The organism is Rhodococcus maanshanensis NBRC 100610, assembly GCF_001894865.1.
GTDB classification, from domain to species: Bacteria; Actinomycetota; Actinomycetes; order Mycobacteriales; family Mycobacteriaceae; genus Rhodococcus_G; species Rhodococcus_G maanshanensis.
Genome location: NZ_BCXA01000037.1, coordinates 1 through 56,914 on the forward strand (window position 1 = coordinate 1; position 56,914 = coordinate 56,914).

General features: G+C 70.3%; 53 protein-coding genes, 1 tRNA gene and 2 riboswitches (1 of these 56 cut by a window edge). Of the genes, 26 read left to right on the forward strand and 28 right to left on the reverse strand.

Annotation, left to right across the window (positions count from 1 at the left end; all coding sequences use genetic code 11):
* Positions 1–785, forward strand: a 785-nt coding sequence (locus RM1_RS18030; RefSeq protein WP_072753110.1) for an IS3 family transposase, incomplete at its 5' end; no start/stop codon positions are given.
* A gap of 79 nt (positions 786–864) precedes the next feature.
* On the opposite strand, the gene RM1_RS18035 is transcribed toward RM1_RS18030, so the two are convergent.
* The 3 genes from RM1_RS18035 to RM1_RS18045 all read right to left on the reverse strand — a co-directional run bounded on the left by RM1_RS18035 (position 865) and on the right by RM1_RS18045 (position 2,517).
* A complete protein-coding gene (locus RM1_RS18035) occupies positions 865–1,569 on the reverse strand; it encodes a DUF2334 domain-containing protein (protein WP_072753111.1) in 705 nt (234 codons plus the stop codon).
* A gap of 82 nt (positions 1,570–1,651) precedes the next feature.
* Positions 1,652–2,080: a cupin domain-containing protein gene (locus RM1_RS18040; RefSeq protein WP_218019716.1), complete on the reverse strand. Its 429-nt coding sequence runs from the start codon at positions 2,078–2,080 to the stop codon at positions 1,652–1,654.
* 68 nt (positions 2,081–2,148) lie between these two features.
* Positions 2,149–2,517 carry a DUF4267 domain-containing protein gene (locus RM1_RS18045; RefSeq protein ID WP_027503420.1) on the reverse strand — a complete coding sequence of 123 codons (369 nt, stop codon included), beginning with the start codon at positions 2,515–2,517 and terminating at the stop codon, positions 2,149–2,151.
* Between the two features lie 80 nt (positions 2,518–2,597).
* Here RM1_RS18045 and RM1_RS18050 point away from each other — a divergent pair, with 80 nt between their 5' ends.
* A complete protein-coding gene (locus tag RM1_RS18050; RefSeq protein ID WP_072753113.1) occupies positions 2,598–3,164 on the forward strand; it encodes a TetR/AcrR family transcriptional regulator in 567 nt (188 codons plus the stop codon).
* A gap of 54 nt (positions 3,165–3,218) precedes the next feature.
* On the opposite strand, the gene RM1_RS18055 is transcribed toward RM1_RS18050, so the two are convergent.
* Together RM1_RS18055 and RM1_RS18060 are read right to left on the reverse strand one after the other, a co-directional pair.
* The gene (locus tag RM1_RS18055; RefSeq protein WP_027503422.1) at positions 3,219–3,710 is read right to left on the reverse strand and encodes a glutathione peroxidase; all 492 of its coding nucleotides are present in this window, start codon (positions 3,708–3,710) and stop codon (positions 3,219–3,221) included.
* Positions 3,707–5,128, reverse strand: coding sequence for a cation:dicarboxylate symporter family transporter (locus RM1_RS18060; protein ID WP_072753114.1), 1,422 nt, complete (start codon positions 5,126–5,128; stop codon positions 3,707–3,709). The genes RM1_RS18055 and RM1_RS18060 overlap by 4 nt, the downstream gene beginning before the upstream one ends.
* Positions 5,129–5,251: 123 nt before the next feature.
* Between RM1_RS18060 and RM1_RS18065 the strand changes: the two genes are divergently transcribed.
* Positions 5,252–6,820 (forward strand): sensor histidine kinase, encoded by a 1,569-nt coding sequence (locus RM1_RS18065; protein ID WP_072753115.1) that lies wholly within the window; start codon positions 5,252–5,254, stop codon positions 6,818–6,820.
* Positions 6,817–7,506: a response regulator gene (locus RM1_RS18070; RefSeq protein WP_072753116.1), complete on the forward strand. Its 690-nt coding sequence runs from the start codon at positions 6,817–6,819 to the stop codon at positions 7,504–7,506. The genes RM1_RS18065 and RM1_RS18070 overlap by 4 nt, the downstream gene beginning before the upstream one ends.
* A gap of 3 nt (positions 7,507–7,509) precedes the next feature.
* Here the strand turns inward: RM1_RS18070 and RM1_RS18075 are convergent, their stop codons facing one another.
* The 3 genes from RM1_RS18075 to RM1_RS18085 are packed head-to-tail and all read right to left on the reverse strand — an operon-like array spanning position 7,510 to position 10,369.
* Positions 7,510–8,475: an NAD-dependent epimerase/dehydratase family protein gene (locus RM1_RS18075; protein ID WP_072753117.1), complete on the reverse strand. Its 966-nt coding sequence runs from the start codon at positions 8,473–8,475 to the stop codon at positions 7,510–7,512.
* Positions 8,472–9,539 carry an NAD(P)H-dependent amine dehydrogenase family protein gene (locus tag RM1_RS18080; RefSeq protein ID WP_072753118.1) on the reverse strand — a complete coding sequence of 356 codons (1,068 nt, stop codon included), beginning with the start codon at positions 9,537–9,539 and terminating at the stop codon, positions 8,472–8,474. Before RM1_RS18080 ends, RM1_RS18075 begins: the two co-directional genes overlap by 4 nt.
* Before the next feature lie 47 nt (positions 9,540–9,586).
* On the reverse strand, positions 9,587–10,369 hold the full coding sequence (locus tag RM1_RS18085) for an SDR family oxidoreductase (protein WP_027503428.1): 783 nt from the start codon (positions 10,367–10,369) through the stop codon (positions 9,587–9,589).
* A gap of 85 nt (positions 10,370–10,454) precedes the next feature.
* Here RM1_RS18085 and RM1_RS18090 point away from each other — a divergent pair, with 85 nt between their 5' ends.
* Positions 10,455–11,096 carry a TetR/AcrR family transcriptional regulator gene (locus RM1_RS18090; RefSeq protein ID WP_072753119.1) on the forward strand — a complete coding sequence of 214 codons (642 nt, stop codon included), beginning with the start codon at positions 10,455–10,457 and terminating at the stop codon, positions 11,094–11,096.
* A gap of 16 nt (positions 11,097–11,112) precedes the next feature.
* On the opposite strand, the gene RM1_RS18095 is transcribed toward RM1_RS18090, so the two are convergent.
* Genes RM1_RS18095 through RM1_RS18110 form a run of 4 tightly spaced genes read right to left on the reverse strand, consistent with a single transcriptional unit; the run spans position 11,113 to position 16,055 of the window.
* Positions 11,113–12,288, reverse strand: coding sequence for a PrsW family intramembrane metalloprotease (locus RM1_RS18095; protein WP_072753120.1), 1,176 nt, complete (start codon positions 12,286–12,288; stop codon positions 11,113–11,115).
* Positions 12,285–12,953, reverse strand: coding sequence for a hypothetical protein (locus RM1_RS18100; RefSeq protein ID WP_072753121.1), 669 nt, complete (start codon positions 12,951–12,953; stop codon positions 12,285–12,287). The genes RM1_RS18095 and RM1_RS18100 overlap by 4 nt, the downstream gene beginning before the upstream one ends.
* Before the next feature lie 29 nt (positions 12,954–12,982).
* On the reverse strand, positions 12,983–15,124 hold the full coding sequence (locus RM1_RS18105; RefSeq protein ID WP_072753122.1) for a S9 family peptidase: 2,142 nt from the start codon (positions 15,122–15,124) through the stop codon (positions 12,983–12,985).
* 37 nt (positions 15,125–15,161) lie between these two features.
* Complete coding sequence (locus tag RM1_RS18110; protein WP_072753123.1) at positions 15,162–16,055, reverse strand: phosphoribosylaminoimidazolesuccinocarboxamide synthase; 894 nt, start codon at positions 16,053–16,055, stop codon at positions 15,162–15,164.
* A gap of 67 nt (positions 16,056–16,122) precedes the next feature.
* Positions 16,123–16,307, forward strand: a riboswitch (cobalamin riboswitch).
* A 67-nt stretch (positions 16,308–16,374) separates the two neighbouring features.
* Between RM1_RS18110 and RM1_RS18115 the strand changes: the two genes are divergently transcribed.
* From RM1_RS18115 to RM1_RS18135, 5 genes are read left to right on the forward strand one after another with little or no spacing between them, the layout of a single operon-like run.
* A complete protein-coding gene (locus tag RM1_RS18115) occupies positions 16,375–17,346 on the forward strand; it encodes an ABC transporter substrate-binding protein (protein WP_072753124.1) in 972 nt (323 codons plus the stop codon).
* The gene (locus tag RM1_RS18120) at positions 17,343–18,401 is read left to right on the forward strand and encodes a FecCD family ABC transporter permease (RefSeq protein WP_072753125.1); all 1,059 of its coding nucleotides are present in this window, start codon (positions 17,343–17,345) and stop codon (positions 18,399–18,401) included. The genes RM1_RS18115 and RM1_RS18120 overlap by 4 nt, the downstream gene beginning before the upstream one ends.
* Positions 18,398–19,210, forward strand: coding sequence for an ABC transporter ATP-binding protein (locus RM1_RS18125; protein ID WP_072753126.1), 813 nt, complete (start codon positions 18,398–18,400; stop codon positions 19,208–19,210). The genes RM1_RS18120 and RM1_RS18125 overlap by 4 nt, the downstream gene beginning before the upstream one ends.
* Positions 19,207–19,959: a (2Fe-2S) ferredoxin domain-containing protein gene (locus RM1_RS18130; protein WP_072753127.1), complete on the forward strand. Its 753-nt coding sequence runs from the start codon at positions 19,207–19,209 to the stop codon at positions 19,957–19,959. The genes RM1_RS18125 and RM1_RS18130 overlap by 4 nt, the downstream gene beginning before the upstream one ends.
* Entirely contained in the window at positions 19,956–20,249 is a 294-nt protein-coding gene (locus RM1_RS18135) for an Rdx family protein (RefSeq protein WP_072753128.1), read from the forward strand. The genes RM1_RS18130 and RM1_RS18135 overlap by 4 nt, the downstream gene beginning before the upstream one ends.
* A gap of 4 nt (positions 20,250–20,253) precedes the next feature.
* Here RM1_RS18135 and RM1_RS18140 read toward each other — a convergent pair whose 3' ends face one another.
* A complete protein-coding gene (locus RM1_RS18140; RefSeq protein ID WP_072753129.1) occupies positions 20,254–21,264 on the reverse strand; it encodes a 1-aminocyclopropane-1-carboxylate deaminase/D-cysteine desulfhydrase in 1,011 nt (336 codons plus the stop codon).
* Between the two features lie 8 nt (positions 21,265–21,272).
* The gene (locus tag RM1_RS18145) at positions 21,273–21,725 is read right to left on the reverse strand and encodes an HIT family protein (protein ID WP_072753130.1); all 453 of its coding nucleotides are present in this window, start codon (positions 21,723–21,725) and stop codon (positions 21,273–21,275) included.
* Positions 21,726–21,834: 109 nt separating this feature from the next.
* Here RM1_RS18145 and RM1_RS18150 point away from each other — a divergent pair, with 109 nt between their 5' ends.
* The gene (locus RM1_RS18150) at positions 21,835–23,310 is read left to right on the forward strand and encodes an FAD-dependent oxidoreductase (protein WP_072753131.1); all 1,476 of its coding nucleotides are present in this window, start codon (positions 21,835–21,837) and stop codon (positions 23,308–23,310) included.
* 9 nt (positions 23,311–23,319) lie between these two features.
* On the opposite strand, the gene RM1_RS18155 is transcribed toward RM1_RS18150, so the two are convergent.
* Positions 23,320–25,167 (reverse strand): ABC transporter ATP-binding protein, encoded by a 1,848-nt coding sequence (locus RM1_RS18155; RefSeq protein ID WP_072753132.1) that lies wholly within the window; start codon positions 25,165–25,167, stop codon positions 23,320–23,322.
* 87 nt (positions 25,168–25,254) lie between these two features.
* On the opposite strand from RM1_RS18155, the gene RM1_RS18160 reads away from it, so the two are divergent.
* Positions 25,255–25,674: a MarR family winged helix-turn-helix transcriptional regulator gene (locus RM1_RS18160; RefSeq protein WP_072753133.1), complete on the forward strand. Its 420-nt coding sequence runs from the start codon at positions 25,255–25,257 to the stop codon at positions 25,672–25,674.
* 62 nt (positions 25,675–25,736) lie between these two features.
* Here the strand turns inward: RM1_RS18160 and purB are convergent, their stop codons facing one another.
* The 8 genes from purB to RM1_RS18200 form a co-directional block, all read right to left on the reverse strand.
* Positions 25,737–27,158 (reverse strand): adenylosuccinate lyase, encoded by a 1,422-nt coding sequence (purB, locus tag RM1_RS18165; RefSeq protein ID WP_027503443.1) that lies wholly within the window; start codon positions 27,156–27,158, stop codon positions 25,737–25,739.
* Between the two features lie 61 nt (positions 27,159–27,219).
* Positions 27,220–27,840, reverse strand: a complete 621-nt coding sequence (locus RM1_RS18170) for a TetR/AcrR family transcriptional regulator (protein WP_072753163.1) — start codon at positions 27,838–27,840, stop codon at positions 27,220–27,222.
* 76 nt (positions 27,841–27,916) lie between these two features.
* Positions 27,917–29,086, reverse strand: a complete 1,170-nt coding sequence (locus RM1_RS18175) for a pyridoxal phosphate-dependent aminotransferase (RefSeq protein WP_072753134.1) — start codon at positions 29,084–29,086, stop codon at positions 27,917–27,919.
* A 253-nt stretch (positions 29,087–29,339) separates the two neighbouring features.
* Entirely contained in the window at positions 29,340–30,923 is a 1,584-nt protein-coding gene (locus tag RM1_RS18180; RefSeq protein WP_083576813.1) for a GMC oxidoreductase, read from the reverse strand.
* 322 nt (positions 30,924–31,245) lie between these two features.
* Positions 31,246–32,907, reverse strand: a complete 1,662-nt coding sequence (locus RM1_RS18185) for a GMC oxidoreductase (protein ID WP_072753135.1) — start codon at positions 32,905–32,907, stop codon at positions 31,246–31,248.
* A 175-nt stretch (positions 32,908–33,082) separates the two neighbouring features.
* Complete coding sequence (gene purD, locus RM1_RS18190; protein WP_072753136.1) at positions 33,083–34,336, reverse strand: phosphoribosylamine--glycine ligase; 1,254 nt, start codon at positions 34,334–34,336, stop codon at positions 33,083–33,085.
* A gap of 10 nt (positions 34,337–34,346) precedes the next feature.
* Entirely contained in the window at positions 34,347–36,410 is a 2,064-nt protein-coding gene (locus tag RM1_RS18195) for a glycosyltransferase family 39 protein (protein WP_072753137.1), read from the reverse strand.
* Positions 36,407–37,639, reverse strand: a complete 1,233-nt coding sequence (locus RM1_RS18200) for a bifunctional glycosyltransferase family 2/GtrA family protein (protein WP_072753138.1) — start codon at positions 37,637–37,639, stop codon at positions 36,407–36,409. The genes RM1_RS18195 and RM1_RS18200 overlap by 4 nt, the downstream gene beginning before the upstream one ends.
* A 201-nt stretch (positions 37,640–37,840) precedes the next feature.
* On the opposite strand from RM1_RS18200, the gene RM1_RS18205 reads away from it, so the two are divergent.
* Genes RM1_RS18205 through RM1_RS18215 form a run of 3 tightly spaced genes read left to right on the forward strand, consistent with a single transcriptional unit; the run spans position 37,841 to position 39,766 of the window.
* Positions 37,841–38,677: an alpha/beta fold hydrolase gene (locus RM1_RS18205; protein WP_072753139.1), complete on the forward strand. Its 837-nt coding sequence runs from the start codon at positions 37,841–37,843 to the stop codon at positions 38,675–38,677.
* A gap of 32 nt (positions 38,678–38,709) precedes the next feature.
* Positions 38,710–39,333, forward strand: a complete 624-nt coding sequence (locus RM1_RS18210; protein WP_072753140.1) for a dihydrofolate reductase family protein — start codon at positions 38,710–38,712, stop codon at positions 39,331–39,333.
* Between the two features lie 7 nt (positions 39,334–39,340).
* Positions 39,341–39,766, forward strand: a complete 426-nt coding sequence (locus tag RM1_RS18215; protein ID WP_072753141.1) for an HIT family protein — start codon at positions 39,341–39,343, stop codon at positions 39,764–39,766.
* A 110-nt stretch (positions 39,767–39,876) separates the two neighbouring features.
* Here the strand turns inward: RM1_RS18215 and RM1_RS18220 are convergent, their stop codons facing one another.
* Positions 39,877–41,286 carry a sensor histidine kinase gene (locus RM1_RS18220; protein ID WP_072753165.1) on the reverse strand — a complete coding sequence of 470 codons (1,410 nt, stop codon included), beginning with the start codon at positions 41,284–41,286 and terminating at the stop codon, positions 39,877–39,879.
* A gap of 8 nt (positions 41,287–41,294) precedes the next feature.
* Entirely contained in the window at positions 41,295–41,999 is a 705-nt protein-coding gene (locus tag RM1_RS18225) for a response regulator transcription factor (protein ID WP_027503455.1), read from the reverse strand.
* 389 nt (positions 42,000–42,388) lie between these two features.
* On the opposite strand from RM1_RS18225, the gene RM1_RS18230 reads away from it, so the two are divergent.
* From RM1_RS18230 to RM1_RS18260, 7 genes are all read left to right on the forward strand, one after another.
* Entirely contained in the window at positions 42,389–43,918 is a 1,530-nt protein-coding gene (locus RM1_RS18230; protein WP_083576814.1) for a cytochrome P450, read from the forward strand.
* Positions 43,919–43,937: 19 nt separating this feature from the next.
* The gene (locus RM1_RS18235; protein WP_072753142.1) at positions 43,938–44,930 is read left to right on the forward strand and encodes a GAF domain-containing protein; all 993 of its coding nucleotides are present in this window, start codon (positions 43,938–43,940) and stop codon (positions 44,928–44,930) included.
* Positions 44,931–44,998: 68 nt separating this feature from the next.
* A riboswitch (guanidine-III (ykkC-III) riboswitch) is annotated at positions 44,999–45,061 on the forward strand.
* 14 nt (positions 45,062–45,075) lie between these two features.
* Positions 45,076–45,390: a DMT family transporter gene (locus tag RM1_RS18240; protein WP_072753143.1), complete on the forward strand. Its 315-nt coding sequence runs from the start codon at positions 45,076–45,078 to the stop codon at positions 45,388–45,390.
* A 58-nt stretch (positions 45,391–45,448) separates the two neighbouring features.
* On the forward strand, positions 45,449–46,261 hold the full coding sequence (locus RM1_RS18245; RefSeq protein ID WP_072753144.1) for an ABC transporter: 813 nt from the start codon (positions 45,449–45,451) through the stop codon (positions 46,259–46,261).
* Positions 46,262–46,315: 54 nt separating this feature from the next.
* Entirely contained in the window at positions 46,316–47,554 is a 1,239-nt protein-coding gene (locus RM1_RS18250; protein WP_245816441.1) for an APC family permease, read from the forward strand.
* Positions 47,555–47,706: 152 nt separating this feature from the next.
* Positions 47,707–50,034: an endopeptidase La gene (gene lon / locus RM1_RS18255; protein ID WP_072753145.1), complete on the forward strand. Its 2,328-nt coding sequence runs from the start codon at positions 47,707–47,709 to the stop codon at positions 50,032–50,034.
* Between the two features lie 149 nt (positions 50,035–50,183).
* A complete protein-coding gene (locus RM1_RS18260; RefSeq protein WP_072753146.1) occupies positions 50,184–50,546 on the forward strand; it encodes a hypothetical protein in 363 nt (120 codons plus the stop codon).
* 182 nt (positions 50,547–50,728) lie between these two features.
* On the opposite strand, the gene RM1_RS18265 is transcribed toward RM1_RS18260, so the two are convergent.
* On the reverse strand, positions 50,729–51,175 hold the full coding sequence (locus RM1_RS18265) for a DUF6632 domain-containing protein (RefSeq protein WP_072753147.1): 447 nt from the start codon (positions 51,173–51,175) through the stop codon (positions 50,729–50,731).
* Positions 51,176–51,412: 237 nt separating this feature from the next.
* Here RM1_RS18265 and RM1_RS18270 point away from each other — a divergent pair, with 237 nt between their 5' ends.
* Together RM1_RS18270 and RM1_RS18275 are read left to right on the forward strand one after the other, a co-directional pair.
* The gene (locus RM1_RS18270) at positions 51,413–52,840 is read left to right on the forward strand and encodes an amidase (RefSeq protein WP_072753148.1); all 1,428 of its coding nucleotides are present in this window, start codon (positions 51,413–51,415) and stop codon (positions 52,838–52,840) included.
* A 116-nt stretch (positions 52,841–52,956) separates the two neighbouring features.
* The gene (locus tag RM1_RS18275; protein ID WP_245816444.1) at positions 52,957–53,808 is read left to right on the forward strand and encodes a pentapeptide repeat-containing protein; all 852 of its coding nucleotides are present in this window, start codon (positions 52,957–52,959) and stop codon (positions 53,806–53,808) included.
* Here the strand turns inward: RM1_RS18275 and RM1_RS18280 are convergent.
* Complete coding sequence (locus RM1_RS18280; RefSeq protein ID WP_072753149.1) at positions 53,717–54,964, reverse strand: cation:proton antiporter; 1,248 nt, start codon at positions 54,962–54,964, stop codon at positions 53,717–53,719. The genes RM1_RS18275 and RM1_RS18280 overlap by 92 nt on opposite strands.
* 133 nt (positions 54,965–55,097) lie before the next feature.
* Positions 55,098–55,172, reverse strand: a tRNA-Thr gene (locus RM1_RS18285).
* Positions 55,173–55,297: 125 nt separating this feature from the next.
* On the opposite strand from RM1_RS18285, the gene RM1_RS18290 reads away from it, so the two are divergent.
* The gene (locus RM1_RS18290; RefSeq protein WP_072753150.1) at positions 55,298–56,122 is read left to right on the forward strand and encodes an FAD binding domain-containing protein; all 825 of its coding nucleotides are present in this window, start codon (positions 55,298–55,300) and stop codon (positions 56,120–56,122) included.
* A protein-coding gene (locus tag RM1_RS18295) for a molybdopterin-dependent oxidoreductase (protein ID WP_072753151.1) crosses the window boundary here: on the forward strand, positions 56,122–56,914 show its beginning. Its footprint extends 1,934 nt past the window's final position; only the first 793 of its 2,727 coding nucleotides appear in the window; it begins with the start codon at positions 56,122–56,124; its stop codon lies off the right edge, out of view. Before RM1_RS18290 ends, RM1_RS18295 begins: the two co-directional genes overlap by 1 nt.

The following is a 56,914-nucleotide window of genomic DNA, read 5'->3' on the forward strand; positions in this document are numbered from 1 at the left end:
TTGCCCGGTCGACGTTCTTCTATCACCAGGCCCGTCTGCAGGATCCGGACCCGCACGCCGAACTCAAGGCCGCGATCACGGAGGTGTTCGAGGCCAACCACGGTCGCTACGGGCATCGCCGCATCCACTGTGCGTTGGTCAAGGGCGGGCTGCGGGTGGCGAAGAAGACCGTGCTCAAGCTGATGCGTGCTCTCGGCCTCGCCTGCCAGGTGCGGCGCAAGAAGAGGTACATCTCCTATCGGGGTGAGGCCGGCAAGGTCGCCCCGAACCTGCTCGAGCGCGATTTCGAAGCCAGCGCACCGAACCAGAAGTGGGTCACCGACGTGACCGAGTTCCGCGTCGGTGAGGACAAGCTCTACCTGTCGCCGGTGATGGACCTGTTCGACCGACAGATCATCGCCTTCTCGGTCGGCACATCACCGAACCTGCAGTTGACCAACAGCTCCCTGCGTGCCGCGATCGCGACCCTCGGCGACGGGCAGACGCCGCTGGTGCACTCGGATCAGGGATTCCAGTACCAGCACGAGTCCTGGCGACGCTTGCTCGCCGATGCCGGCGCGACCCAATCGATGTCCCGCAAGGGCAACTGCTTCGACAACGCCGTGATCGAGAACTTCTTCGGCCACCTCAAAGAAGAACTCTTCCACCACGTGCGATACCTGAACAGCGACGCTTTGGCCACCGCGCTGGCGGACTACATCCACTGGTACAACACCGAACGCATCTCCACAAAGCTCAAGGGCCTGAGCCCGGTGCAATACCGGACCCAGGCCCTTGCCGCTTAGGCTCCTACTTGGCCAGTCCAACTTTCGGGGACCAGTTCATCAGGTCGCGCCCCTTTTTCGTGCGCCGGGGCCGAGGAACTCAGGCCACCCGCGACCCGGAACCCCTGGCCTGCCAGCGGTATCCGGTCGCCTGCGCGCCGTGGTGCAGCGACAGGTCGACGGCATCGAGCAGGGCCTGCCGCGGGCCGGGTCGCCCGAGCTGCTTCGCGGAGATCGCGAGCCGCACCACCCCGCCGCGGCGGGCGGTCCGGCCCGCACCCAGCACCAGCGCCCGGCACCACCAGGGCTCGGCCCGGAATCCCTCGCCGACGCCGAGCACCCGGGCCCGCACCACGGTGCCGCGCTCGAGGTCGTGGATGCCAGCGGCCGCGGCGAGCAACCGGAACCCGGCGCGCGGCAGCGCGGACACCGCGCCGGGCGAGGCCAGCCAGCGGGGCGCGGCGAACACCCGCGTGCGCAGCCCGGTCTCCTCCATCACCCGGTCCGCGGCCAGCAACCGCAACGCGGCCTCGTGCTCGGGCAGCGCCGCGAACTCGGCGCGGCGCTTCTTGGTGGCGGCCTGGTCGTATCCGTGCAGCACGATGGCGTCGCCACCGGACTGCCGTCGCCGCAGCCAGTCCTGGGTGCCCTCGTCGCGGACCAGCCGGTACTTGTCCTTCAGGCGCGGGGCGACGAGCAACGAGAGCGGCACCCCGCGCCCGTCCATCTCCCGCGCGAAGTCGGCGGCGAGGTCCCTGGTCTCCGCCCGGATCCCCGAGAGCGACACGATCAGCTGTCCGGCCATGCGCCCAGGGTCGCACCCGAAGATGTACGGCCGCTGACGCCGACGTGAGCATTCGGCGAGAACCGGGGCCCGCCCGGACCGACTACGGGCGGGTGCCCGACCCGTTCCGGTCCCGCCACCACTGCGGCGCGTCGACAAAGTGGTTGTCGTACTCCTCTTGGGCGGGCGCGAGCTCCTCCACCGACGCCTCCCCCGCCTGGATCCTCGCGAGCAGCCGGAAGTACTCGAACCGCTGCACCCCCGGGGTCAGCACGATCAGCACCCGGGCCCCGGAGTCCGGCGTCGCGCCGAACGCGTGCGGCATCAGCTTGGGCACCACGAGGGATCCGCCCGCGGCCACGGTCACTATCTCGTCGCCCGCCATGACGCGCAGTTCTCCGTCGAGAACGTAGAACAGCTCCGAGGATCTGGTGTGGAAGTGCGGGGCGGCGCCGTCGGCCCCGACCCCGAGCCGGACCTCGAGCGAGCTCAGCGCGCCCGCCGTGTCCGAGGCGTCGTACAGCAGGTGCATCGAGGCCCGGTCGTTCCCCACGACCTCCGCCTGGTCCGCCCGGGCCGAGACCGCCCGCTCCTGCCCGGTCATGCGGCCAGCAACGCGGCGGCGGCGAGCATCGCGACAGCGGTGGCCCCGTGGATTCCATACGCGGCCTTGCGGTCACCGCCGTTGGACAGCACGACCCACATGTCGCCGAGGGGAACGACGGCGAGCAGCAGCATCAGGAGGGCGAGCTGGTCGCGCGCGGCGAAGCTGAAGACGATCACCAGCAGGCCCGAGGCGATGTCGCGGACGCCCTTGACCTGCCACCAGCCGCGCGCCTCCGGCGCCGGGCTGGTGGGCAGACCGAAGCCCGCCGCGTTCTTCGCATTCTTCCCCAGGTAGGCCACACCGATCGCGATGATCCCGAGCGCACCGATCCAGCTGATGACGAGTCCGATCCAGGTCAGCATTGCCACGCCTTTCGTTTGTAGTATTTCTACCGACGTTAACTTATTGATGGATGGAAGTCTATCGGTGATAGAGTTTTGGTATGGGAGTTCGGGAACGCAAGGAAAGGGAGCGGCAGGATCGCGAGCGCAAGATCGTCGAGTGCGCTCGGAGGATCGCCGAGAACGAGGGATGGCCCGCCGTGACCACGCGGCGCCTGGCCGATGAGATCGAGTACAGCCCCCCGGTGCTCTACGGGCACTTCCCGGAGGGCAGGGACGGCATCGTCAGCGCGGTCGCGCTGACGGGGTTCCGGGACTTCACCCTGGCCATGGGCCGGGCGCTCGATGGCATCGACGATCAGGGAAGACTGACGGCCTTCATCCGCGCCTACCTGACATTCGCCTCGGACAACCCCGCGACATACGAGGCCATGTTCTCGATGCGGCTGGGGGTTCGGTTCGCGCACGAATCGACCCCACCGGAACTGCGTGCGGGATTCGAGGTGCTGTCCTCGGCGCTCGGAGGCGGATCGACCGGCGACGCCGGGACCAGGGCCGAGGTCTTCTGGAGCGCGTTGCACGGAATGTGCGTGCTCACGCGCGGGGAGCGCCTCGCCCCGGACAACGAGGCCGCGCGTATCGCCGAGCTCGCCGCACTGTTCGGATGAACGCGAAAGGCGGCCACGCACCAGGTGCGTGGCCGCCTTTGTTCGGTTGCGTTGCTACTTCGGCAGCACGGCCTCGATGGCCGCGACGACCTCGGGCGCATCCGGCACGGTCGTCGGGCGGAATCGGTTCGCCACGGTGCCGTCCGGCGCGAGCAGGAACTTCTCGAAGTTCCACTGCACGTCGCCCGCCGCCCCCTCGGCGTCGGCAGCCTTGGTGACCTCGGCGTACAGCGGGTGCCTGCCCTCGCCGTTGACCTCGATCTTCTCCAGCAGCGGGAACGAGACGCCGTAGGTCGTCGAGCAGAAGGTCTCGATCTCCTCGGCGGTCCCGGGCTCCTGCCCCATGAACTGGTTGCAGGGCACGCCGACCACGGTGAGGCCGCGGTCCGCGTAGTCCTTGGCCAGCTGCTCGAGCGCCGTGTACTGCGGCGTGAGCCCACACTTGGACGCGACATTGACCAGCAGGATCGCGTTTCCGTCGTAGGCGCCGAGCGAGGTCGGGGACCCGCCGAGGGTGTTGATCTCGATGTTCAGGGGGTTCGTCATGAGGCCAACGGTACGGGAACTCGTGCGGCGCTGACCTTCTCGCTGCCATCCTGCGGGACGGCGATCGGCCCGTCCTCGGGCAAGTGGTCGTCCACCATCGTCGTCTCATCAAAGGGCAGCTTCCCGTCCAGCACCGTCCGCACCCTCGACGCGTCGACGGTGCGCGTCCAGGTCCCGATCAGCAGGGTCGCCACCGCGTTGCCGGAGAAGTTGGTGACCGCGCGGGCCTCGGACATGAACCGGTCGATGCCGACGATCAGCCCGACGCCGTCGAGCAGTTCCGGCCGATGGCTCTGCAGCCCACCGGCCAGGGTCGCAAGGCCGGCGCCGCTGACGCCCGCCGCGCCCTTCGACGCGATGATCATGAACACCAGCAGGGACAGCTGTTCGGGGAGCGCGAGCGGCTGCCCCATCGCGTCGGCGATGAAGATCGACGCCATCGTCAGGTAGATGGCGGTGCCGTCGAGGTTGAAGGAGTACCCGGTCGGCACCACGATGCCAACGGTGGTGCGCTGCACCCCGACGTGCTCCATCTTGGCGATCAGCCGCGGCAGCGCCGACTCCGAGGAGGAGGTCGCGAAGATCAGCAGGTACTCACGGGCCAGGTACCGGACCAGCTTGAAGATCGAGAAACCGGACACCGCCCGCAGCATCAGGCCGAGCACACCGAAGACGAAGATCGCGCAGGTGATGTAGAAGCCGACCATCAGGGTGCCCAGCTGCACGACGGCGCCGAGACCGGTCTGGCCGACCACGTTCGCGATGGCACCGAAGGCACCGATGGGCGCGAGCCACAGGATCATCGCCAGGATCCGGAAGACCAGCTTCTGCACGTGGCCGACCCCGCGCAGGATCGGCTCGCCCTGCTTGCCCATGGCCTGCAGCCCGAATCCGACCAGCAGCGCCACGAACAGCGTCTGCAACACGCTGCCGACCGTGAGCGAGGACAGCAGCGACGTCGGGATGATCCCCGCGATGAAGTCCATGGTGCCGCCTGCGCCGTGCGCCTTCTCGGCGAGGTCGGCGCCCGCCGAGGAGGTCGCGGCGCTCAGATCCAGTCCGCTTCCCGGGTCGAGCAGGTTGCCGACGAGCAGGCCGATTCCGAGCGCGACCGTTGACATCCCCAGGAAGTAGGCCAGTGCCAGCCCACCGACCTTGCCGACGCTTGCCGCCGCCCTCACCGAGCCGATGCCCAGCACGATCGTGCAGAAGATGACCGGGCTGATCATCATCTTGATCAGACTGATGAACAGGGTGCCGAGCACCCCGAGGGACTTGCCCAGCTCCGGCGCGAGCCAGCCGACGAGCACACCGGCGACGACGGCGACGATCACTCCCAGGTACAGCCAATGGGTCCGGTCACGCTTGCCCGCGGCCGGTGGTGGTGGCGTATCGTCCCGCTTCGAATCGATGGTCATGACTGGTCCTCTTGACTGCCTCTCAAGGAAGTGAGCTGCATCACTTCGCCTCATGAAGAATGGTGGAGCGCGCCGCGACTGCAGTCACGGTTGCGTGCATTTCGTTCATGAGAGGACGGACGAGTGATCAGGTCCCGACGGCGCGCGAGTCTCGCAGGCCAGGTATTGGTGCTCCAGCTGCTGGTGCTGGCCGTGGTGGTGCTGACCGGCACCGTGGTGACGGTTCTCGACGAGCGACGCGACGCCGACGCGGCCACCGAACGCGAGGTGGCGGCGGTCGCCGAGTCGGTCGCCTGGGCCGATTCGACGGCGGCGGGGCTGCTCTCCCCCGACCCGACCGCGGCGCTGCAGCCGCAGACCGAGCGGATCCGGCTGGCCACCGGAATCGACTTCATCGTCGTGATGGCGCCGGACCGAACCCGGTACACGCACACCAATCCCGCACTGATCGGGCAGCCGTTCAGCGGCCACATCGACCGTGCGTTGGCGGGCGAGACCTTCACCGAGACCTACGCCGGATCGCTCGGCCCGTCGATTCGCGCGGTGACACCCGTGTACTCCGACGGCCGCATCGTCGGCCTGGTCGCGGCGGGCGTCACCAGGGAGCGGATCATCGACCAGTTCCTGCGCGGGCTGCCACTGCTGCTCGCGGTGACGGCCGTCGCCCTCGTCCTCGCGGCCCTTGGCTCGGTCCTGCTCAGCAGGCGACTGCGCAGGCAGACGCTCGGCCTCGCTCCGGCCGAGCTGCGCACCCTCTACGAGCACCACGACGCGGTGCTGCACTCGATCGGCGAGGGGCTGCTCGTCTTCGACGCGGGCTCAGACGTCGCCGAGGTGGTCAACGACGAGGCGCGACGCCTGCTGACCCTGCCCGACGGCCCGATCACCCGCGCGCAGCTGCCGGAGTCGCTCCGAACCCTCGGCCCGGGCCAGGTGAAGGACGAGGTCCACCTGACGGGCGACCGCGTGCTCGTGGTGAACCAGGATCCGGTCTCCTTCGAGGGGCGGGTGATCGGCACCGTCACCACCCTGCGCGACCACACCGAACTGCAGAGCATCACAGGGGAACTGGATTCCGTACGGGTGTTCACCGAGTCGCTCCGCTCCCAGGCGCACGAGTCGGCGAACCGGCTGCACACGGTCGTCACCATGGTCGAACTCGGCCGCACCGAGGAGGCCGTCGCGTTCGCGACCGCGGAGCTCGCGCTGTCGCAGCACCTCATCGACCGGTTGACCACGGCCATCGCGGAGCCGGCCCTTGCGGCCCTGCTGCTGGGAAAGGTGAACCAGGCCGCCGAGCGGGGGGTGGATCTCACGGTCACCGACGACACCGCGCTGCCGACCACCGGTCCGCTCACCGCCCGCGAATTGGTCACGCTCGTAGGCAATCTCGTCGACAATGCCATCGACGCGGCGGGCACGGGCGCCGGGGACGAGCGGCCGTGGGTGGAGGTCACGATGCGCTCCGACGGCGCCGAGCTCAGCGTCCGGGTCGCGGACAGCGGACCGGGGATGTCGGCCGAGGCACTGGAGCGGGCCACCGCGCGGGGGTATTCGACCAAGTCCGATCAACGCGGACTCGGTCTGGCGCTGGTGATGCAGGTGATCACCCGGCACGGCGGCTCCATCACCGCCGAGATGACCTACGGTTCGGTGGTCCTCGTCCGTATCCCCCTCGGAGGCAACGAATGATCCGCGTGCTCGTCGTCGAGGACGAACCGCTCATCGCGGAGGCACACCGCACCTACGTCGGCCGGGTGCCAGGTTTCACCGTGCACTCGGTGGTGCACACCGGCAGCGCCGCGATCCGGGCGGTCGCCGCGGCGAACGCCACCGACGAGCCGATCGACCTGATCCTGCTCGACCTCGGGCTGCCGGACGGCAGCGGCCTCGACGTCGCCGCCGCTCTCGGCGGGGTGCGGCCAACCCCCGACATCATCGCGATCACCTCGGCCCGCGACCTGTCGATGGTCCGCGCGGCCGTGGCGCAGGGCATCGTGCTGTACCTGCTCAAGCCGTTCACGTTCGCCGCATTCCGGGACAAGCTCGAGCGGTACCTCGAGTTCCGCCGGGCGCTGCCGACCGGCGAGAAGGCGGTCAGCCAGCGGGACGTTGACCGCGCGATGGCCGTCCTCCGGAGCACCGACGAGCGCATCTCCGCCACGAAAGGCGTTGCGCCGCAGACCCTGCAGGAGATCTCCTCCGCCGTGCGTGCCTCGGAAGCCGGCCTGAACGCCTCGCAGGCGGCGGACGCCGCCGGCGTCTCCCGGGTCACCGCCTGGCGGTACCTCGAGCGGATGGCCGAGGACGGACTGGTGGACCGGCACACGGAGTACGGGCGCGCGGGGCGGCCGCAGGTGCGTTACGTCTGGCGCTGACCCTCACCCCTGCGCGGCGGGCACCCGCGTCGAGCCCGCATACGGACTCATCCGCAGCATGGCCCGCCGCGCGAACGGCCTGGCGAGCGGCATCAGGTGCCGCCGCCACCCGAGGGTCGCGGCGATGTCCGAGACGATGTCGTCGAAGACGCGACGCTGGTAGCCCAGCAGTCGCTGACCGGCCGCCGTGTCCACCCAGTCGGTGGCGTAGACCTTGCCGCTGAACGCATCGTCCGGCAGCATGTCCAGGCCCATCGCGCCCAGCATCTCGGTCAGGAACTGCCGATAGGTGATCTGACAGCCCGCACCGCCGCCGAGGAACAACACCCGGCCCCACACCGCCGGGGTCTCGAGGGCGTTCGCGACCGCGACCGCGGCGTCGTCGGGGTGCAGCACCTCGATCCGGTTCTCCAGGCCGATCTCGAACATGATCGGGTCCGGCTTGCGCAGGCCCAGGATCGGGACATCGGCGAAGCGCGGGATGAACCAGTCCAGGCCGGACTCCCGCACCATGTCCTCGCCCTCGATCTTGTGCGCCGTGTACGCATCGGTGGCGACCCGGGGGTCGTCCACCCGCCGCGGCGGGTCCCGATCCAGCGTGTGGCCGTGCACGTCGAAGGTGGAGGCGAACAACAGCTTCGGCGGCCGCGGCTGGGCCAGGCAGGCGTCGACGACATTGCGGGTGCCGTCCACGTTGATCTGCCTGGCCAGCTCCGGATCGGCGTCGCTCGCGGGCGGGATCATCGCCGCCAGATGCAGCACCGCCTCGACGCCGGCGACGGCCGCCGCGACCACCTCGGCGTCCCGGATGTCCCCCCACACCGCGTCCACCCCCGCGAACCCGCGCGCCCGGCGGCGGTCCTCGGGGGTGTCCAGCGCCAGGCATCTGACCCGGTGACCGCGGCGAAGCAACTCGGCGAGCACGTGCGAGCCGATGTTGCCGAACGCGCCGGTCAGCAGGAGGTTCATGACCGGATGGTGCCCCGGCCGGCGATCAACGGCAGGTCGAGCGCGGAAAGCAGTCCGGGCTTGGCGTCGCTGAGGAACGGGATCGCGTTGATGGCACGCATCCCGGTCGCCAGGCAGCCGCCGGTGATCGGGTTGTCGTCCAGTTCGCCGCGGAACACGGTCTCCTGGGTGATGTTCGGGCTGCCCTTGATGATCACGCGGTACACGTCGTTGTCCACCGAGGTGGCCCGCGGCCAGTGCGTGGCCGCGTCGTTGGTGATCCGGTTGACGTGCTCGATGACGATCTTCGCCTCGTCGCCAACCCAGCCGCGGATCTCGAATCGCACCGCGGCGCAGTGGCCGGGTTCGATGACGCCGAACTTGTACTCGATCGGCTCGGTGGCCGCCCACTTCTCGTAGACGGTGTCGATCCGGTCCAGTTTCACCCCAACCGCATCGGCGATCATCGGGATGGTGTGGCCCCACGCGAAGATCAGCACCTCCGGGATCTCCAGCACCGCAGCCTGTTCGATCGGCGCGCCGATACCCATGGTCGGACCGTAGTCACCCTCGTAGGTGGCGTAGTCCAGCAGTTCCTGCACCCGCACGCTGTCGACCCGCCCGCAGACGCCCATCAGGGTCATCGGGAACAGATCGTTGGCGAAGCCGGGGTCGATGCCGGTGGTGAAGCAGGACTTTCCGCTCTCCTGGCAGGCCTGCTCGAGCGCGACCTTCATCTCCGGCGGGCACGGCTCGGGGTAGACCAGCGGCGTCATCGAGGTGGACACCACGTGCTTGCCGGAGCGCAGCGCCGCGGTCATGTTGTCGATGTTCTGCACCGCGTACTCGGCGGTCGGGCCGTAGTAGGCGACGGCGTCGGCGTCCAGCCGAAGGACCGCCTCCCAGTCCGTTGTGGCGGCGAGACCCACCGGGTCCACACCGATCAGGGTGCCGACATCGACGCCGTCCTTGGCGGGGTCGTGCACGATGACGCCGACCAGTTCGAAGGCCGGGTGGTCGATCAGCTCGCGGATGACCAGCTTGCCGACGACGCCCGTACCCCAGACGATGACCTTGTGCTTCATGCCTTGCTGCCTCTCAGAGATTGATGTGCATCAACGGGTTTCGCCCGTCAGCGGAAGTACTCGCCCGCGTTCACGAAAAGCGTCTGACCCGTCAGCATCCGGGCCCGGTCGGAGGCGAAGAACACCACCGAGTTGGCCACGTCGCCGTCGGCGGGCATCTCGCCCAGCGGCATGTTCGCGGTGATCTCGCCGATCACGGTCTCCTCGGAGACATCGCGCTGCTTGGCGGACAGCGCGACGTACAGCTCGATCGGCGGGCCCCACATCCAGGTGGGCACGACGGTGTTCACCCGGATCTTGTACGGGCCGAGCTCCTTCGCCAGCGACCACATCGCGGCATGGAGCGCACCCTTCGACGTGGCGTAGGCGGACTGCGGGAGCTGCGGATGGAACATCGCCTGCGAACCGATCAGCACCACCGACCCGCCCCGCTTCTTCAGCTCCGGCAGTGCCGCCTGGGTCAGGGTGAGCGTACCGATCACGTTGGCGTCGAGCATGGACTTCCATGCGTCCAGGTCGGCGCCCTCCAGCCCGCCGAAGACGTCCTCCTTCGCGGCCACGTTCACCAGGGCGTCTACTCCCCCGAAACGGTCGGCGGCCGTGCGGATCAGCTCCCCGCAGGCCTCCTTCTCGAGGATGTCGGTGACCGCGTACGCCACCCGCTCCCCGGTGGGGTCGACCTCCTCGGCGACCGCCTTGAGGTTCGCCTCGGTCCGCGCGCCGAGCACCACGTTCGCGCCGTCGCGGTACGCGGCCAGCGCGATCTCCCGCCCGAGGCCGTTGCCCACCCCCGAGACCACGACCGTCTTGCCCTCCAACAGCTCCGCCATGTCAGCTTCCTCCGGTGTGATCCAGGCCATTACGTAACGTCGAGTTACGATTTTTGCAACGTAACACCGAGTTACCCTGTTGACAATGACTTCTGGCGAAGAGACAGCGGAGACGGACGGCGAGCGCAGGCGCGGCCGGCCGCGGAATCCGGCGATCGATGACGCTGCGCTTGCCGCGGCCAGGGAGCTGCTGGCCGAGACCGGTTGGGACCAGACCACGATGGTGGCGATCGCCGAGCGCGCGGGCGTGGGCAAGCCCGCTCTCTATCGCCGCTGGCCGTCCAAGACGCACCTGGTGTTCGAGGCGATCTTCGGCTGGGTGGACGACGCCCCGCCCGTCGCCGACGCCGCCGATCCGGCGGAGTGGATCCGCCGGTCCTGCGCCTACACCCTCGAACTCTTCGGCAGGCCGGAGGTGAAGGCCGCGCTGCCCGGCCTGTTGGCCGCGTTCCGCGACCGCGAGGACCTGCTGACGACGCTGTGGACCGACTTCGGCGGGCCCGGCGTCGGGATGCTGGCCGACACCATGCGCCAGGACGGCTCGGATGACAAGGGACCGGGCGAGCGCGATGCCGCGGCACTGGACGCGCAGGCCACCATGCTGTTCATCGTCGGCGGCAGCATGGTGCTGCGACTGCTGATGGCCGACGACGCGGCCGAGTCGATCGCCGACCGGATGCCGGACATCCTGCTCGGCGGCGTGGCCGGTCGCCCACCTGCGCGGTAGGCGCGACCCGACATCGTCAGCGCAGCCGGGCGACCTCGGATCGGGCGAAGTCGGTGGCGGGGGTCTCGCGCCCGCCGTCTTCCGCGATCTGTTCGGCGAGTTCGCCCGCCGCGGTCAGCACGTGCCGGGCGCGCCTGCGGGCGGCGTGGTCACCCGCGGCCTTGACGAAGGCCTTGCGCTCACGGCCGGTGCCGCTCGCCGCGGCCAGTTCGGGTTCGGTGAGGACCCCGCGGTCGACCTCGGGGGCCAGGATCGCGCGAACCCAGGCACGCTCGGGCACGGCGGCCCGGCGCAGCCCGATCACCAGCAGGGTGAACATCACGACCGGCACCAGGATCCAGACGCCGATCACGCCGAGGAGCGTGCCGTGCGACAGCGCGGCCGCACAGTCCCAGGCGCCGTGCAGCACCATGGCCGCCACCATGAGCGCCAGGCCACGGCCGATGCGGCGGGGCTCGTCCGGCCGGCCGATCAGCCACACCAGGCCCATGCAGAAGATCGCGCTGAAGACCGTGTGCGAGGCGATGCCGGTGGCGGCGCGCATGACGATCACCTGCACGACGGCGGGCCCCTGCTCGGCGCCGAACGCCCCGGCGGCGGCGGAGACCGCGTAGAGCAGATCCTCGAAGACCTGGAAACCGAGCCCGATGAAGGCGCCGATGATGGCCCCCTCGAAGGCGGTCCGCACCACCCGCGGCGCGAGCAGCAGGATCAGGACGAACCCGGCCCCCTTCGCGATCTCCTCGGTGAACGGCGCGGTCAACGCGGCGCTCCAGTCCAGGGCGAAGGCCTGGCCGTAGACCTTGGTGTAAATGGCACGGATCGGGTCGTTGGCGGCGATCACCATGCCGAAGGTCGCGCCGATGCCGCCCCAGAGGAAGGCCAGCACGCGCACCTTGACGGGCACGCTCCTGAACCGGTCGACATGGCTGATGATCAGCCAGAACGGCACCGTGTAGAGGGAGAACACGATCACCCCCGAGACCAGCGCGGTGGTCAGCACGGGCGCTCCGGGGACCAGGTTCTGCAGCAGCCGGACCACACCTGCCGCCATGATCAGCCAGTACACCCAGAACGCGAGGTTGCGCGGCTGGTAGATCCGGTACGGGCGGCCGTATCCGGACCGCGCGATCGCGGTCAGTTGGCGCTGCTTGTCCACATCCGGGGTGGCGTCACCTGTCAGTGCGGTCATTCGCCGGCCTCCTGGCGCTCGAACCGGATGCTGCCCAGCGTCGCCTCGACGTCGGCGTTGTCGGCGATGACATCGCCTGGCAGTCCCGCCGCGGTGATCGTGACGGCGGTCCCGTCGTCCACGAAGGCCGCCAGGAACCCCTCCCGGTTGGGCTCGGTGAACTTCTCGATCACGCCGCGCGTGCCCGCGGTCGAGTAGATCTCCCGCCGGTCCCCGGTGAGCCGCAGCCCCTCCGCGCGATTCATCCCCTCGCTGCGTCCGGCGGCCTCGTCGAGCAGCGCATCGACCGACCCGCTGAAGTCGGAGGCGTGCATCGAGAGAACCATCGTCCCGCTGCCGAACACCGCGTCGGCGCCCTTGATGCCACTCGTGGTGGTGTCGGTCGTGCGCAGGCCGGACACGAGATTCCACCCGTCCGGCGGGTCCACGGTCACACCCTCCTTGAGCACCAGCACCTCCCCCGCCGCGACCGGGTCGTCGTAGGCGATCGACCGGTCGATCGCAGGGACGACGGTGGCGTACAGGAACGCCAGCACGAGAATTCCCATGGCGGGCAACAGGGTTCGGCGATCGAGGCCGAGGATCCGGCGATCGACCGGTACCCAGTCGTCCCGTTCCTCTCGCGGCACCGGGTCGCGGTGGTGGCGGGTCGCTGCGTCGGTCATGGGATGACGGTAGTCCTTACACCGGCGAACTACCCCGCAGCACCAGCCGTGTCGAGCACCCAGGCGTACTCGAACGCGACCTCTTTCCACTTCTCGTACCGACCGCTGACGCCGCCGTGACCGGCACTCATCTCGGTCTTGAGCAGCAGCGGCGCGTCACCCGTCTTCGTCGCCCGCAGCGCGGCCACCCACTTGGCCGGCTCGACGTACAGCACCCGGGTGTCGTTGATGCTGGTGATCGCGAGGATCGCCGGGTAGTCCTTGGCCGCGACGTTCTCGTAGGGGCTGTAGGACCTCATGTACTCGTAGACGTCCTTGTCCGCCAACGGGTTCCCCCACTCGTCCCATTCGATCACCGTCAGCGGCAGCGAGGGGTCGAGGATCGAGGTGAGCGGGTCGACGAACGGCACGTTCGCCAGGATGCCCGCGAACAACTCCGGTGCCAGGTTCGCGACCGCACCCATCAGCAGTCCGCCTGCGCTGCCGCCGTCCGCGACCAGCTGCGCAGGCGTGGTGCGGCCGGCGTCGATGAGGTGGCGTGCGCAGTCGACGAAGTCGGTGAAGGTGTTCTTCTTCGTCAGCATCTTGCCGTTGTCGTACCAGTGCCTGCCCATCTCACCGCCGCCGCGCACGTGCGCGACCACGAACACCACGCCGCGGTCGAGCAGCGAGAGCCGGGCCACCGAGAAGCCCGGGTCCATGCTGGACTCGTAGGACCCGTAGCCGTAGAGCAGCATCGACGCGGGCGCCGTCACACCCTTGCGCTGCACGATCGAGATCGGGATCTTGGTCCCGTCCGCCGCGGTGGCCCAATCCCGGTGCTGCTCATAGTCGTCGGGGTCGTAACCGCCGAGCACCGGCTGCGACTTGCGCAGCATCAGCTCGCCGGTCGCCACGTCGTAGTCGTACACCCGGCTGGGCGTGATGAACGAGGTGAAGCCGAGCCGCAGCAGCGGGCCCGTCCACTCCGGGTTGGACCCGGCGCCGACCGAGTACAGCTCCTCGGCGAACTCGAGCTCGCGCAGCTCGCCGTAGCCGTCTGCGGTCAACGGCCACACCGCGAGCCGGGTCAGCGCCTCGCGCCGGTAGCTCAGCACCAGGTGACCGGCGAACGCCTCGGCATCCTCGAGCCGGACATCCTCGCGCGGCGCGAGCAGGGTGCGCTGGTCGGTCGGGTCGGCCACCGGGGCGTCGACCAGGGTGAAGTTCTCCGCCTTCACCCCGTCCACGTCGCCGTTGTGCAGGATCAGGAACCGGTCCTCGCCCGCGACGACCGCGTGCTCGACGCTGTACTCGACGCCGTCGACGCGGGGCAGCACCACCCGGAACTCGCCCTCGGGGTCGTCCGACTCGAGACAGCGGATCTCCGAGGTGATCTTGGAGCCGATCCAGATCATCAGGTACTTCTCGCTCCGGGTGGACCCGAAGCCGACCCAGAACCGCTCGTCGGGCTCGTGGAAGACCTTGACGTCCTCGGACTGCGCGGTGCCCAGCTTGTGCCGCCAGACGGTGTCGGGCCGCCAGGCTTCGTCCACCGTCATGTAGAAGACGTGCTCGTTGTCCACGGACCAGGTGGCGCCGGGCGCGGTGCCGGGGATCTCGTCGGCGAGCAACTCTCCGGTGCGCAGGTCCTTGAACCGCAGGGTGTACCGCTCGTCGCCCTCGGTGTCCACGGAGTACGCCAGCAGATCGCCGTCGAGGGTGACCGAGAACGCACCGAGCGAGAAGAAGTCGTGCCCCTCCGCGAGCAGGTTGCTGTCGAGCAGCACCTGCTCACCCTCGATCTCGGTGTCGGTGGAGAGCACCGGCGGGGTCCAGTCGTCCGGGCCGGAGATCGGGCACCGGCACTGCACGCCGTACTGCTTGCCCTCGAAGCTGCGGGAGTAGTACCACCACTGGCCCATCCGGGACGGCACCGACAGATCGGTCTCCTGGGTGCGGGCCTTGATCTCCTGGAAGATCTTTTCCCGCAACGGCGCGAGGTGCTCGGTCTGCTGCTCCGTGTAGGCGTTCTCCGCCTCGAGGTACGCGCGCACCTCGGGGTCGTCCTTCTCGCGCAGCCACTCGTAGTTGTCGACGAAGGTGTCGCCGTGGTGGGTGCGCTCGAGGGGGACCTTCTTGGCGACCGGGGCTGCGATGGGGCTGCTGACCGGGGTGACGGACGAAGTCATGCGCCCAGCCTAGGCGGTGCGTGCCGCGCCGTGACGGCTACACCGGGGTCTGGACCCAGTCGTCGAAGGACAGCCCGGAGATGCGCTCGTAGGCCTCGATGTACCGGGCCCGGGTCGCGTCGACGATCTCCTGGGGCAGCGGCGGCGGGGGCGTGTCGCCCGCGCGGTCCCAGCCGGACTCGGGGCCGGTGAGCCAGTTGCGGACGAACTGCTTGTCGAAGCTCGGCTGCACCCGGCCCGGCTCGTAGCCGTCGGCGGGCCAGTACCGGGAGGAGTCGGGGGTGAGCACCTCGTCGGCGAGGACCAGGTTGCCGTCGGAGTCGAGGCCGAACTCGAACTTGGTGTCGGCCAGGATGATGCCCCGGTCCGCGGCGAAGCTGGCCGCACGGAAGTAGATGTCGAGGGTGTCCTCGCGAAGCTTGACCGCCAGCTCCTGACCGATCTGGTCGACCACGGTCGCGAAGTCGACGTTCTCGTCGTGCTCGCCGAGCACCGCCTTGGTGGCCGGGGTGAAGATCGGCTCGGGCAGCTTGCTGGCCTCGACGAGACCCTCGGGCAGCTCGACGCCGCAGACGGCGCCGGTGCGCTGGTAGTCGGCGAGCCCGGACCCGGTGAGGTAGCCACGGGCCACGCACTCGACAGGCACCATGTTCAGCTTGCGCACCACGAGGGCGCGACCGAGCACCTCGGCCGGGATCCGCTCGTCGTCGGGCGCACCGGCCAGGTGGTTGCTGCCGCCGAGTTCCTCGAAGAAGAACACGCTCATCGCGGTGAGCACGCGACCCTTGTCGGGGATCGGGGTGCTCAGCACATGGTCGTAGGCGGAGATCCGGTCGCTCGCGACCAGCAGCAGGTGCTCGTCGTCGATCGTGTAGAGGTCGCGGACCTTGCCGCCGGCCAGGTGGGCGTAGTCGGAGAGTGAGGGGCGCACACCGGCACCCTATCGGGTCACTCCCGGGGCGATTCGGGGGCGATCGCCGACCACGGGCATTGGTCTATCCTTCAACCGTTGTCGCGGTGTTCGGGAAGTCCGGTGCAAAGCCGGCGCGGTACTCGCCACTGTGAGCAGGTACGTCGGCTACTCGGGGTCAATCCCAGCCACTGGATGCGCATGCGTCCGGGAAGGCGTAGCCGGCGGCCATCCCTGCCGAGCCAGGAGACCGGCCGTGACACATACCTGCACGTTTTCCACGAGTCATGGAAGGCGGGTCGCTTTGCGCACCCCTGTTGATCTTCGAGTTCACGCGCGGGTGTCACCGCGCGTCCTCGCCACGGCCGCGGCGTCCGTCGCCGCCGCCCTCGCCCTTGCCGCCTGCACCACCGGTTCCGCGGAGTCGGGAACCGCGACCATCTCCCTCGCGAACTGCGGCCGCACCGTGACCCTCGACGGGCCTGCCGAACGCGGTGTCACCCTCAACCAGGGCGCCACCGAGACCGCGCTGTCGATCGGCGCGCAGGATCGGATGGCGGGCACGGCCTATCTGGACGACGCCATCGCACCGCAGTGGGCCGCCGCCTACGCGCAGGTCCCTGCGCTCGACGAGAAGGACTACCCCAGCCGCGAGGCCCTCCTCGAGGCCAAGCCCGACCTCGTGACGGCGTCGTACTCGGGCGCGTTCGACGACAAGGCCGTCGGCTCGCACGAGTCGTTCGACGAGCTCGGTGTCGCCACCTACGTCTCCCCCTTCGGCTGCAAGGACAAGTCGACGCGACCCGCGGTCGCCTGGGATTCGATCGGCTCCGAGATCACCGACTACGGGACCATGTTCGGACGCGAGGACGAGGCCGCGGCGGTGGTCGCGCAGATGCGCGAGACGCTGGCGGGCATCGAGTCCGCCGCGCCCGCGAAGGGCAAGAGCATCTTCTGGTACGACAGCAACACCACGACGCCGTACGTCGGAGCGAACGCAGGCGGGCCGCAGCTGATCATCGACGCGGTCGGCGGCACCAACATCTTCGCCGGCACCGCCGGGTCATGGGCGGACGGCAGCTGGGAGACGGTGCTGGCCGCGAACCCGGACGTCATCGTCCTCGCCGACGCCTCGTGGGACACGGCCGAGGAAAAGAAGGCCTACCTGCGCGGCGACCCGGCGCTCAAGGACCTGAAGGCGGTGCGCGACGACGCGTTCGTCGTGGTCCCGTTCTCGACGACCACCCCGGGTCCGCGCACGATCGAGGGCGCGAGCCTGGTCGCCGGGCAGCTGGGCGGCGACGGGGCGTGACCGCGTCCACCCGGGCACCGATCCGGGCAGCCGCGACGACCGGCACCGCCTGGTCGGCGATCCTGATCGCGCTGCTCGCGGTGAGCTGCGCGGCCGGGGTCGCGATCGGCGCGGCCGACCTGTCGATCGGCACGGTCGTCGAGTCGATCGCCGGACGGCTCGGTATCGGACCCGGCACCGACCTGCTCACCACGCACATCGTCGTCGACCTGCGGATGCCGCGGGTGCTGGCGGCCGCCGCGATCGGCGCGGGCCTCGCCCTGTGCGGCGCCGTGCTGCAGTCGCTGACCGGCAACCCGCTGGCCGACCCCTACCTGCTCGGCATGTCGGGGGGCGCGTCGTTGGGCGCGGTCCTGGTGCTCACCACCGGTGCGAGTGCGGTGGGCGCCTTCGGATTCGGTGCCGTCTCGTCGGCGGCGTTCCTCGGCGCCCTCGGGAGCCTGCTGCTGGTGTTCGTCATCGCGACGTCCCGGTCCGGGGCACTGATGCCCGGCCGGCTCGTCCTCGCCGGGATAGCGGTTGGGCAGCTGGCCGCGGCGCTCACGTCGGCGTTGGTGCTGTTCGGCGACCGCGACGCCGCCCACCGGGTGCTGAGCTGGACCCTCGGCTCGGTGGCGGGGGTGCGCTGGTCGGGTCTGGTCGGCATCCTGATCGTCGTCGCGGTGACGATGACGATCGTCCTTGCCTACAGCCGGGTGCTGGACTCGTTCGCGTTCGGTGAGCGCGCCGCCGCGAGCCTCGGCACCAACGTCGAGCGCACCCGCTGGGTGCTGTACGCGGTGGCGTCGCTCTGCACGGCGGCATTGGTCGCGCAGGCGGGCATCATCGGGTTCGTCGGCCTCGTGGTGCCGCACGCGGCCCGCATGCTCGTCGGGCCACTGCACGCGCGACTGCTCCCGGTGGTGGCCCTGATGGGAGCGCTGCTGCTGGTGTGGGCCGACATCGCCGCCCGCACCGTCATGCCGGGGCGCGAGCTGCCGATCAGCATCGTCACCGCCATCGTCGGGGTCCCGGTGTTCGTGTGGCTGCTCCGACGACGGGGAGTTCGCGCATGACGCACCACTCTCCCGACATCCGGGTCGAGGACGTCTCCTGGTCCGCGGGGGGCAGGCGGATCCTCGACCAAGTGTCGTGCACGGCCCCGGCCGGGCGGGTCACCGGGTTGATCGGACCGAACGGGTCGGGCAAGACATCGCTGCTGTCGACCATCGCCCGGCTCGAGAGTCCCGACAGCGGACGCGTGCTGCTCGGCGACATCGCATCGACCGCGATGCACCGGCGCGAGTTCGCGCGCACCGTCGCGCTGGTGGAACAGCACTCGGCGACCGAACTGGACCTGACGGTGGAACAGATCGTCGAGCTCGGCGCCATCCCGCACCGCGGCGGCTGGGCACGCCCCGCCGCGCTCGGCACGGGCGAGCTGGTCACCGACTGCCTCGAGACGGCGGGGATCACCGATCTGCGACACCGGTTGTGGCAGAGCCTGTCCGGCGGCGAGAAGCAGAAGACCCAGCTGGCCAGGGCGTTCGCGCAGCGGCCCTGCGTGCTGCTGCTGGACGAGCCGACCAACCACCTAGACGTCTCGGCCTCGCTCGAGCTCCTGGAACTGATCCGGGCGAGGGGGCTGACCACGGTGGCCGCGATGCACGACCTGAACCTGGCCGCGATGTACTGCGATCACCTGGTGGTGCTGTGCGACGGCCGGGTGACCGCCGAGGGCCCGACGGAGTCGGTGCTGACCGCCGATCTGCTCGCGGAGGTGTACGGGCTCGACGCCCTGGTGCAGCCTCATCCACGGACGGGACGACCGCTGGTGGTGCTGTGCGGCACCGCCACCGAGACCGCCGAAAGGGCCGCGCCATGACCATGGTTCAGCAGTCCCGCTGGGTGATCGTGACCGCACCAACCGACCGCGGGGACGATCCCCGCGATCAGGTGCTCGGGGCGCTGCGGGTGCTGCGGGACCGGCACCCGGACACCGCCTTCGTGACGGCGGTGCTCGGCGGCTCGGGGACATCGGTCACGGTCGCGCTCGACGAGGCGGCCGCGTCCGGCGCGACCGAGGTGGTGGTCGTGAGCGCCCAGACGGTGCTCGACCGCAAGATCGACGCGTGGTTCCGCCGCGTCATCGGACACTGGTTGCGCGAGCGCGGATCCGATGGGCCCGACGTCCGCCTCGCCGGTCCGCTGAGCGGCACCGACACGTACGCCGATCTGCTCGACGCCGCGATCTCCGGCCCCACCGCCGCGGCCCGCACGACCACCGCGCCCCTGACCTCCCCCGCGTGGGACGAGGTCCCAGGCTTCGCCCGGCACGTCCTGGTGTGCCGTGGCCCGCGGTGTTCGGCCCGCGGCGGTCCGGAGACCGCGCAGACACTGGACAACGCGCTCGAGGCCCGCGGCCTTGGCGACGACGACGTCCTCGTCACCCAGACCGGCTGCATGTTCCCGTGCTCGCAGGCCCCGGTCGTGGCGGTGTATCCCGACAACTCCTGGTACGCCGAACTGCGAGCCGACCGGGTCCAACGGTTCGTCGACGAACACCTCGTCGAGGGCAGGCCCGTCACCGAGTGGAGCGGGGCGCGGCGGCCATCTGACACCCTGGAGGCATGACCCCAGCCGCACCCCGCGTCACCGTCACCTACTGCACGCAGTGCAACTGGCTGCTCCGGGCCGGCTGGATGGCGCAGGAACTGCTGAACACATTCGGCACCGATCTCGGCGAGGTGGCCCTGATCCCGGGCACCGGCGGCGTCTTCCGGATCGAGATCGCCGACGAGCTGCTGTGGGACCGCGCCAGGGACAACGGTTTCCCCGACATCGCGGCCCTCAAGCAGTTGGTGCGCGACGTGGTGGCGCCGGATCGCGACCTGGGCCACACCGACCGCAAGCGCGACCGCTGATCGCTCAGTCCCCGCGCGGGCCGTAGGTGTCGACCACGAGCACGGGCCCGTCGCCAAGGGTGCCGTCCGCGTCCATCGCCAGCGCGCCCGCGAGCGCCTTCGCGGTGTAGACGGGGTCGAGGGTCAGCCCGTGGTCGGCGCCGACCCGCAGCGCGGCCGATCCCTCCGGCGTGCCGAACCCGTATCCGGGCCCGAGCCAATCGCGGGTCACGGTGATCGCTCCCGGCTCGAACTCGACAGGGCCGAGCGCGGCCCCGCGCCGGGTGAGGAGCCGCGCGGTCTTGCCTGCCAGCCCGACGAGGTCCCGCTCGGCCAGCGGCAAGGTGTCGTTGACGACCACCCCGACCACCCGGGTACGCAGGCCGGCCAGGTGCAGTCCCAGCAGCAGCCCGGCCGCGGTCCCGCCCGAACCCACCGGCGTCACCACGTGCGTCGGTTCCGGCATCGCGCCCGCCTCGACCTGCGCGGCCAGCTCCAGCGCGGCCTCCACGTAGCCGAGCGTCCCGAGGCGCGAGGATCCGCCCGCGGGCAGGAAGTAGGGCAGGTGCCCGCCGCGCGCGTGCCGCACCATCAGCCACGGCGCCGCCGCGATCGTGCGGGCCTTCGTCCTGGTGAAATGCAGTGCGGCACCGGAGCGCCGCAGGCGTTCGAGCTGTTCGTGCACGTGCTCGTCCATCGGCTGATCGATCAGGGCCAGGGCCGTGTCGATGCCGAACTCGCGGGCGTACAGGGCCGTCGCCAGCCCCCAGTTGGTGCCCTGTCCGCCGACAGTGAAGATCTGCCGGGAACCACGGGCGAGGACGTCCGGGATGATCCACTCCAGCTTGCGCACCTTGTTGCCGCCCCAGCCGCCCGCGCCGTAGACGCCCTCGTCCTTGCACCACAGCCGGTTCGCCCGGCCAAGCCCCTCCAGGTGGGCGATCGGGGTCGGGCCGGAGCCGAGCCTGCGGTACGGGAGGGTCGCCTCGAGCTCCGGGAAGAGCCGATGCAGCGCGGGGCCGGTCGTCTGGTCCATGCGGGCGCCTAGACCGAGTCGAGCCGGCGGCGGAGCGCGCCGGCCAGGTAGTCGAGATCCGGCCGACGCGCGGCCACGGGCCGGCCGCGGAGACCGAAACCGTCGCCGGGGGTGCGCGGGATGACGTGCAGGTGCACGTGGAAGACCTCCTGGCCGGCGACGGCGCCGTCGGCGAGGAAGAGGTTCACCCCGTCGGCGCGCGGACCGTCGGCGGGCAGGCCCGCCGCGTCGGTGCCGTTGTCACGCAATGCGGCCGCCAATCGCTGGCCCACGGCGAAGATCCGGCCGCCGTCCTCCTGGTCGAGCTGCGCGAGCCCCGACGCGTGCCGCTTCGGGACCACCAGCAGGTGGCCGGGGGTGAACGGGCGGATGTCCATGAACGCCACGGTGTGCTCGTCCTCGTACACGAGGCTCGCCTCCGCCTCGCGCGCGATGATGGCACAGAATATGCAGTGGCTCATGGGGATTGATGATAGGCCCCATCGACATCCCGGTGGACGGGCAATCCCCTTCTCGCGCCGCCGCGACGGTCCTAGCGTGTGCCCACCGACAGTGGATGGGAGTTGCGACATGAGCGCACGCAATCCGGTGGCGCCCCTCGAAGCGGGCGACGTCGAACATTTCGATCACGGGACCGATGTCCTGATCGTCGGCTACGGCTGCGCGGGCGCGGCCGCGGCCCTGGAGGCAACGGCCGCGGGCGCCGAGGTCGTCATCCTGGAGAAGGCGAGCGGCGGCGGCGGATCGTCGGCGCTGTCCGGCGGCGAGATGTACCTCGGCGGCGGTACCGAGATCCAACGGGCCTGCGGATTCGAGGACACCGCGCAGGACATGGAGGCGTTCCTGCTGGCCGCCCTCGGGCCCGACGCCGACAAGGAGAAGGTCGGCCTCTACAGCCGCGCCAGCGTGGATCACCACCGATGGCTGGTCGACCACGGCGTGCCGTTCAAGCCGTCGCTGTGGAGCTCCCCCACCTGGGTGCCGCCGACCGACGACGGCCTGATGTGGATGGGCGAGAACTCCTATCCCTTTGCGGAACTCGCCAAGCCCGCGCCCCGCGGGCACCGCGTCACCTCGGACGGGTTCGGCGGCAAGGTCCTGATGCAGAAGCTGACCGAGGCCGTCGCGGCCACCGACGCGGCGGTGCACACCGATACCTACGCGACCCGGCTGATCGTCGAGGGCGGCCGGGTGGTCGGCGTCGTCGCCCGCCAGTACGGCAAGACGTACGCCTACCGCGCGCGCCGCGGCGTGGTGCTCACCACCGGCGGGTTCGCCGACAACGCGGAGATGGTCGCGCAGCACGCCCCGCAGCTGGTCGGGCTCGGCGTCAACAGCGACGGCGGCGACGACGGCCGCGGCATCGTGATGGCCCAGGCCGTCGGCGCCGCCGTCAAGCACATGTCCGCCGGGCAGGTCGGCATCTCGCTGATCCCCGGGATGATGGTGCGCGGCATGATCGTCAACAGCGTCGGCCAGCGCTTCATCAACGAGGACGTCTACCCCGGCCTGGTTGGGCAGGCGGCGCTGTACAGGCACGGGCTGAAGGTGTGGGTGATCCTCGACGAGCAGGCCTACGAGGAGGTGCCGGTCGACGAACGCTGGGGCGTCCAACCGCATTTCGTGGCCGAGACGCTCGAGGACCTGGAACAGCAGATCGGCATGCCGCCTGGCGCGCTGGTCACCACCGTCGGCGAGTACAACCGGCACGCCGCCGAGGGCGAGGACCCGTACTTCCACAAGTCCGCGACGTGGCTGCGTCCGCTGCAGTCGCCGTTCGCCGCGATCGACGTCCAGCGCGGCATCGCCCCGCCGGAGTACGGCGAGGCGGGCCGCGGCGGCGCGGAGGTGTTCACCATCGGCGGTCTGTGCACCACCGTCGACGGCCACGTTCTCGACCTCGACGGCGACCCGATCCCCGGCCTGTACGGGGCCGGGCGGGCCACCTCCGGTCTGCACTCGTGGGGCTACATCAGCGGGACCTCGCTCGGCGACGGCACCTTCTTCGGCCGCCGGGCCGGGGTCGCCGCCGCCGGGGCCGACTGAGGCGATCGGTCAGCGCGCGAGGGCCAGCGCGTCGGACGGCACGGCCGCCCGCGCCAGCAACCGCGCGTACCGACCGCCGAGCTCGACCAGCTCCGCGTGGGTGCCGCGTTCGGCGACGCGCCCGCGATCGAGCACGACGATCTGGTCCGCGTCGCGGATCGTGGACAGCCGGTGCGCGATGGTGATGGTGGTGCGTCCCCGGCTCACGGTGTCGAGCGCGGCCTGCACGGCCCGCTCGGTCTCGTTGTCCAGCGCGCTGGTCGCCTCGTCGAGGATCAGCACCCGCGGGTCGCGCAGCAGGGTGCGGGCGATCGCGATGCGCTGCTTCTCGCCGCCCGAGAACCGGTGACCTCGCGCGCCGACGACGGTGTCGTAGCCGTCGGGCAGGGAGGCGATCAGCTCGTGCACCTGGGCGTCGCGCGCCGCCGCCTCGATGTCGGCGTCGGTGGCGTCGGGCCTGGCGTGCCGCAGGTTCTCGCGGATGGTGGCGTGCAGCAGGTACGTCTCCTGGGACACGACGCCGACCAGTTCGGACAGTTCCGCGAGCGGGATCGACCGCAGGTCGACCCCGTCGATGCTCACCGAACCGGAGCTCGGGTCGTGGAGCCGGGCCACCAGGGACGCGAGAGTGGTCTTGCCCGAACCGGTTTCGCCGACGAGCGCGAGCGAGGAACCGGCGGGCACCTCGATGCTGACGGAGTCGAGGGCGTTCCGGTCCGCCCCCTCGTAGCGGAAGCCGATGTCGGCCAGCCGAACCGCGCCCGCCACGTCCTCGCGGCACAGGTGCACGGGGTGCTCGGGGTCGTCGATCTCGACGGGGAGGTCGAGGTACTCGAAGATGCGGCTGAACAGGGCGAGCGAACTGGTCACCGAGACGCCGACGTCGAGCAGGCTCATCAGCGGCCGGAACAGCGCCGCCTGCAGCCCGGTGAACGCCACCAGGGTGCCGATGGTCATGCCGCCGGAGGTGGCAGGCAGTCCCGCCGCGAGGTAGAGCAGCGCCGGGATGGCGGCGAAGACGATATTCATCGTGGCCATCCGCCAGCGGCCGGAGAGCTGCGACCTGACCTCGAGATCGGCCAGGCGGTGCGAGGTGTCCGCGAAGCGCTCCGACATCGCCGGACCCGCCCCCAGCGTCTTGCCGAGCTGGATTCCGCTGATGGACAGGGACTCCTCGATCTGGGTCTGCATGTCGGCGAGGGTGCGCTGGCGCTGCGCCGTGATCTCCCGTCGCATCCGGGCGACCTTGCGGGTCAACCAGATCGCGGGTGGGAGCACGATCAGGGAGAGCAGCGAGAGCCGCCAGCTCAGCACGGCCATCGCGATGGACGTGCCGACGACGGTGGTGACGTTGGAGGCGATCGAGGTGGCGGTCGAGGTGACCACGGTCTGCATGCCGCCGATGTCGTTGGTGAGGCGGGACTGGATCTCCCCTCCCCTGGTGCGGGTGAAGAAGCCGAGCGACTGCCGCTGCAGGTGGGCGAACACCCGGGTCCGGAGTCCGTGCATGATGCGCTGGCCGACCGTGGTGGAGATCCAGGTCTGCACGACGCCGAGCACCGAGCCGACGACGGTCACCGCGAGCATGCCGATCACCGCCCACACCAGCAGCGTGACGTCCTGGTCGGGAATGGCCTTGTCGATGACGGCGCGGACCAGGAACGGATTGGCCAGCGAGACGGCGGATGCCGCGATGATCAGCACGGTGACCACCGCGATCTGCGGGCGGTAGGGCGAGAACAGGGCGCCGATCCGGCGCAGGCTCACCGGCGACTCCGCCAGCTGGGCGCGGTCGGCGGGATCGATCTTGCGTGAGCGGGGACCCGGTCCGGGCTCGCCGCTTCGGGGGCTTGTCATACAACCACCCCTCTCGTATGTCGGGGTCAGACATACTGAGGCTCCCTCACTATGAGGTTACTGTCAAGTGAGGTAGCCTAAGTCACCATGGACCAGCGCCACCCCGACACCCTCCGGGACCTCGTGATGTCCAGCGCCCGCGCCCTGCGCCGACGCTGGTTCGTCGCGCTCGAGCCGTGGCAGCTGTCCCCGCACGAGTACCGCGCGCTGCACGTGATCGGCCGCGACACGGACCGGCAACCTCGGCTCGGCGACGTCGCGAAGGCGCTGCGCATCGCGCCGCGGTCCGCCACCGAGGTGGTCGACAGGCTCGAGCAACGCGGGCTCAGTGAACGGGTCCCGGACGCCGCCGACCGGCGCGCCACGTGCGTGCGCCTGACCGAGGCCGGTCGCCGCATCATCGGCGAACTCGAGACCGCGCGCGCCGCCGACGCCGAGGACTTCTTCGCGCCGTTGGACGAGCACGATCGCGCCGAGCTGCGCCGCATCCTCGACAAATTGCGCTGACGCGCCTGTGCGCGGTTGACGAGTGTCTGGACTCGTCAACCGCGCACGGGCGGCGCAGCCGCCTAGAGGATCGGCGAGGGCTTGTAGCCCGCCGCCTCGGGGTTCTGCTCCACCAGAAGGCCGACCCGGCGCACCACCGTGGCCACCTGGGACTCGGCAGCGCCGATGAAGGCGGACTTGTCCTCCAGCGCGGCGTCCAGCTGCGCGCGGTCCAGCGGGAAGCGGTCGTCGGCGGCCAGGCGGTCGAGCAGGTCGGGCTCGCGGCCGTCCTCACGCATCGCCAGCGCGACGGCGACGGCGTGCTCCTTGATGACCTCGTGCGCGGTCTCGCGGCCGGTGCCCGCGCGCACGGCGGCCATCAGCATCCGGGTGGTGGCCAGGAACGGCAGGTAGCGGGTGAGCTCCTTCTCGATCACCGCCGGGTACGCACCGAACTCGTCGAGCACGGTCAGGAAGGTCTCGATCTGTCCGTCGATCGCGAAGAACGCGTCCGGCAGCGCCACCCGGCGGACCACCGAGCAGAACACGTCGCCCTCGTTCCACTGCGCGCCGGCCAGCTCCGCGGCCATCGACGCGTAGCCGCGCAGCACGACCTGCAGGCCGTTGACGCGCTCGCACGAACGGGTGTTCATCTTGTGCGGCATCGCGGACGAGCCGACCTGGCCGGGCTGGAAGCCCTCGGTGACCAGCTCGTGGCCCGCCATCAGGCGGATGGTGTGCGCGAACGAGGACGGGCCCGCACCCACCTGCACCAGCGCGGACAGCACGTCGTGGTCGAGCGAGCGCGGGTACACCTGCCCGACGCTGGTCAGCACGTGCGCGAAGCCGAGGTGCTCGGCGACCTTCGCCTCGAGGAAGTCCAGCTTCTCGGTGTCGCCGCCGAGCAGGTCGAGCATGTCCTGGGCGGTGCCCATCGGGCCCTTGATGCCGCGCAGCGGGTACCGGTCGATCAGCTCGCGCAGGCGGGTCAGCGCGACCAGCATCTCGTCGGCTGCGGAGGCGAAGCGCTTGCCGAGGGTGGTGGCCTGCGCGGCGACGTTGTGGCTGCGGCCCGCCATCACCAGCGAGGAATACTCGGCGGCCTTCTCCGCGAGCCGCGCCGCGACCGCGACGCCGTGCGCGTACACGTGCTCGAGCGAACGGAAGACCTGCAGCTGCTCGACGTTCTCGGTGAGGTCGCGACTGGTCAGGCCCTTGTGCACGTGCTCGTGTCCGGCGAGGGCGTTGAACTCCTCGATCCGCGCCTTGACGTCGTGCCGGGTCACCCGCTCCCGGTCCGCGATGGAGTCGAGGTCCACCTGCTCGAGGACCCGCTCGTAGTCGGCGAGCGCGTCCTCGGGCACGTCGATGCCGAGCGAGGCCTGCGCCCGCAGCACCGCCAGCCACAGCTGACGCTCCAGCACGATCTTGTGCTCGGGCGACCACAGCTCCCTCAGGTCGGGGCTGGCGTATCGGTTGGCAAGGACGTTGGGGATGCGGCTCACGAGCGCCCAGTTTACGGCCGCCGCCCGCCGGACCGGCAGCCGCGCCACCCGGGGCGGGCGGCTACGGCTCCGGTTCCTCCTGCGGGAGCGGCGGCGCGGCCACGTCGATGACCTCCGACAGCATCTCCCTTGCCAACTGCTCGGGGTCGGGATCGGACTCGCTCAGCGCCCCGACGACGGCCCCGTCCACCACGCAGATCAGCCTGCGCAGCCCCTCCTGCCGGACCTGCCGCCCTGATCGGCGCAGCACCTCACCGAGGGCATCGTCGAACTGGATCCGTAACCGCCGCTGCACCTCCTGCAACTGGGGGTGCCGGGCGGAGGCGATGAAGCACTCGTACCGGGCGATGAGGTGTTCCCGCGCCGCGCCCTCGATCGGGCCGACCAGCAGCTCGATGATCAGTTCGACGACGGCCGCCGCGTCGCGGTCGGCCTGCGTGATCTCGTCGATCCGGGCGCGCATGGCGTCCATCTCCCGGCTGCCGCTCAGCTCCACAGCCCGCGCGATCAGGTCGTCGAGGGACTCGAAGTAGTAGGTCGTCGACGCCAGCGGCAGGCCGGCGCGCTGGGCCACCGCCCGATGGCGGACCGCCTCGAACCCGCCCTCGAGCATCAGATCCGCCGCGGCCTCGACGAGCGCCATCCGGCGTCGTTCGCCTTTGGGAGTCGCCGCGGAAGACACCCGGCCCATCGTGCCAGCGGAAGCGCTGCGCCGAGTCGATTTCGCTGGAGCGGGTGCGGGCGAGGCCGCCGTCCCGTCAGTGTCCGAGTGCAGCACTGCGTCCCAATCTCTCCAGCGCCTCTTCGACGTCGGCCGTCGCGCCCGCGAACGAGATCCGCACGGTCCGGTCGCCGCGGACCGTGTCGAAGTCGACGCCCGGCGCCAGCGCCACCCCGGTCTCCCGGAGCAGTTCCGCGCACCACGACGTCGAATCGTCTGTGAGGTGTCCGATGTCGGCGTAGGCGTAGAACGCGCCGTCGGCAGGGGCCAGGTCCGTGATGCCCAGCCGCGGCAGCGCGGCCAGCACCAGGTCGCGGTTGGCCGCGTACCGCCGCACGTGCCCGTCCAGCTCGGTCATGGACTCGTCGGTGAAGGCCGCGACCGCCGCGTACTGCGAGATCGCGGGCGGGCACACCGTCATGTTCGACGCGAGCCGCTGCAACGCCCGGCGCAGCCCGGCGGGCACCAGCATCCAGCCCAGCCGCCAACCGGTCATCGAGAAGTACTTGGAGACCGAGCCGATCACGACCGCCTCGCGCGAGGTCTCCCATGCCGACGCGGTCGCCGAGGTACCGGAACCGAACTCGATCCCGTGGTAGATCTCGTCGGAGATCAGCAGGGTGCCGTGGTCCTCGCACCAGCGCGCGAGGGCGGCGAGTTCGGCCGGGTCGATGACGGTGCCGGTCGGGTTCGCCGGGCTGGCGACGACCAGGCCTGCCGGCGGCTCGTCCAGCGCCTCGAGCATCGCGACGGTCGGCTGGAAGCGGGTGTCCGGTCCGCAGTCGAGCTCGATCACGCGACAGCCGAGCGCGGTGAGCGTGTTGCGGTACGCCGGGTAGCCGGGCCGCGCCACGACCACTGTGTCGCCTGCGTCGAAGGCCGCGAGGAAGATCAGCGTGAAGGCGCCGGAGGAGCCCGTGGTCACCACGACGTCGTCGGGATCGACCGCGATCGACGACTTCTCGCTGTGGTAGCCGGCGATCGCCTCCCGCAGCGGCAGGATCCCGAACGTCTCGGTGTAGCCGAGTAATTGGGTGTCGAGGGCCTCGCGCGCCGCACGCAGCACCGGACCGGGCGCCTGGGTGGACGGCTGCCCCGCGGCCAGCGTCAGGACGTCGCCGTGGGTTCGGGCCCGCTCGGTGGCGGCCTTCCAGACGTCCATGACATGGAAGGTGGGGACCTGGGATCGCTCGGACTCTGCTCGCACCGGGACGAGGCTAGTGCCTTGCGCTCGAAGTCCATTGATGATTGCCGGGGATCCACGTGGATGCATCGCAAGGCGACAACGCCGCGAGGCGCCGCGTCGGCCCCGGCAATCGCAAGAAGAGTTCGGGCGCGGGGCACTGGCGCGCCCGGGCGATCTGCCCGAGCGATACCGCAACGACAGCGGCCCCGAGGACCGGATCCTCGGGGCCGCTGCCGGCAGGGGGTACTGCTATTCGGTACCGATCGTGCGCATGTCAGTGCATGTCGCTCGCGACGATCGTGGCGATGTTCCGCTCCGCGAGCGCGGTGATGGTGACGAACGGATTGACGCCCAGGTTGCCCGGCACCAGCGAGCCGTCCATCACGTACAGGCCCGGGTGCCCGTGCAGCCTGCCGTAGTTGTCGGTGGCCTTGTTCAGGATGGCGCCGCCGAGGGGGTGGTAGGTCAGCCCGTCACCCCAGACCTTGTACCCACCGAACATGTCGGTGCGGTAGATCGTGCCCTCCTTCGAGTTGATCTTGTCGAAGATCCGCTTCGCCATGTTGATGCCGGGCTGGTTCTGCGAGGCCTGCCAGGACAGCCCGACCTTGCCGGTCGACGAGTTGTACTGGAACTGGCCACGTTCCGGGTTCTTCGTGATCGCCAGGTAGAGGCTGATGAACAGGTCGGCTCCGGCCGGGAACGGCGCGATCTCCGCGAACGCCGGTCCCCCGGCGTCGTCCCAGTTGTCGATGCCCATCGTCGGGATCGACGACTGCTTGCCGCCCGTCGCATCCCACAGGTGGTTGGCACGGGCGACCATGACGTTGCCGTTGTTGCCCCAGCCCTGGCCGACCTCGCCGGAGAGGTTCGGCAGGTGACCCTGCGCCTTCATCGCCACCAGCAGCTTGCTGGTGCCGACGCTGCCCGCCGCGAAGAACACCTTGTCCGCGGTGACCGTCTTGGTCGCGACGACACCGCCCTGCTCGTTGATCTGCTCCATCTCGACGGAGTATCCGGCCCCGCTCGGCACGACCTTGGTGACGCGGTGCAGCGTGGTGATGGTGACCTTGCCGGTCGAAGCGGCCTGCGCGAGATACGTCTTGGGCAACGACTTCTTGCCATAGTGGTTACCGAAGATGACCTCGCCGGCGAGGGCGGACTTGGGGGCCTGGCCCGCGGCCTCCTGCTTCATGTAGTTCATGTCGTACACATTCGGGACGAACACCGTCTTGAAGCCGGACCGTTCGGCGGTCTTGCGACCCGTGCGCGCGAACTTGTACCACTCGGTCGACTCGAACCAGGCCGGGTCGATGTTGTTGACGCCCAAGCCGGTGTTGGCCCGCGGGAAGAAGACGTTGTACATCTCGTTGGAGTCGACCGAGGGCAGCAGTTCCTCGAAGTAGCCGCGCCGGGGCGTCACGGCCATGCCGCCGTTGACCAGGGAGCCGCCACCGACGCCGCGACCCTGGTAGACGTTGATCCCGCCCATGTTCTCGCAGTCGAGGATTCCGACGTACTTCTCGATGGGCTTGTCGATCGAGACGCCCATGAAGTGCGAGACCGGCTGCGCCGTGCGATCCCTCAGCCAGAACCCACGCTTGTCCGGCGAGGTGGTGGAGGTGAAGACCCCGGAGGTGGCCGTGCCCCAGTCCCGGCCCATCTCGACGATGTGGGTGTCGATGCCCGCCTGCGCCAGCCGCAGCGCGGTCACCGCGCCGCCGTAGCCGCTGCCGATGATCAGGGCGGGCACCCGGTCACCGGTGTTGAGCGCGCGCCGCGGCGAGGCCGCGGCGGTGGTCGCGCTCAGGGTCGGTGCGAGGGCGACGGCGCCGGCCGCCAGACCCGTCGCCGCCATGAACCTTCTTCGGGAGAACTGCGATTTCGTGGTCGCCGTAAAGCTTCGCGACGCCTGATGTTCGGTCAACGGAACCTCTCTGATCACGAGCCAATAAAGTAGAACTCGTTATACAGCCGTAACAGCATCGAGATTCGCAATACCGGCCGGTAATAAACCGAGAACCCACAGCCCATATCCGATTATTCGAAATTCCTGTGCTGCAGCGTTTTCACCAGTACTGTTCAACGGTTTGTCGCGCACAGGAGGCGCCCCGCGCAGGCCGAGGCCACAGCGGGACGCCTCCGTTCTCACGAGAACGCGTTCACCGATTCGGATGGATCTAGTGCAGATCGTTCGCGACGATCGTGGCCATGTTCCGCTCCGCGAGCGCGGTGATGGTGACGAACGGGTTGACGCCGACATTGCCCGGCACCAGCGACCCGTCCATCACGTACAGGCCCGGGTACTCGGGCAGCCGCCCGAAGTTGTCGGTCGCCTGGTTCAGGATGCAGCCGCCGAGGGGGTGGTAGGTCAGCCCGTCGCCCCACGTCTTGTAGACACCGAACAGGTCGGTGCGGTAGATCGTGCCCTCCTTGGAATTGATCTTGTCGAACACCCGCTTCGCCATGTTGATGCCGGGCTGGTTCTGCGAGGCCTGCCACGACAGCCCGACCTTGCCGGTCGACGAGTTGTACTGGAACTGGGCACGTTCCGGGTTCTTGGTGATCGCCAGGTAGAGGCTGACCCACAGCTCGGTACCCGCAGGGAACGGCGCGATCTCCGCAAAGACCGGACCGGCCGGGTCGGCCCAGTTGTCGATGCCCATCGTCGGGATCGACGACTGCTTGGCGCCGGTGGGGTCCCAGCCCTGGTTGGCCCGGCCGACCATGATGTTGCCGTTGTTGCCCCAGCCCTGACCGACCGCGCCGGGGAGGTTCGGCAGGTGACCCTGCGCCTTCATCGCGACCAGCAGCTTGCTGGTGCCGACACTGCCCGCCGCGAAGAAGACCTTGTCCGCGGTGACCGTCTTGGTCGCGACGGTGTTGCCCTGCTCGTCGATCTGCTTCATCTCGACCGAGTACCCGCCGCCGCTGGCGGCCGGCGCCACCTTGGTCACCTCGTGCAGCGTGGTGATGGTGAGCTTGCCGGTGGCCGATGCCTGCGCCAGATAGGTCTTGTCCAGCGACTTCTTGCCTGCGTTGTTGCCGTAGATGACCTCGCCCGCCAGCGCGGACTTGGCGACCTGACCCGCGTCCTCCTTCTTCATGTAGTCGAAGTCGTAGACGTTGGGCACGAAGGTCGTCTGGAATCCGGAGCGCTGCGCGGTCTTCCTGCCGACCCGGGCGAACTGGTAGTAGTCGGTGGACTCGAACCAGGCCTGGTCGATGTTGTTCACGCCGAGACCGGCGTTCGCCCTTGGGAAGAAGGTCCCGTACATCTCGTTGGAGTCGACCGAGGGCAGGATCTCCTCGAAGTAGCCGCGCTTGGGCGTCACCGCCATGCCGCCGTTGGCCAGCGAACCGCCGCCGACGCCGCGGCCCTGATAGACGTTGATCCCGCCCATGTTCTCGCAGTCGAGGACGCCGGTGTACTTCTCGATGTCCTTGTCCACCGAGCCACCCGAGAAGTGCGAAACCGGCTGCGCCGTACGGGTCCTCAACCAGTAGGCCCGCTTGTCCGGGGTGAGCATCGGGGAGAAGATCTTGCCGTCGGAGCCGGGCGTCGTCCAGGCCCGTCCCATCTCGATGATGTGGGTGTCGATACCCGCCTGCGTCAGCCGCAGCGCGGCCACCGCGCCGCCGTACCCGCTGCCGATGATCAGGGCAGGCACCCGGTCACCGGTGTTGAGGGCGCGCCGCGGCGCCGCCGCCGCGGCGGTCCACGAGGAGGAGAGCGCCGCGGCCCCCACCGCGAGACCCGTTGCCGCCATGAACTTCCTGCGGGAGAGCTGGGGATTGAAAGTGGTCGCTGCCTTGCCGCGCGACGCCTGGTACTCGCTCAACGGAACCTCTCTGTCAGGGGCCAACAAACTGGAACCTGTTATACGAGAGAAGTTGCACGTTACCGTTCGGTAATCCGGCCGTCGCTCACACTCCGGAACGGATCGCGGAAACGCCTGTGCGAGAACACGATCACCGGTACGGTTTTACGCTACAGCGACCTGGACCAGCGTCCACCTAGATGCTGATGCGGCCCTCGACGGCGGCGAGCCCGATGTCGCGGCGGAAGTGCCCACCGGGCAGCCGCACCTCGGCGAGCTTGGCGTAGGCGTCCTCGCGGGCGCTCGTCAGGTCGGCCCCGACCCCGACGACGCTGAGCACCCGGCCGCCGGAGGACACCACGGCGCCGTCCTCACGCAGGCCGGTGCCCGCGTGCAGCACACCGTCCGCATCCGAGCCGCTGATCACGTCGCCCGTGCGGGGGCGTCCCGGGTAGTTCTCGGCGGCCAGCACCACGGTCACCGCTGCACCGTCGCGCCAGCGCAGCGGGGCCGCCTCGGCGAGGGTGCCGGTGGCAGTGGCGTTCAGCAACTCACCGAGCGGGGACTCCAGCAGCGCCAGCACGGCCTGGGTCTCCGGGTCGCCGAAGCGGCAGTTGAACTCGACGACGGCGGGGCCGTCCTTGCCGATCGCGAGCCCGGCATACAGCAGCCCCGAGAAGCCGCTGCCGCGCTTGACCAGCTCCGCGGCCACCGGGACGACGACCTCGTCGACGATCTGGGTCACCGTCTCCTCGGGCAGCCACGGCAGCGGGGTGTACGCACCCATACCGCCGGTGTTCGGCCCGGTGTCGCCGTCGCCGACCCGCTTGTGGTCCTGCGCGGGCAGCAGCGGGACCACCGTCTCGCCATCGACCAGGCAGAACAGCGACACCTCCGGCCCGTCGAGGTACGACTCCAGCAGGACCGGGTGCCCGGTCTCGAGCAGCTCGGCGGCATGATCGCGGGCTGCGCCGCGGTCGGTGGTGACGACGACGCCCTTGCCCGCCGCCAGCCCGTCGTCCTTGACCACCCAGTGCGGACCGAAGCGGTCGAGGGCCTCGTCCAGGTTGGCCGGGCTGTCGACGATCTCGCTGTGCGCGGTCCGCACAACCGCCGCCGCCATCACGTCCTTCGCGAACGCCTTGGAGCCCTCGATCCGGGCGGCGTCGGCGGACGGCCCGAAGCACGCGATCCCGGCCGCGCGGACGGCGTCGGCGACACCGACCACCAGCGGCACCTCGGGACCGATCACGACCAGGTCCGCGGCGACCTTCTGTGCCAGTGCCACCACGGCCTCCCCGGACGCGACGTCCACGGGATGCTGCTCGGCGATCTTCGCGATCCCGGCGTTGCCGGGTGCGGCGAACAGGGCCGTCACACCCGGGTCGCGCCCGAGGGCGAGAAGAAGGGCATGTTCACGGGCTCCGGAGCCGATAACGAGTACGCGCACGGGCCTCAGACTACGGCCCGGCCTCCACCCGCGGCGCGGTCAGGTCGTACATAGTTGCGCCATCGACCGTGGTTGCGGCGAAGTTCTGTGCGACCCATTCGGAAATCTCCGCACCGCTGCCGCCCGCGCCACCGGGGCCCATGCCGCCGCCCCCGATGAAGTAGTGGATCCTCCCCTCGGCCACGTACTGCTGGAACTGCGCCAGGCTCGGCGAGGGGTCGCTGCCGTTGAAGCCGCCGATCGGCATCACCGGATCCCCTGTGGCCAGCTGGTACCCGGAGGCGCTGTTGGACCCGACGGCGGCCGCGACCCAGGTGTAGCGGTCGGCGTCGGCCTCGAGCAGCGCGATCGACTCCGCGCTCGGCTCGCTGCCGCGCAACAGCCCGCCCGGCGAGCCCGGCCCCGCCGCCCCGCCCTCGCCGATGCGGCCGGGTGGGACCATCCCGTCGGGCACGGCGACCCCACCGGGCAGCATGACGCCGGTCGGCGGCATCCCGCCGCGTCCGCCCGCGAACCCCCCTGGACCCTGCCCCTCCCCCCGGAACATGAATCCGCCAGGGCCGCCCACTCCGCCCGTGTTCGGGCCCGCGGAGACGATCGACCCGACGTGCGGGGAGACGATCGTGTCAAGCGCGTACGCGGCAGGCCCGGCGAGGCCCGCGAACAGGGCGGCGCCCGCCGACACCGCGGCCACCCGCCCGGTCAGACGGGGCGCGAGCAGCGCGGCCGCGGACGCGATCCCGGCAACCAGCACCACCCAGCGCAGCCATGCCGCGAACTCCGGGCTGCGCCCGAGCAGCTCCCACGACCAGGCCGCGGTCATCGCGACCGTGACGGCGAGAACGATCCGCACCCACAGGGCATCGCGTCGACGCCAGCCGAGCACCGCGCCCGCCCCGACCAGCGCCGCGATCGGCGGGGCCAGCGCGACCGTGTAATAGGCGTGGAAGATGCCGGCCATGAAGCTGAACACCAGCCCGGTGACGAGCAGCCAGACACCGAAGAGGACCAGGGCGGCCCGCTGGGTGTCGGGCCGGGATGCCCGACCGCGCAGCACGATCCCGAGCACCCCGAGGGCCAGCGCCGCCGGGATCAGCCACGCGATCTGACCGCCCTGGGCCGCGTCGAACACGCGGGTGATGCCGGTGCTCCCCCACATCCCGCCGCCCCCGCCGGGGGGACCGCCTGCCATCGCCTCGGCTCCGCCCCTGCCACCCGGCACGACACTGCCCCGCTCGTTGCCGTTGAGTCGGCCGAGCCCGTTGTACCCGAGGGTGAGTTCGAGGATCGAGTTGTCCTGCGAGCCGCCGATCCACGGCCGGGAGTCGGCGGGCCACAGCTCGACGGTCAGCAGCCACCAGCCGGCGGCGACGACCATCGCGGCCAGCGCGGCGAACAGCTGCAGCACGCGCCTGCCCAGCTTCGGCGGGCCGAACAGCAGGTAGGTCAGCGCCAGCGGCGGCACCACCAGCATCACCTGCAGTTGCTTGGTGAGGAAGCCCAGCCCGACGAACGTGCCGGTGAGGAACAGCCACCGAGTACGGCCGTCGGACACGCCTCGCAGCAGCGCCCAGGCGGCGGCCACCATGAACAGCACCAGCAGCGCGTCCGGGTTGTTGAACCGGAACATCAGCGCGGCGACCGGCGTGAGCGCCAGTACGAGGCCGGCGAGCAACCCGGCCGCGGCGCCGAAGTACCGCCGCACCGTCGCCCACAGCAGGGCGACCGTGGCCACCCCCATCAGCGCCTGCGGCACCAGGATGCTCCACGAACTGAGGCCGAACGCGCGCACCGACAGCGCCATCACCCACAACGAGGCGGGCGGCTTGTCCACGGTGATCGAGTTCGCCGCATCCGAGGAGCCGAAGAAGAAGGCCTTCCAGGACACCGAACCCGCCTGCACCGCGGCTGAGTAGAACGAGTTGGCCCAGCCGGAGGCGCCCAGTCCCCAGAGGTAGGCGACGGCGGTCCCGATCAGCAGCGCCGCCAGCAGCCACGGCTCCGGCACGCGGCGCGGCGGCGCGGGATCGGGGGACGCCGCCACGGTCGTCGGCGCGTCGGTTGTGGTGGTCACTGCGTGACTCCTTCGTGGTGATTGCGGAACACCCAGCGCAGCGCGACGAACCGGGTGACGGTGGCGACGAGGTTCGCGGCGACGAGCACCGCCAGTTCGAGATGTTTGGAGGCGTCGGGCAGCCAACGGTGCAGCGCGAACAGGGATCCGCTGGTGAGCAGCAATCCGAACGCGAACACCGCGAGGCCCTGGGCCTGATGCTTGGCGGCACCCGCCGTGCCGCGCACCCCGAAGGTGAACGCGCGGTTGGCGGCGGTGTTGAGCACGGCGGTGATCAGCAGCGCCGTCAGGTTCGCCGCCTGTGCCCCGATCGCGGGATGCAGTGCCAGGTAGAGCAGGGCATAGGCGACGGTGGAGGCGACCCCGACGACGGCGAACCGCATCAGCTGCCCGACCATTCCGTGTGGGACGCCCTGGACGAGGGGTTCGCGACCGATGCTCGAGCGCAGCGCGGCGACGGGCAACTTTCCGGTGGCCAGTGCACGACCGACCCGGACCACCCCCTTGAGGTCCGCGATCGCGGTGGCGACGATGTCGACCTTGCTGTCCGGGTCGTCGACCCAGTCCACCGGCACCTCGTGGATCCGCAGGCCCACCCGCTCGGCGAGGACCAGCAACTCCGTGTCGAAGAACCAGCCGGTGTCCTCCACCAGCGGCAGCAGCCTGCGGGCCACGTCGGTGCGGATCGCCTTGAATCCGCACTGGGCATCGGAGAACTTGGTGCGCAGCGCCCCGCGCAGGATCAGGTTGTAGCCGCGGGAGATCAACTCCCGTTTGGGCCCACGGACCACCCGCGCCGAGCGGGTAAGGCGGGAACCGATCGCCACGTCGGAGTGCCCGGAGACCAGCGGCGCCACCAGAGGCATCAGCGCGTTCAGGTCGGTTGACAGGTCCACGTCCATGTACGCGACGACCTCGGCGTCGGAGGAGCCCCACACCGCGCGCAACGCCCGGCCACGGCCCTTCTCGTCGAGGTGCACCACGCGGACCCCGTCGAACTCGGCGGCGAGCCGCGCCGCGACGGCGAGGGTCGCGTCGGTGCTCGCGTTGTCCGCGACGGTGATCCGGCTCGGGTACGGAACCGACGCGTCGAGGTGCGCACGCAGCCGCCGCACGCACCGCTCGAGGTCGCGTTCCTCGTTGTACACCGGGATCACCACGTCCAGCGCAACGGTCTTCGTGCCCGGCGGTTCCGGCGCCGTCGCGCCCCGGACCAGTGAGTTCGTCATGCGGCCAACCCTCGTGGCCGAACCTGTGGTGTCCCTGGACCGAAGCTGGCAACTTTCTGCGAGCGCCGAGGGATCGCCCGGACCTCGACAAATGTGAGCTACATCACACTCGCCGAACCGATGAATACGGGCGCCGACCGCCGTCTCCATTGCTGAACCCACCGCACGGTGCCGACAGAATTTGACGAAAGGTCTCGGATCATGGAATCCATCACCACCCCAGCCGGTATCACGCTCGCGTTCGACCGATATGTCGGCGGCGATGCCGGAACCGTGATTCTCGTCGGTGGCGCATTCAGCTACCGCAAGTTCCCCAAGATGGTGGAGCTGGCCCAGAAGCTGGCCGATGAATACCACCTCACCGTGATCAACTACGACCGTCGCGGCCGGGGCGACAGCAGCGATTCGCCGGGCGTGTACGACGTCGAGAACGAGATCGACGACATCGCCGCGCTGGTCGAGGCGACCGGCGGGTCCGCCGCACTGTTCGGCTGGTCCTCCGGAGCGGGACTCGCCCTGCTGGCCGCCGCCTCGGGCCGGGCGCCCGGCATCACCAAGGTGATCGCCTTCGAGCCGCCGTTCGTCGTGAACCACGAGAACTTCGTTCCCTCCGCGAATCTCGATGTGACGCTGCACAAGCTGATTGCCGAGGACCGCCGCGGCGAGGTCGTGAAGTTCTACATGACCCACGCCATGGGCATGCCACGCCCCTTCGTCGCCGTCATGCGATTCACGCCGTTCTGGAAGAACCTGAAGGCAACAGCTCCTGCGGCAGCCCACGACTGGGCCGTCATGAGCGACTACATGCGCGGCGAACCGCTGCGCGCGGCGGACTGGTCCGGCATCACCGTGCCGACCCTGGTCATCTCCGGAGGAAAGAGCGGCGATCTGCTGCGCACCGCCGCACGCGCGATCACCGCCGTGCTGCCCAACGCTCAGCACGTGAAACTGGCCAAGCTGAGCCACAACCCGAACATTGCACTGCTCACCCCGCCGGCCGGTGAATTCCTCACCGGTACAGACCAGTACGTCGCCTGAAGCCACCCCACAACACCTATCGGGAGCACCCCATGCGCCAGATCACCGCAGGCCTGTTCATCTCGCTCGACGGCGTCGTCGGAGAACCTCAGGACTGGCACTTCCCCTACTTCAACGACGAGATGGGCGCGGCCGTCGGCGCACAGCTCGCGTCGGCCGACACCCTGCTGCTCGGCCGCGAGACCTACGACAGCTTCGCCGGGGCCTGGCCGGAGCGGGAAGCCGCGGGCGGCGAGGACGCCGGCATGGCCAAGGCCCTCGGCGACGCCCGCAAGATCGTCGTCTCCCGGCAGGATCTCGAATTCACCTGGCGCAATTCCGAACAGCTCGAGGGCGATCTGGTGGAAGCCGTCACCGAGCTCAAGCGGCGACCGGGCGCGACGAGTATCGCCATGAGCGGCTCCCCCTCTGTCGTCCAGCAGCTGCTGGCAGCGGGGCTGATCGACGAACTGCATCTGCTCGTGCACCCCATCGCGCTGCGCAGCGGCAAGCGGCTGTTCGAGGAGGGCACGCCGATCCCCCTGCGCCTCGTTTCGGCCCAGACGTTCACCACCGGGGTGCTGCACCTGATCTACGCCTCCGCCGATGCCACGGGCTCCGCAAGCTACGACGACGCCAAAGTGCATCTCGCCGCCGAAACGGCTCACCCGGCATAATCGCGGCATGGCATCCGTCTTCAGCATGATCATCGCCGGCGACCTCCCCGGCCGGTTCGTCTGGGAGGACGACGAGGTCGTCGCGTTCCTCACCATCAACCCGATCACCAAGGGCCACACGCTGGTGGTCCCGCGCGCCGAGATCGACCAGTGGCAGGACCTCGACGGCGAGGTGCTCGCCAAATGCACGAAGGTCGCGCAGATCATCGGGCAGGCGGTCCGCAAGGGCTTCGACGCCCCGCGCGCCGGACTGCTGATCGCCGGGCTGGAGGTGCCGCATCTGCACCTGCACGTCTTCCCCGCGTTCAGCCTCGGCGACTTCAACATCTCGGGCGCCGACCCGAACCCGTCGCCGGAGTCCCTCGACGAGGCCCAGGCCACCATCAAGGAGACGCTGCGCGAGCTCGGCCACGGGGCGAACGTCCCGGACTGACGCCGCCGCGGGTTCCGCCGAGTGTGCACCTGTGCGCGCGCCCACTCGACGTTTGCGCCGGCAGGTGCACACTCGGCGGGGCCGCACCCGGCCGCCGTCGGACGGGTGGGCTAGTCGGGTCGCTCGACCCGGGGCAGCAGCACCCGGAACACCGCGCCGCCGCCCTCCGGCGACTCCACCGTGACCGTGCCGCCGTGCGCGGCGACCAGCGCCGACACGATGGACAGGCCGAGTCCGCTGCCGCCGGACTCGCGGGTGCGCGAGGTGTCCGCGCGGTAGAACCGCTCGAAGACCCGCTCTTTCGCCTCCGCGTCCAGTCCTGGCCCGGTGTCGGCGACCTCCAGCACGGCATCCGGCCCCTCGGTCCCGACCCGGACGGTGACCGCGGCGTCGGCCGGGGTGTGGCTGAGCGCGTTGCCCACCAGGTTGCCTAGCACCTGGCGCAACCGCGCCTCGTCCCCGAGCACCTCGGCCTGCCCGGGCCCGCCGAGCACCTCGAGCCCGATCTCGCGTTGCGGGGCAACGGCTCTGGCGTCGTGGACCGCGTCCGATGCGACCGTGAGCAGGTCCACCGGCGCGCGCTCGAGCGGGCGCTGCGCGTCGAGCCGGGCCAGCATCAGCAGGTCCTCGACCAGCAGACCCATCCGGGCGGCCTCGCCCTCGATCCGCGACATCAGCAGCCCGGTGTCGGTCATCGCGCCCTGCCGGTACAGCTCGGCGAACCCGCGGATGGTGGTCAGCGGGGTCCGCAGCTCGTGGCTGGCGTCGGCGACGAAGCGGCGCATCTTCTGCTCGGACCGGCGGGCCGATTCCTCGGAGGCCTCGGTGGCGGCGAACGCGGTCTGGATCTGGGCGAGCATCCCGTTGAGGGCCGCCGACAGCCGGCCGACCTCGGTCCTGCCACCGTATTCGGGGACCCGGCTGTGCAGGTCGCCCGCCGCGATGGCCGCGGCCGTGTGCTCCACCTCGACCAGCGGGCGCAGGCTGCGCCGCACCACGACGTAGCCCGCGACCCCGAGGGCGATCAGCACCGCGGCGCCGATGCCGAGCTGCAGGATGACGAGCCGGTCGACGATCGCGTCGACATCGGAGAGGCTGACGGCCACGGTGACGGTGCCGCCTGGGCCGGTGGTGGTCAGCGCACGCCAGTGCTCGTCGGGGTCGCCGATCGAGCCGACGGTGATCGGGCCCGGTCCCGGGTCCGCGGGCAGGTCCGGTGCGCCGGGCCCGTCGTTGATCACCACCCGGGGCTCCCCTCCTGGGGGCTGTGCCCGGACATAGAACTGCGTCGGCGGGCGGGACGGACCCGGCTCGGTCGGGGGCGGGGGCAGCGGACGGTCCGCCCGCGGCCGGGCCCAGCCGTGCGCCGCGTCGTGCAGCATGGCATCGGTGCGGTCCATCAGCGTGTTCTCCAGCGCCGAGGTCACCGCAACACCCGACGCCAGCAGTCCGACCGCGGACAGCACGAGCACCGCGGCCACCAGGGTGAACCGCAGTGGTATCCGGTGTATCCGGGGCATCGGCACGGCTATCTGGGCTCGCGCATCACGTAGCCGACCCCACGCAGCGTGTGGATCAGCCGCCGGTCCCCGGTATCGACCTTGCGCCGCAGATACGACACGTACGACTCGACCACCCCGACCTCGCCGCCGAAGTCGTAGTGCCACACATGGTCGAGGATCCGCGGCTTGCTCAGCACCACCCCGGCATTGACCATGAAGTAGCGCAGCAGCGTGAACTCGGTCGGCGACAACGAGACCGGCTCGCCCGCCTTCCACACCTCATGGGTGTCGTCGTCGAGCTCGAGGTCCGCGAACCGGATTCGTGCGGACTCCGCGGACGGCCCGCCGCCCGCCGCCCGCCGCAGGATCACCCGCAGCCGGGCCACCACCTCCTCCAGGCTGAACGGTTTGGTGACGTAGTCGTCGGCGCCGAGGGTGAGCCCGGCGACCTTGTCCTCCACCGCGTCCCGCGCGGTGAGGAACAGCACCGGCGCGTCGACGCCGTCGGCCCGCAGCCTGCGCAGCAGCCCGAAGCCGTCCATGCCGGGCATCATCACGTCCAGGATCACCGCGTCCGGGCGGAAACCGCGCGCTCTGTCGAGGGCCTCCGGCCCGGTGGCGGCGGTCTCCACCTCGAAGCCCTGGAACCGTAGGCTCACCGACAGCAGTTCGACGATGGTGGGTTCGTCGTCGACGACCAACACCCTGGCCTCGGTTCTGGTGGCGCTCACTCCCCCATCATGTTCGTGATCGCTGCCAGGAGTCTGACCATCGGCTGTGAACTTCCTGTGAGTCGCTCGGGTACCCGTGCGCTAGAGTTCTCCTGCGCCCCTCCGGGGGTTCCCCGGTTCCTGTCGACGTCGGAACCGGATGCAGCACTCACGGTGTGGCTCACCTGATCCTCAGGGGCCATGCCGACCTCGACGGTCACAGCACCGGACGCACGCCGTCCGGCGTCCCCTTCGTGCCGTCCTCCGACTCGATCCGGAAATCGGATGCTTCACGCATTCTCGAGGGGTCCGGATCGCGAGGCGCCCGCCGGGCGGTCCCACATGGGATTCGCCCGGCGGACGACCCACCCGCGCGCACCCGCCGACACCGCGGATCGGCGCGCCAGGCGATGCGGCAGACTCTGGGTGTGACCGCAGACAAGTGCCCGCACGCCATCGCCGGGCCGTCGCCTGCGACCGATCCGGCGCCGACCACGCCTGCGGGACCTGCAGCCGTCATCCCGACGCCCCGCCACCGGCTACCGGTGCTGGGCGATCTGCTGAGCGTCGACCCGGCCAAGCCCGTGCAGAAGGAAATGCGGATGGCCGCCGAACTGGGCCCGATCTTCGAGCGCAAGATCGTCGGCCAGCGCCTCGTGGTCGTCTCGGGGGTCGAGCTGGTGTCGGAGGTCAACGACGAATCGACCTGGGCGAAGTCTCTCGGCCAGCCGATCCGCAAACTCCGCGGCATCGCGGAAGACGGACTGTTCACCGCATTCAACAACGAGCCGAACTGGGCCAAGGCACACAACATCCTGGCCCCAGGCTTCAGCCAGTCCGCTCTGCGGAGCTATCACGGTTCGATGCTCCGAGCCCTCGACGGCCTCCGGTCGGCCTGGGATAGCGCCGCGGCCACCGGCGACCCGGTCGATGTCTCCCGGGACATGAACCGGCTCACCCTCGACGTGATCGGACTGGCCGGGTTCGGATACGACTTCGGCTCGTTCACGAAATCGGCAGGAGCGGAGCCCGCGGAGCGACCAGAAGACACAGGAGCGGAGCCCGCGGAGCGACCAGTGTCAGAGGACCCGTTCGTGACGGCCATGTCACGGGCACTGGCCCACATCAACCGTACCTCGAACGACCTGCCGTTCGTCCGAAAGCTGTTCGGCAGGAAGGCCGCCGCGCAGCACGAGGCCGACATCGCCCTGATGCGCTCGGTCGTCGACGACGTGATCGCGGAGCGAAGCCGTCAGCCGGGTGGCCACGACGACCTCCTCGACCTGATGCTGGGCACCGTCGACCCGGCCAGCGGGGAATCCCTCGACCCGGTGAACATCCGCAACCAGGTACTCACCTTCCTGGTCGCGGGCAACGAGACCACGGCGGGGACACTCGGATTCGCCCTCTATTACCTGGCGCAGCACCCGGAGATCGCCGCCGCCGCCCGTGCGGAGATCGATGCCGTTGCCCCCGGCGACGGCCCGCTCTCCTTCGATCAGATCGGGAAGCTGCGATACCTGCGCCGGGTGGTCGACGAGACCCTTCGCCTGTGGCCCGCCGCGCCGGGCTACTTCCGCAAGGTCCGAAAGGACACGATGCTCGGCGGCCGGTACCCGATGCCGCTGGGGTCCTGGGTGTTCGTGCTGCTGCCACAGCTGCATCGGGACCCGGTGTGGGGCAACGACACCGAGAGCTTCGACCCTGACCGGTTCCTACCGGACCAGGTCCGCAAGCGGCCCCGCGACGCGTACCGGCCGTTCGGGACCGGCCCCCGTTCCTGTATCGGACGCCAGTTCGCGCTCCACGAAGCCGTGCTGACGCTGGCGGAACTGCTGCGGCGGTACGAATTCACCGGCGATCCTACGTACACGCTCGACATCCAGGAGGCGGTCACCCTCAAGCCACGCGGCTTCACCCTCCTGGTCCGATCGAGATGACCGGGAGCGTCGACACACCGTGAACGAATGGCACCTGATCGAGACGTTGGCCGAGGACTCGCCGACCGTGGTCAGCACCGGCGGAACCGTGCGCGCGTGGACCTCCACCGGCCGGCTGTCGCCCCGCCCCGACGTCCGGGTCGAGCCGCTCGTCGAGGCCGTGCGGTCCGGCCGACGTCGAGAAGTCCTCGAGGCACAGAGCCAGCGGGGCGAACGCAGGCGGTATCACCTCGAGGCCTTCCCGGTCCTCGGTCCGTCCGGCGACACCCACGGCGTCCAGCTGTGGATCGGGGACGCCGACGTCGAGCCGTCCCCGCCGCGGATCGCCTCCGGGATCTCCTGGTTGCTCGAGCGCCTGATGATCGCGCAGACGCTCGAGGCCTCGATGATGTCCGGGGTCCGGCCGGAGGATCACGTGACCGAGCGGACGCCTGCCGAGTATTACGCCAAGGCGGTCAAGTTCGACGAGTCGGAATCGCTGTTCGCACTGGCCTTCAACCCGCAGCCGGGCGGCAGATGGGACGCCGACATGAGCGTGCTGCACGTCGACGGCCGGATCATGCGGTGGCACTGCTGGGCGCGGGCCAGGACCGAGCCGGGGCAGGCGGGCCTGCGCCTGCTCTGGCACGACGTCACCGACACGGTCGAGCCGCGCAGGCCGACGCTCGCCGAGCTCGGCATGCAAGAGGTGATGCGGGGGGCCGGGATCTACACCGCGCTGTTCGAGACCGAACTGGGGGTGCTGACCATGTGGTTGGCGGAGGCCGCCCCGTGGGTGCACTGGCGCGGCATCGAGGGCGGCGACAGGATCATCCACCCGGACGATCAGGGCGTACTGGAACTGGCCCGCAGGCGGTTCGATGCCGGGTCCGTCGAGCCCGTCGAGGCGGTGGCCCGGCTTCGGACCGGGGAGGACGAGTGGGCGCTGTCCAGCCTGCGCATCTCCCCGTATCCGGGCGGCCTGGGCAATCGCCTTGCGATCGTTCAGATCTCGCGGGTGCCGCCGAGCTAGCGCTTGCGAACTGCGGGCCGAGGGTGACCGAACACACCCGCGACCGGGGCGCTTCGTTTGCTACGGTAAAGACGTCAACATGACACCCGGACGAGCAGCACCGTACCCGGCCAGCGACAAGACGGTGCCTTGGGAGAATCACACCATGGCATGGATTGTGCTCGTCATTTCCGGCATCTTCGAGGCCGTCTGGGCCACCGCCCTCGGCAAGTCCGAGGGTTTCTCGAAGCTCAACCCGTCGATCATCTTCGGCGTCGCCCTCGTGATCAGCATGGGCGGACTCGCCTACGCGATGCGCACCCTCCCCATCGGCACCTCGTATGCGGTGTGGGTCGGTATCGGCGCGTCCCTCACGGTCGCCTACGCGATGCTCACCGGCTCCGAGTCGTCGTCGATCGTGAAGATCCTGCTGATCCTCGGCATCGTCGGCTGCGTGATCGGACTCAAGGTCCTGCACTGACGGCCCGCCGCGCCCGGACCGGGCGTGTTGCCCGTCACCTCAGGGTTACAGTAATCCCATGAACCTGGTGGCGATGGTCACACTTCCGGTGCGGGCCAGCCTCGCGATCACCGACTCGGCGCTGGGAGTTGCCGAAACCGCGCTCGGGGCCGCCCGCGTCATGCTCGCAGCCTCGACCTCCCCCGGGGCGGCGGCGAGCCTGGGCGGGTTCGCCGCGGCCAACCCCTCCGGACCGCTGAAACTGCTGCAACAGGTAGCCGAACTCGCCTCGGACCAGAGGCCACTCGGCCAGGCGATGCGCCCCGGCGGACCGCTGGACCGACTCCTCGAACCGGGCGGCGTGGTCGACCGGCTCACCGCACCCGGCGGCACCCTGGAACGGATCATCGAACCGGGCGGGCCCCTCGAGCGGGTGCTCGCGACCGGCGGCCCCGTCGACCGACTGCTCGACGTGGACGGACCGGTGGAACGCCTGCTCGCCCCCGGCGGGCTGCTCGACCGGCTCACCGCTGAGGAGGGACCGCTCGAACGCCTCACCGCCACCGCCGGACCACTCGAAACCCTCACCCGTGAAGGCGGACTCATCGACCGCGCGATCGAGGAAGGCGGCATCCTCGAGACGCTGCTGGCCAAGGACGGCGCGCTCGAGCGGATCATCGCGGACGGCGGCCCGCTCGACCAGATCGTCAGCCTCTCCGAGACGCTGGCGTCCCTGGCACCCAACCTCGAGAAGATGGGCGACAGCATCGAACTGCTCCGCGAGACGGTCGGTGTCCTCAGCGCAGCGGTCGGCCCGCTCGGCGACCTCGCAGGCCGACTGCCCGGGCGCTGGCTCAAGGGCGGCAAGGGCAACGGCACCGAATACAGCTAGCCGCCGCGCGGCAACCGGTTTCCGGTGGCACCGCGCCGAATCCGCCCATACGGTGTGACGGTGCCCGAACTCGCCCGCACGCTCGGGGTCCGCGACAGCGTGCTGATCGGCCTCGGCTCGATGATCGGGGCCGGGATCTTCGCCACCCTCGCCCCGGCCGCGCAGGCCGCCGGGACGGCGCTGCCCCTCGCGCTGGCCGTCGCCGGGGTCGTCGCCTACTGCAACGCCACCTCCTCTGCCCGCCTCGCGGCCCGGTACCCGAGCTCGGGCGGGACCTATGTGTACGGCCGCGAGCGGCTCGGCGAGTTCTGGGGATACCTGGCCGGCTGGGGATTCGTGATCGGCAAGACGGCGTCCTGCGCCGCCATCGCCCTGACCGTCGGGGCCTATGCCTGGCCCGAGCACGCGCATGCCGTCGCGGTGGCCTCGGTCCTCGCGCTGACCGCGGTCAACTATGTGGGAGTGCAGAAGTCGGCGCTGCTGACCCGGGCCCTGGTCGCGGTGGTGCTCACCGTGCTGGCGGTCGTTGTCGTCGTCGGCCTGGGTTCCGCGGAGCCGAGCCGCTGGGCGGACGGCGGCGCGGGCGGCGCCCTTGGCGTACTGCAGGCCGCGGGGCTGCTGTTCTTCGCGTTCGCCGGGTACGCCCGGATCGCCACCCTCGGCGAGGAGGTGCGCGACCCGCGCCGCACCATCGGGCTGGCCATCCCCGTCGCGCTGGGCATCACGCTGGTCGTGTACACCCTTGTCGCGGCGGCGGCGCTGAAAACCCTTGGCCCGCACGGGCTGGCGACGGCGGCCGATCCGCTGGCGCAGGTGGTACGCGCCGCGGGCGCGCCCGAGCTGGAGCCGCTGGTCCGGGTCGGTGCGGTGCTCGCCGCGCTCGGCTCCCTGCTCGCGCTGATCCTCGGGGTCTCGCGCACCACCCTGGCCATGGCGCGCGACGGCCACCTGCCGCGTGGGCTGGCCGCCGTGCACCCACGCTTCGGCGTGCCGCACCGCGCGGAGTTGCTGGTGGGTGCGGTCGTCGCGGTGCTCGCCGCGGTCGCGGACCTGCGGCACGCGATCGGGTTCTCCTCGTTCGCCGTGCTCGCCTACTACCTGATCGCGAACTGCGCGGCGCTGACGCTGACCCGCGAGGAGGGCAGGGCGTGGCCGGGGATCCCGATCCTCGGTGCGCTCGGCTGTGTGACGCTGGGGTTCGCGCTGCCCGTCGCCTCCGTGCTCGGCGGACTGGCCGTGCTCGGCGCGGGTGCGCTGGTGTACGTGGCCAGACGGCGCGGCACCGCCTCGTGACCCCGTCCATCAGAGAACACAGGGCGACTCAACCCTCCTTTCGCGCACGCTCCGTCGCGATATCCGCCCACAGCGAAACGCCCCACCGGCGGGAACAGACCCCCGACCGGCGAGGTTGAGCATCACACGCTCAACTTCAGAAGGGCAGGGTCATGACAACAACCGAACGTCTTCCCGTGCTGTTCGTGGCGGAACCGGTGGTGCTGCCAGGAATGGTCGTCCCCATCGAGCTCGACGAACCGGCACAGGCCGCCATCGACGCGGCCCGCAGCAGCAGCGACGGCCGCGTGCTGCTCGCCCCACGCCTCGAGGACCGATACGCGGCGTTCGGCGTGGTCGCCTCCATCGAACAGATCGGCAGGCTCAGCGGCGGGGCGCCTGCCGCGGTTCTCAAGGCAGGCAGACGCGCCCGCATCGGCACCGGCGTCACCGGGCCCGGCGCCGCGCTGTGGGTCGAGGCCGAGCTCGTCGAGGACCACGCCCCCGACGGCCGGACCACCGAACTCTCCCACGAGTACAAGAACCTGGTGGTCGCGGTCCTACAGCGCCGCGAGGCCTGGCAGGTCATCGATTCTGTCAACCGGCTCACCGACCCCTCGGCGATCGCCGACACCGCCGGTTACGCCCCCTACCTGACCGACCTGCAGAAGCGGCAGCTCCTCGAAACCCCCTCGGCGACAGAGCGCCTGACCGTGCTGATCGACTGGACGAAGGAGCATCTCGCCGAGGTCGAGGTGGCCGACAAGATCGGCGACGACGTCCGCGAGGGCCTGGAGAAGAGCCAGCGCGAGTTCCTGCTGCGGCAGCAACTCGCCGCGATCCGCAAAGAGCTCGGCGAGGGCGAGGCGGACGGGGCCGACGACTACCGCTCCCGCGTCGAGGGTGCCGACCTGCCGGATTCCGTGCGGGAGGCCGCATTACGCGAGGTCGGTCGACTGGAGCGGGCGGGCGACCAGAGCCCCGAGTCCGGCTGGATCCGTACCTGGCTCGACACGGTGCTCGAACTCCCCTGGACGGTCCGCACCACGGACAGCACCGACGTCGTGGCCGCCCGTGCGGTGCTCGACGCCGACCACCACGGCCTGGAGGAGGTCAAGGACCGGATCGTGGAGTACCTGGCGGTCCGCGCGCGCCGCGCGGAGCGGGGCCTCGAGGTCGTCGGCGGCCGCGGCTCGGGCGCGGTCATGGTGCTCGCCGGTCCGCCCGGCGTCGGCAAGACCTCGCTGGGCGAGAGCGTCGCACGGGCGTTGGGGCGCAAGTTCGTTCGCGTCGCGCTCGGCGGCGTCCGCGACGAGGCGGAGATCCGCGGGCACCGGCGCACCTACGTGGGCGCGCTGCCGGGACGGATCGTCCGCGCGATCAACGAGGCCGGCTCGATGAACCCGGTCGTGCTGCTCGACGAGATCGACAAGGTCGGCTCGGACTACCGCGGCGACCCCGCGGCGGCCCTGCTCGAGGTGCTGGACCCGGCGCAGAACCACACGTTCCGCGACCACTACCTCGATCTCGACCTCGACCTGTCCGACGTGGTGTTCATCGGGACGGCCAACGTGGTGGAGTCGATCCCGGCCGCCCTGCTGGACCGCATGGAGCTCGTCACCGTCGACGGCTACACCGCCGACGACAAGGTGGCGATCGCGCGGGACTTCCTGGTGCCGCGTCAGCTCGAACGCGCGGCACTCACCGCGGACGAGGTCGAGGTGACCGAGGACGCGCTGCGCGAGCTCGCGGCCGACTACACGAGGGAGGCCGGGGTCCGTCAGCTCGAACGGCTGCTGGCGAAGGCGCTCCGCAAGGCCGCGACCCGGCTCGCGGGCGTCGCCGCCCCCGAGCGGGTGGTGATCGGGGTCGACGAGCTCAAGGACCTGCTCGGCCGGCCGCGCTTCACCCCCGAGGCGCACGAGCGGACCTCGGTTCCCGGCGTATCGACCGGGCTGGCCGTCACCGGGCTCGGCGGCGACGTGCTGTTCATCGAGGCGAACGCCACCGACGGCAAGGCGGGGCTGACCCTGACCGGGCAGCTCGGCGACGTGATGAAGGAGTCGGCGCAGATCGCGCTGTCCTATGTCCGCGCGCACGCGGCGGAGCTGGGTGTCGACCCGGCCACCCTGGACCGGAGCATCCACATCCACGTGCCCGCGGGGGCGGTGCCCAAGGACGGGCCGTCCGCCGGGGTGACGATGGTGACGGCGCTGGTGTCCCTCGCCCTCGGCCGCCCGGTGCGGTCGGACGTCGGCATGACCGGCGAGGTCACGCTGAACGGGCGGGTGCTGCCGATCGGCGGCGCAAAGCAGAAGCTGCTGGCGGCGCAGCGGGCGGGACTGAGCACGGTGTTCCTGCCCGCCCGCAACGAGCCGGACCTGGACGACGTCCCCGCGGACGTCCTCGAGTCCGTCGAGGTGCGCTTGGTGTCCGACGTCGCGGACCTACTGCGGTCGGCCATCACGTCCGCCGAGGAGCAGTCGGTCCAGGCGGCGTAGCCGCACCGTGCGGGATCCGTACCCCGATCGGGGTACGGATCCCGCACGGGAGTGATGGCGCCGAGCTCTTGTGGGACAACGGATCCGGGATCGGCCGGAACGGGAGTGCGCTGTCGGAGCCGGCCCGATCGTCTGGTACTGATACGGGCATGAAACGAACCCTGATCGCCGCCGTCGCGGCCGCCGCCGTGCCCTTCTTCCTCGTCGGCTGCAGCTCTGACACCGAGGAGAAGACGAGCGACTCCGCCGCCGCCAGCACGGTCGAGGAGCTGGCGATCGGCGAGTCGCCGCAGCCGACCGGCGACATCTACCACGACACCTGCAACGGGATCCGCGAGTACATCAAGACCCTGAAGGACGCCGGCATCACCGGCGAGGGCAGCACGCCGGAGGCCATCGGCACCGAGTTCGCCAACCTCGCGAAGGCCGCGCCGGACTGGGCCACCAAGTCCGAGCAGGACCAGAAGGACTTCCAGCGCGGCGTGGACGCCGGCATCAAGGGCGAGTGCTGACCGCTCCCCACGGTGACGAGAACGCTGAACGCTCGGCTGGGACACCCCGGCCGAGCGTTTTGCCAACTCAACGGCGGCCGACGATCACCTACCGGCGCTTCCACAACCACTGACTGAAATCAGTTGTGCCCCAGATTCTCCAGCGACCTCCAAGTTCGGGGAGAGTGCCGCCGCGTGGCAACTCAGATCTGATCATCGACCACGTGGTTTGCGAGTCGGTCCGGAGGACGTTGCTTGAGCCCGGATGACAGTACGAGGACCGCCAGCACGATGGCCGCGAGGAGCAGCGCCAGGACATCTCCCCACAGATGTCCCATGTGGTCGCCGCTGCCGAAGGACTGCACCGCCATTATTGCGGCGTGGACGACGCTGGAACACACGGTGAACCAGATCAGGCTGAGATTGTCCTCGGGCCGTCGAGCCGCGTTCCACAGGAATACGCCCAACGTCACGTACAGGCCGACGATCATCATGAAGTAGTCGGATTGGTAGGGCGCACCGGAATGCCACGCCCACCCCGATGGCCACACCACCGCCAACGGATAGAGAAGAACCATCACCGCGCCGAAGACCACGAGCGCGATCTGAAGGAGTCTGTAGGTGAATGAGTAGGCCGTTGCGCGCTCCATGGGATCACTCCAAGGAATATGGCTCCAAGCGGGTTCCGTTTCCAGAATCTCCGAGGCGAAACTAAGAATCACGGTATCGCTCGCGCGTCGCGACTGCCACTGGACCATTTCCGTGCCGGAACTCCAATCGTCTTTCGCGTATCCGGTCCCACCGCCTCGATGCACATTGACATGTCATGTCAAACTGTCACGCACGAGCCGGCCGGGCTCGTCGAAAGTGCAGTATCAGGGGGGTACGTGGAGATCACCGAGGAATCGGCCGTCGCGCTGGCGGGCTCGATCCGGGCGGGTTCGCTCAGTTCGCGCGAGGTGGTCGAGGCGCACATCGCGGTGCTCGAGCGGGTCAACCCGTCGCTGAACGCGGTGGTGGTCGAGCGGTACGAGGCGGCCCGACGGGAGGCGGACGACGTCGATGCGCGGCTGTCCGCGGAAGGACCGGACGCGCTCCCGCCGCTCGCGGGTGTCCCCGTGACCGTCAAGGAGTCGCTCGCCGTCGCCGGCATGCCCAACACCGCGGGAGTCGTTGCGCGCAAACACATCCGCCCGGCCGCGCACGCGCCCGTGGTGCAGCGCGTCCTCGACGCGGGCGCGATCGTGCTCGGCCTGACGAACACGTCAGAGGGCTGCATGTGGATCGAGAGCAACAACCGGGTCTACGGGCGCACCAACAACGCCTACGACCGTCGGCGCAGCGCGGGCGGCTCCTCCGGCGGTGAGGGTGCCGCCATCGGCAGCGGCGGGTCCCCGATCGGGATCGCCACCGACACGCTTGGGTCGATTCGGATCCCGGCGTTCTGCAACGGGGTCTTCGGGCACCGGCCCTCGACCGGCCTCCTACCCGTCACCGGATCCTGGCCCCCGCCCTACGGGGTCGCGCGGATGTGCGCGAACGGCCCGCTGGCGCGCCGCGCCCAGGACCTGATGCCCCTGCTGGAGATCATGGCTGGACCCGACGGCGTCGACCCCCTCGTGCGGGAGGTACCGCTGCGCGACCCCGCGGCGACCTCGCTGGCCGGTGTCCGGGTGACCCTCGTCGACGACGCGTTCCTGCCGGGCGCCGGTCGCGAGATGCTGCGCGCGCGGGACCGCGCCGCCGCCGCACTGGAGGAGGCGGGCGCGAAGGTCGAGCACGTCACGATGACCTCGCTGCGCCAGATCGGCCTGTTCACCACCATCGTCCTGGCCGAGGAGACGGGCATCAGCTTCGCGGAGATCATGCGCGGCCAGGGCGCCCATCCCCTGTCGCTGCCCGAACTGGTCGCGTTGCGGGGCCGGCACACCGCGCCGATGCGTTCGCTGGTGATCGGCGAGGTGCTCGAGAAGCTGCTGCCCCAGCGGCTGGTGCGGAGGCTGGCCGCCGCCGCCCACACGGTGGCGGACGAGGTGACGGCGCTCGTCGGGGACGGGCTGCTGCTGCATCCGACGATGCCCGCGGTCGCGCCGCGACACGGCGCGTCCACCGGCCAGCCGTGGCGGACCAACGCCGTCGCCCCGTTCAGCCTCGCCGGGTTGCCGGTCACGCAGGCGCCGCTCGGGCTGGGCTCGGCCGGGCTGCCGCTCGGCGTCCAGATCGTCGGTGGGATGGGCAACGACCACCTCACGATCGCCGCCGCGCTCGAGCTGGAACGCGCGTTCGGCGGATGGGCGCCCCCGCGCGGGAACTAGACTTCCCGGGCCATCACCCGACCGAGAGATCGCCTGCCGTGCCTGCCGCCCAGCTCCCCACCCCGACCGCCCCGAGCCTGAACGCCGACTGCGGCAATTGCTTCGCGCTGTGCTGCGTGGCGCTGCCCTTCGCCAAGTCCGCGGACTTCGCGGTCGACAAGTCCGCAGGCCGGCCGTGCACGAACCTCCTGGACGACTTCCGGTGCGGGATCCACACCGACCTCCGACACCGGGGGTTCACGGGCTGCACCGTCTACGACTGCTTCGGCGCCGGGCAGAAGGTGTCCCAGCAGACCTTCGGTGGGCGCGACTGGCGGCGGGACCCGGCCGGGGCCGACGCGATGTTCGAGGTCTTCCCGATCATGCGGCAACTCCACGAGCTGCTCTGGTACCTGAACGAGTCGCTGACGACCGCGGCCGCGGCACCGGTGCACGCGGAACTCCGCGACGCCTGGGACCGGACGGTGGAGCTGACCGACGGCGACGCCGCGTCGGTGGCCGGGATCGACGTCGATCGCCACCGCCAGGAGGTGAATGTGCTGCTGCTCCGGGTCAGCGAGCTGGTTCGCGGGGCGGTGCCGGGCCGCAAGCGTGAACACCGGGGCGCCGACCTCATCGGCGCCAAGCTGTGCGGCGCGAACCTGCGGGGGGCGAACCTGCGGGGGGCGTACCTGATCGGCGCGGACCTGCGAAAGGCCGACCTGCGGTCGTCCGATCTCATCGGCGCCGACTTCCGGGGAGCGGATCTCCGGGGCGCGGACCTGACCGACAGCATCTTCCTGACCCAGTTCCAGATCAATGCCGCGAAGGGCGACGCGACCACCCGCCTGCCCGGCGCGCTGGCGACGCCACCGCACTGGAGCGATTCGGAAGTTCTCACGGCTCCCCGGGCCGCACGAGGTCGTCCTCGCCGAGCGGGTGGCGGCGGGACCAGACGGCATAACGGTCGGCCAGCGGCGCCGCGCTGAGCCCGTGGGCCAGCACCGACGCCCCGATCGTGATCACCGCCGCCGTCAGGAGCAGATCCTCGTGCGGCAGTTGCCCCGGCTCCTCGAGGATGAGGATGACGAAGACGATCGTGGCGAGTCCGCGCGGACCGAACCAGCCGAGGAACGCGACGGTCGGCGCGCGCGGGTGCGTGCCGACCAGCGACAGCGCGACGGGGACCATCCGGACGACGGTCAGGCTCAGCGCCGCGTAGCCGAGCACGGCCAAGGACAGGTGCCCGAGGGCGGGGCCGAGTAGCACGGCACCGAAGACGACGAAAGTGACGGCGCTGAACAGGTCGCCTGCCTCGTCGAGCAGGCGCGCCCCCTCCTCCCCGCCCCCGCCGCGGCGACGGATCGCGCCGAAGGTCAGTCCGCCGACGAACGCGGCGATGAAGCCCGAGCCGCCCAGTGGCACGGCCACGGTGTAGGCGAGCACGGCCGCCGCCACGGGGACGATCTGCGCCCACAACGGGTCGATCGTGTCGCGACGGCGTGCGAGGGCCAGCATCGCGGCGGCGATCGCGCCCGCCCCGACGCCCGCCGCGATGCCGAACCCGATCTGCTCGGTGACCAGCCGGACCGCGGCACCGCCGCCGATCGCACCCGCTTCCGCCTGCGCGATGGCCAGCACGACGAGGAAGAGCGGCACGCAGATGCCGTCGTTGAGCCCGCTCTCGACGTTCAGGCCCTGCCGCACCCGCAGCGGCAGGGTCCGGAGGGTCACCACGGCCTGCCCGAGCGCGGCGTCGGTGGGGGCGAGAATCACCGCGAGCAGCAGCGCCTCGGGCCAGGCGAGGTCGCCGAGCACGACCACCGCGGCGCCGAAACCCGCCGCGATGGTCAGCGGCAGGCCGATACCGAGGAGCCGGGCAGGCAGGGAGATCTCGGTGCGGAGCGCGGACAGGTCCACCCGGGCGGCGTCGGAGAACAACACCAGCGCGAGCGTCACCTCGGCGAGCAACTTCACCGTCTCGGCGGTGGCGTCCACATCGATCAGTCCCGCGGCCTCTCCCCCGAACAGGAGTCCGGCGGCGGTGAAGACGATCGGAGCCGTGATCGGGGTGCCCTCGACCCGCCGGGACAGCGCCGCGAAGACGAGCAGGACCCCGGCGATCGCGGGTAGCGCCCATGTCATGCCGCCACCGCCCTACTCCACGTCGCCGGGCTGCCAGGTCTCGTCCAGTATCGGACGCGACACCGACCCCGGGTCCAGAAAACGAGCAATCCGGCGCCTAACAGCTGTATCTGCTGGTAGACGCCGGATCCCGTGGAGCCCCCTGTCAGGATTGAACTGACGACCTTTCGCTTACAAGGCGAGTGCTCTACCACTGAGCTAAGGAGGCGGACAAAGCGCGCCCATCATATCGGCCGCTCGCGGGAGACGGGTTCCCGGTGCCTCAAACGCCGACCCGCGCCGACCCGGTCGGCGTATGTTTGGCACGACACATTCCCTGACGGGAGCGGTCCCATGGATCTCAACACCATCAGCGATGTCGTGCGGCGACCACCCGACCGCCCCGGCGCAGAGTGGCGCGAGGGCGATGCCTGGCTGGCCGGGGGGACGTGGCTGTTCTCCGTCCCACAGCCCGAACTGCGCCGTCTGGTGGATCTCACAACACTCGGATGGGATGCCCTCGTCCCGAGCGAGTCCGGCCTCGAGATCGGCGCGACCTGCACCGTTCGCGATCTGTATGATCTTGCGCCGCAGATTGATTGGCGTGCGGCCCCGCTGCTGAGAACGAGCTGCGAGGCGTTCCTGGCCTCGTTCAAGGTGTGGAACTCGGCGACGGTGGGCGGCAACATCTGCATGTCGCTGCCCGCGGGACCGATGATCACCATGACCGTCGCGCTCGAGGCGACCTACACGCTGTGGGCACCCGACGGATCGCAGCGCACGATCGACGCGGCCGAGTTCGTCACCGGCGACCACCGCAACGTGCTGGTGCCAGGCGAGGTCCTGCGCCGCATCGACATCCCGGCCTCCGCGCTGCGCAAACGCCACACCCACCGCCGCTTCACCCTCACCCGACTGGGGCGCTCGACCGTGTTCATGATCGCCACCCAGACGCCCGGCACCGCCGACCTGGCTCTCACCATCACCGCGGGCACCACACGTCCGGTGCGCCTGACGTTCGCCGCCCTCCCCGACGCCGAGACCCTGCGCGGACACATCGACACCCTCCCGGACGACATCTGGTTCGACGACCCGAACGGCACCCCCGAGCACCGGCACCACCTCGCGCGGCACTTCGCCGAGGAGATCCGCGTCGAGTTCGAGTCGGGAGACCTGTGATGACCTACACCGTCAACGGCAAGACCTTCGACGGGGAGCCCCGCCCCGGCCAGTGTCTGCGGACCCATCTGCGGGACCTCGGCCACCACGGCGTGAAGAAGGGTTGCGACGCAGGTGATTGCGGCGCCTGCACGGTGTGGCTCGACGGCGATCCGGTGCACAGTTGCATCACCCCCGCGTTCCGGGCGGAGGGCCGCGAGGTGACCACGATCGAGGGCCTCGGCTCCCCCGACGACCTGCACCCCGTGCAGCGGGGTTTCCGCGACGCTCCCGGCTTCCAGTGCGGCTTCTGCACCGCGGGCATGATCATGACGGCGGCGACGTTCACCGACGCCCAGAAGCAGGACCTGCCCCGAGCGCTCAAGGGCAACCTGTGCCGATGCACCGGCTACCGGGCCATCGAGGACGCCGTGCACGGGGTCGCAGGCATCGAGGTCGCGCCCCCCGGCCGGGCCGTCGGAACCAGCGTCGGCACCCCCGCCGCGACCGACGTGGTCACCGGCCGCGCCGAGTTCACCATGGACACCGACATCGACGGCATGCTGCACCTGAAGGTGCTGCACTCACCGCACGCGCACGCCCGCATAGTCTCCATCGACAAGACCGCGGCGCTCGCGGTGCCCGGCGTGCACCGCGTCTACACCTGGCAGGACGTCCCCCGCAAGCGCTTCACCACCGCCATCCACACCGACCACCTCGTCGACCCGGACGACACCTACATCCTCGACGACACGGTGCGCTTCGTCGGCCAGCGGGTGGTCGCGGTGCTGGCCGACACCGTCGGCGCCGCCG

Excerpts from the sequence above, each read along its gene's own strand:
- RM1_RS18035 (WP_072753111.1), bottom strand. The coding sequence starts at position 1,569 with ATGGCCGGACAGCTGATCGTGTCGCTCTCGGGGATCCGGGCGGAGACC.
- RM1_RS18040 (WP_218019716.1), bottom strand. The coding sequence starts at position 2,080 with ATGCACCTGCTGTACGACGCCTCGGACACGGCGGGCGCGCTGAGCTCG.
- RM1_RS18045 (WP_027503420.1), bottom strand. The coding sequence starts at position 2,517 with ATGCTGACCTGGATCGGACTCGTCATCAGCTGGATCGGTGCGCTCGGG.
- RM1_RS18050 (WP_072753113.1), top strand. The coding sequence starts at position 2,598 with ATGGGAGTTCGGGAACGCAAGGAAAGGGAGCGGCAGGATCGCGAGCGC.
- RM1_RS18055 (WP_027503422.1), bottom strand. The coding sequence starts at position 3,710 with ATGACGAACCCCCTGAACATCGAGATCAACACCCTCGGCGGGTCCCCG.
- RM1_RS18060 (WP_072753114.1), bottom strand. The coding sequence starts at position 5,128 with ATGACCATCGATTCGAAGCGGGACGATACGCCACCACCACCGGCCGCG.
- RM1_RS18070 (WP_072753116.1), top strand. The coding sequence starts at position 6,817 with ATGATCCGCGTGCTCGTCGTCGAGGACGAACCGCTCATCGCGGAGGCA.
- RM1_RS18075 (WP_072753117.1), bottom strand. The coding sequence starts at position 8,475 with ATGAACCTCCTGCTGACCGGCGCGTTCGGCAACATCGGCTCGCACGTG.
- RM1_RS18080 (WP_072753118.1), bottom strand. The coding sequence starts at position 9,539 with ATGAAGCACAAGGTCATCGTCTGGGGTACGGGCGTCGTCGGCAAGCTG.
- RM1_RS18085 (WP_027503428.1), bottom strand. The coding sequence starts at position 10,369 with ATGGCGGAGCTGTTGGAGGGCAAGACGGTCGTGGTCTCGGGGGTGGGC.
- RM1_RS18090 (WP_072753119.1), top strand. The coding sequence starts at position 10,455 with ATGACTTCTGGCGAAGAGACAGCGGAGACGGACGGCGAGCGCAGGCGC.
- RM1_RS18095 (WP_072753120.1), bottom strand. The coding sequence starts at position 12,288 with ATGACCGCACTGACAGGTGACGCCACCCCGGATGTGGACAAGCAGCGC.
- RM1_RS18100 (WP_072753121.1), bottom strand. The coding sequence starts at position 12,953 with ATGACCGACGCAGCGACCCGCCACCACCGCGACCCGGTGCCGCGAGAG.
- RM1_RS18105 (WP_072753122.1), bottom strand. The coding sequence starts at position 15,124 with ATGACTTCGTCCGTCACCCCGGTCAGCAGCCCCATCGCAGCCCCGGTC.
- RM1_RS18125 (WP_072753126.1), top strand. The coding sequence starts at position 18,398 with ATGACGCACCACTCTCCCGACATCCGGGTCGAGGACGTCTCCTGGTCC.
- RM1_RS18130 (WP_072753127.1), top strand. The coding sequence starts at position 19,207 with ATGACCATGGTTCAGCAGTCCCGCTGGGTGATCGTGACCGCACCAACC.
- RM1_RS18135 (WP_072753128.1), top strand. The coding sequence starts at position 19,956 with ATGACCCCAGCCGCACCCCGCGTCACCGTCACCTACTGCACGCAGTGC.
- RM1_RS18140 (WP_072753129.1), bottom strand. The coding sequence starts at position 21,264 with ATGGACCAGACGACCGGCCCCGCGCTGCATCGGCTCTTCCCGGAGCTC.
- RM1_RS18145 (WP_072753130.1), bottom strand. The coding sequence starts at position 21,725 with ATGAGCCACTGCATATTCTGTGCCATCATCGCGCGCGAGGCGGAGGCG.
- RM1_RS18150 (WP_072753131.1), top strand. The coding sequence starts at position 21,835 with ATGAGCGCACGCAATCCGGTGGCGCCCCTCGAAGCGGGCGACGTCGAA.
- RM1_RS18155 (WP_072753132.1), bottom strand. The coding sequence starts at position 25,167 with ATGACAAGCCCCCGAAGCGGCGAGCCCGGACCGGGTCCCCGCTCACGC.
- RM1_RS18160 (WP_072753133.1), top strand. The coding sequence starts at position 25,255 with ATGGACCAGCGCCACCCCGACACCCTCCGGGACCTCGTGATGTCCAGC.
- RM1_RS18180 (WP_083576813.1), bottom strand. The coding sequence starts at position 30,923 with ATGGCGGCGACGGGTCTGGCGGCCGGCGCCGTCGCCCTCGCACCGACC.
- RM1_RS18200 (WP_072753138.1), bottom strand. The coding sequence starts at position 37,639 with ATGACGAACTCACTGGTCCGGGGCGCGACGGCGCCGGAACCGCCGGGC.
- RM1_RS18205 (WP_072753139.1), top strand. The coding sequence starts at position 37,841 with ATGGAATCCATCACCACCCCAGCCGGTATCACGCTCGCGTTCGACCGA.
- RM1_RS18210 (WP_072753140.1), top strand. The coding sequence starts at position 38,710 with ATGCGCCAGATCACCGCAGGCCTGTTCATCTCGCTCGACGGCGTCGTC.
- RM1_RS18215 (WP_072753141.1), top strand. The coding sequence starts at position 39,341 with ATGGCATCCGTCTTCAGCATGATCATCGCCGGCGACCTCCCCGGCCGG.
- RM1_RS18220 (WP_072753165.1), bottom strand. The coding sequence starts at position 41,286 with ATGCCCCGGATACACCGGATACCACTGCGGTTCACCCTGGTGGCCGCG.
- RM1_RS18230 (WP_083576814.1), top strand. The coding sequence starts at position 42,389 with ATGCGGCAGACTCTGGGTGTGACCGCAGACAAGTGCCCGCACGCCATC.
- RM1_RS18240 (WP_072753143.1), top strand. The coding sequence starts at position 45,076 with ATGGCATGGATTGTGCTCGTCATTTCCGGCATCTTCGAGGCCGTCTGG.
- RM1_RS18245 (WP_072753144.1), top strand. The coding sequence starts at position 45,449 with ATGAACCTGGTGGCGATGGTCACACTTCCGGTGCGGGCCAGCCTCGCG.
- lon (WP_072753145.1), top strand. The coding sequence starts at position 47,707 with ATGACAACAACCGAACGTCTTCCCGTGCTGTTCGTGGCGGAACCGGTG.
- RM1_RS18260 (WP_072753146.1), top strand. The coding sequence starts at position 50,184 with ATGAAACGAACCCTGATCGCCGCCGTCGCGGCCGCCGCCGTGCCCTTC.
- RM1_RS18265 (WP_072753147.1), bottom strand. The coding sequence starts at position 51,175 with ATGGAGCGCGCAACGGCCTACTCATTCACCTACAGACTCCTTCAGATC.
- RM1_RS18280 (WP_072753149.1), bottom strand. The coding sequence starts at position 54,964 with ATGACATGGGCGCTACCCGCGATCGCCGGGGTCCTGCTCGTCTTCGCG.
- RM1_RS18290 (WP_072753150.1), top strand. The coding sequence starts at position 55,298 with ATGGATCTCAACACCATCAGCGATGTCGTGCGGCGACCACCCGACCGC.